Annotated in this window: 52 protein-coding genes and 2 tRNA genes (2 of these 54 only partly in view); 36 read left to right on the top strand and 18 right to left on the bottom strand. The window is 63.7% G+C overall.

Annotated features, from left to right (window positions below; translation table 11 throughout):
- Window positions 1-649, bottom strand: the 5' portion of a protein-coding gene (bipL, locus tag DXK50_RS15230; RefSeq protein WP_212630894.1) for a phospholipase BipL. It extends 293 nt beyond the left edge of the window; only the first 649 of its 942 coding nucleotides appear in the window; it begins with the start codon at window positions 647-649; its stop codon lies off the left edge, out of view.
- Window positions 650-771: 122 nt separating this feature from the next.
- On the opposite strand from bipL, the gene DXK50_RS15225 reads away from it, so the two are divergent.
- Window positions 772-1350 carry a DUF6436 domain-containing protein gene (locus DXK50_RS15225; protein WP_212630893.1) on the top strand — a complete coding sequence of 193 codons (579 nt, stop codon included), beginning with the start codon at window positions 772-774 and terminating at the stop codon, window positions 1348-1350.
- A gap of 6 nt (window positions 1351-1356) precedes the next feature.
- On the opposite strand, the gene DXK50_RS15220 is transcribed toward DXK50_RS15225, so the two are convergent.
- Complete coding sequence (locus tag DXK50_RS15220; protein ID WP_212630892.1) at window positions 1357-2364, bottom strand: AraC family transcriptional regulator; 1008 nt, start codon at window positions 2362-2364, stop codon at window positions 1357-1359.
- Window positions 2365-2483: 119 nt separating this feature from the next.
- Between DXK50_RS15220 and DXK50_RS15215 the strand changes: the two genes are divergently transcribed.
- Window positions 2484-4862 carry a penicillin acylase family protein gene (locus DXK50_RS15215; RefSeq protein WP_212630891.1) on the top strand — a complete coding sequence of 793 codons (2379 nt, stop codon included), beginning with the start codon at window positions 2484-2486 and terminating at the stop codon, window positions 4860-4862.
- A gap of 444 nt (window positions 4863-5306) precedes the next feature.
- Here DXK50_RS15215 and DXK50_RS15210 read toward each other — a convergent pair whose 3' ends face one another.
- Complete coding sequence (locus tag DXK50_RS15210; protein ID WP_161866157.1) at window positions 5307-5750, bottom strand: hypothetical protein; 444 nt, start codon at window positions 5748-5750, stop codon at window positions 5307-5309.
- Here DXK50_RS15210 and trmL point away from each other — a divergent pair.
- Window positions 5749-6216 carry a tRNA (uridine(34)/cytosine(34)/5-carboxymethylaminomethyluridine(34)-2'-O)-methyltransferase TrmL gene (gene trmL / locus DXK50_RS15205; RefSeq protein WP_212630890.1) on the top strand — a complete coding sequence of 156 codons (468 nt, stop codon included), beginning with the start codon at window positions 5749-5751 and terminating at the stop codon, window positions 6214-6216. The genes DXK50_RS15210 and trmL overlap by 2 nt on opposite strands.
- Window positions 6217-6344: 128 nt before the next feature.
- Here trmL and secB read toward each other — a convergent pair whose 3' ends face one another.
- The 3 genes from secB to DXK50_RS15190 are packed head-to-tail and all read right to left on the bottom strand — an operon-like array spanning window position 6345 to window position 7534.
- The gene (gene secB, locus DXK50_RS15200) at window positions 6345-6830 is read right to left on the bottom strand and encodes a protein-export chaperone SecB (RefSeq protein ID WP_024309921.1); all 486 of its coding nucleotides are present in this window, start codon (window positions 6828-6830) and stop codon (window positions 6345-6347) included.
- Window positions 6831-6858: 28 nt separating this feature from the next.
- Window positions 6859-7119, bottom strand: a complete 261-nt coding sequence (gene grxC, locus DXK50_RS15195; RefSeq protein WP_212630889.1) for a glutaredoxin 3 — start codon at window positions 7117-7119, stop codon at window positions 6859-6861.
- Window position 7120: 1 nt separating this feature from the next.
- The gene (locus DXK50_RS15190) at window positions 7121-7534 is read right to left on the bottom strand and encodes a rhodanese-like domain-containing protein (RefSeq protein ID WP_161866160.1); all 414 of its coding nucleotides are present in this window, start codon (window positions 7532-7534) and stop codon (window positions 7121-7123) included.
- Window positions 7535-7681: 147 nt separating this feature from the next.
- Between DXK50_RS15190 and gpmI the strand changes: the two genes are divergently transcribed.
- The 3 genes from gpmI to DXK50_RS15175 all read left to right on the top strand — a co-directional run bounded on the left by gpmI (window position 7682) and on the right by DXK50_RS15175 (window position 11936).
- A complete protein-coding gene (gpmI, locus tag DXK50_RS15185; protein WP_212630888.1) occupies window positions 7682-9214 on the top strand; it encodes a 2,3-bisphosphoglycerate-independent phosphoglycerate mutase in 1533 nt (510 codons plus the stop codon).
- 107 nt (window positions 9215-9321) lie between these two features.
- Window positions 9322-10572 (top strand): murein hydrolase activator EnvC family protein, encoded by a 1251-nt coding sequence (locus DXK50_RS15180; RefSeq protein WP_212630887.1) that lies wholly within the window; start codon window positions 9322-9324, stop codon window positions 10570-10572.
- Between the two features lie 47 nt (window positions 10573-10619).
- On the top strand, window positions 10620-11936 hold the full coding sequence (locus DXK50_RS15175) for a S41 family peptidase (protein WP_212630886.1): 1317 nt from the start codon (window positions 10620-10622) through the stop codon (window positions 11934-11936).
- A gap of 142 nt (window positions 11937-12078) precedes the next feature.
- Here DXK50_RS15175 and DXK50_RS15170 read toward each other — a convergent pair whose 3' ends face one another.
- The 8 genes from DXK50_RS15170 to hisB all read right to left on the bottom strand — a co-directional run bounded on the left by DXK50_RS15170 (window position 12079) and on the right by hisB (window position 17936).
- Window positions 12079-12834, bottom strand: a complete 756-nt coding sequence (locus tag DXK50_RS15170) for a substrate-binding periplasmic protein (RefSeq protein ID WP_161866164.1) — start codon at window positions 12832-12834, stop codon at window positions 12079-12081.
- A 134-nt stretch (window positions 12835-12968) separates the two neighbouring features.
- Complete coding sequence (locus DXK50_RS15165; protein WP_212630885.1) at window positions 12969-13724, bottom strand: substrate-binding periplasmic protein; 756 nt, start codon at window positions 13722-13724, stop codon at window positions 12969-12971.
- A gap of 84 nt (window positions 13725-13808) precedes the next feature.
- Entirely contained in the window at window positions 13809-14543 is a 735-nt protein-coding gene (locus DXK50_RS15160) for a substrate-binding periplasmic protein (RefSeq protein WP_212630884.1), read from the bottom strand.
- Window positions 14544-14753: 210 nt separating this feature from the next.
- Window positions 14754-15524 (bottom strand): imidazole glycerol phosphate synthase subunit HisF, encoded by a 771-nt coding sequence (hisF, locus tag DXK50_RS15155; RefSeq protein ID WP_037055302.1) that lies wholly within the window; start codon window positions 15522-15524, stop codon window positions 14754-14756.
- Window positions 15525-15674: 150 nt separating this feature from the next.
- Window positions 15675-16412 carry a 1-(5-phosphoribosyl)-5-[(5-phosphoribosylamino)methylideneamino]imidazole-4-carboxamide isomerase gene (gene hisA / locus DXK50_RS15150; RefSeq protein ID WP_024309930.1) on the bottom strand — a complete coding sequence of 246 codons (738 nt, stop codon included), beginning with the start codon at window positions 16410-16412 and terminating at the stop codon, window positions 15675-15677.
- A gap of 37 nt (window positions 16413-16449) precedes the next feature.
- Window positions 16450-16704 carry a DUF2164 domain-containing protein gene (locus DXK50_RS15145; protein ID WP_024309931.1) on the bottom strand — a complete coding sequence of 85 codons (255 nt, stop codon included), beginning with the start codon at window positions 16702-16704 and terminating at the stop codon, window positions 16450-16452.
- Complete coding sequence (gene hisH, locus DXK50_RS15140) at window positions 16704-17342, bottom strand: imidazole glycerol phosphate synthase subunit HisH (RefSeq protein ID WP_212630883.1); 639 nt, start codon at window positions 17340-17342, stop codon at window positions 16704-16706. The genes DXK50_RS15145 and hisH overlap by 1 nt, the downstream gene beginning before the upstream one ends.
- Window positions 17343-17936, bottom strand: a complete 594-nt coding sequence (hisB, locus tag DXK50_RS15135; RefSeq protein WP_004374009.1) for an imidazoleglycerol-phosphate dehydratase HisB — start codon at window positions 17934-17936, stop codon at window positions 17343-17345. It lies immediately after the preceding gene.
- Between the two features lie 172 nt (window positions 17937-18108).
- Here hisB and DXK50_RS15130 point away from each other — a divergent pair, with 172 nt between their 5' ends.
- From DXK50_RS15130 to DXK50_RS15030, 21 genes are all read left to right on the top strand, one after another.
- The gene (locus DXK50_RS15130; RefSeq protein WP_212630882.1) at window positions 18109-19200 is read left to right on the top strand and encodes an NAD(P)/FAD-dependent oxidoreductase; all 1092 of its coding nucleotides are present in this window, start codon (window positions 18109-18111) and stop codon (window positions 19198-19200) included.
- A gap of 80 nt (window positions 19201-19280) precedes the next feature.
- Window positions 19281-21506: an AsmA family protein gene (locus tag DXK50_RS15125; RefSeq protein ID WP_212630881.1), complete on the top strand. Its 2226-nt coding sequence runs from the start codon at window positions 19281-19283 to the stop codon at window positions 21504-21506.
- Window positions 21503-22570 (top strand): A/G-specific adenine glycosylase, encoded by a 1068-nt coding sequence (gene mutY, locus DXK50_RS15120; protein WP_212630880.1) that lies wholly within the window; start codon window positions 21503-21505, stop codon window positions 22568-22570. Before DXK50_RS15125 ends, mutY begins: the two co-directional genes overlap by 4 nt.
- A complete protein-coding gene (locus DXK50_RS15115) occupies window positions 22567-22839 on the top strand; it encodes an oxidative damage protection protein (protein ID WP_212630879.1) in 273 nt (90 codons plus the stop codon). Before mutY ends, DXK50_RS15115 begins: the two co-directional genes overlap by 4 nt.
- A 173-nt stretch (window positions 22840-23012) precedes the next feature.
- Window positions 23013-23088 (top strand) — tRNA-Phe (locus DXK50_RS15110).
- A 247-nt stretch (window positions 23089-23335) separates the two neighbouring features.
- The gene (locus DXK50_RS15105) at window positions 23336-24109 is read left to right on the top strand and encodes an ABC transporter ATP-binding protein (RefSeq protein ID WP_161866173.1); all 774 of its coding nucleotides are present in this window, start codon (window positions 23336-23338) and stop codon (window positions 24107-24109) included.
- A gap of 15 nt (window positions 24110-24124) precedes the next feature.
- Window positions 24125-24877, top strand: coding sequence for an ABC transporter substrate-binding protein (locus DXK50_RS15100; RefSeq protein ID WP_013717635.1), 753 nt, complete (start codon window positions 24125-24127; stop codon window positions 24875-24877).
- A 54-nt stretch (window positions 24878-24931) separates the two neighbouring features.
- The gene (locus tag DXK50_RS15095; RefSeq protein ID WP_013717636.1) at window positions 24932-25627 is read left to right on the top strand and encodes an ABC transporter permease; all 696 of its coding nucleotides are present in this window, start codon (window positions 24932-24934) and stop codon (window positions 25625-25627) included.
- Window positions 25624-26313 carry an ABC transporter permease gene (locus DXK50_RS15090; RefSeq protein WP_212630878.1) on the top strand — a complete coding sequence of 230 codons (690 nt, stop codon included), beginning with the start codon at window positions 25624-25626 and terminating at the stop codon, window positions 26311-26313. Before DXK50_RS15095 ends, DXK50_RS15090 begins: the two co-directional genes overlap by 4 nt.
- Before the next feature lie 49 nt (window positions 26314-26362).
- Entirely contained in the window at window positions 26363-27577 is a 1215-nt protein-coding gene (locus tag DXK50_RS15085) for a methyltransferase (RefSeq protein ID WP_212630877.1), read from the top strand.
- 294 nt (window positions 27578-27871) lie between these two features.
- A tRNA-Thr gene (locus tag DXK50_RS15080) sits at window positions 27872-27947 on the top strand.
- Between the two features lie 132 nt (window positions 27948-28079).
- Window positions 28080-29141 (top strand): dTDP-glucose 4,6-dehydratase, encoded by a 1062-nt coding sequence (rfbB, locus tag DXK50_RS15075; protein WP_212630876.1) that lies wholly within the window; start codon window positions 28080-28082, stop codon window positions 29139-29141.
- Window positions 29142-29150: 9 nt separating this feature from the next.
- A complete protein-coding gene (rfbA, locus tag DXK50_RS15070; RefSeq protein ID WP_212630875.1) occupies window positions 29151-30023 on the top strand; it encodes a glucose-1-phosphate thymidylyltransferase RfbA in 873 nt (290 codons plus the stop codon).
- The gene (rfbC, locus tag DXK50_RS15065) at window positions 30020-30568 is read left to right on the top strand and encodes a dTDP-4-dehydrorhamnose 3,5-epimerase (RefSeq protein WP_212630874.1); all 549 of its coding nucleotides are present in this window, start codon (window positions 30020-30022) and stop codon (window positions 30566-30568) included. Before rfbA ends, rfbC begins: the two co-directional genes overlap by 4 nt.
- Window positions 30565-31428 carry a dTDP-4-dehydrorhamnose reductase gene (gene rfbD / locus DXK50_RS15060; RefSeq protein WP_212630873.1) on the top strand — a complete coding sequence of 288 codons (864 nt, stop codon included), beginning with the start codon at window positions 30565-30567 and terminating at the stop codon, window positions 31426-31428. The genes rfbC and rfbD overlap by 4 nt, the downstream gene beginning before the upstream one ends.
- 75 nt (window positions 31429-31503) lie before the next feature.
- Window positions 31504-33318 (top strand): sensor histidine kinase, encoded by a 1815-nt coding sequence (locus DXK50_RS15055; protein ID WP_212630872.1) that lies wholly within the window; start codon window positions 31504-31506, stop codon window positions 33316-33318.
- Window positions 33315-34700 (top strand): sigma-54-dependent transcriptional regulator, encoded by a 1386-nt coding sequence (locus DXK50_RS15050; protein WP_212630871.1) that lies wholly within the window; start codon window positions 33315-33317, stop codon window positions 34698-34700. The genes DXK50_RS15055 and DXK50_RS15050 overlap by 4 nt, the downstream gene beginning before the upstream one ends.
- Window positions 34701-35006: 306 nt before the next feature.
- On the top strand, window positions 35007-35999 hold the full coding sequence (gene dctP / locus DXK50_RS15045; protein ID WP_197859204.1) for a C4-dicarboxylate TRAP substrate-binding protein DctP: 993 nt from the start codon (window positions 35007-35009) through the stop codon (window positions 35997-35999).
- Window positions 36000-36136: 137 nt separating this feature from the next.
- Entirely contained in the window at window positions 36137-36763 is a 627-nt protein-coding gene (locus DXK50_RS15040) for a TRAP transporter small permease (RefSeq protein WP_212630870.1), read from the top strand.
- The gene (gene dctM, locus DXK50_RS15035) at window positions 36763-38043 is read left to right on the top strand and encodes a C4-dicarboxylate TRAP transporter large permease protein DctM (protein WP_212630869.1); all 1281 of its coding nucleotides are present in this window, start codon (window positions 36763-36765) and stop codon (window positions 38041-38043) included. The genes DXK50_RS15040 and dctM overlap by 1 nt, the downstream gene beginning before the upstream one ends.
- Window positions 38044-38248: 205 nt before the next feature.
- Window positions 38249-38920, top strand: coding sequence for a DUF502 domain-containing protein (locus DXK50_RS15030; RefSeq protein WP_212630868.1), 672 nt, complete (start codon window positions 38249-38251; stop codon window positions 38918-38920).
- Here DXK50_RS15030 and DXK50_RS15025 read toward each other — a convergent pair.
- Complete coding sequence (locus DXK50_RS15025) at window positions 38917-39384, bottom strand: Lrp/AsnC family transcriptional regulator (protein WP_212630867.1); 468 nt, start codon at window positions 39382-39384, stop codon at window positions 38917-38919. The genes DXK50_RS15030 and DXK50_RS15025 overlap by 4 nt on opposite strands.
- A 127-nt stretch (window positions 39385-39511) precedes the next feature.
- On the opposite strand from DXK50_RS15025, the gene DXK50_RS15020 reads away from it, so the two are divergent.
- The 4 genes from DXK50_RS15020 (at window position 39512) to DXK50_RS15005 (ending at window position 42650) form a co-directional block, all read left to right on the top strand.
- Entirely contained in the window at window positions 39512-39838 is a 327-nt protein-coding gene (locus tag DXK50_RS15020; RefSeq protein ID WP_249186880.1) for a hypothetical protein, read from the top strand.
- 123 nt (window positions 39839-39961) lie between these two features.
- Window positions 39962-41746 (top strand): type IV pilus assembly ATPase TfpB, encoded by a 1785-nt coding sequence (locus DXK50_RS15015; RefSeq protein ID WP_212630866.1) that lies wholly within the window; start codon window positions 39962-39964, stop codon window positions 41744-41746.
- Window positions 41747-41974: 228 nt separating this feature from the next.
- Window positions 41975-42229, top strand: coding sequence for an NfeD family protein (locus DXK50_RS15010; RefSeq protein ID WP_161866194.1), 255 nt, complete (start codon window positions 41975-41977; stop codon window positions 42227-42229).
- Between the two features lie 88 nt (window positions 42230-42317).
- Window positions 42318-42650, top strand: a complete 333-nt coding sequence (locus DXK50_RS15005; RefSeq protein ID WP_212630865.1) for a DUF2388 domain-containing protein — start codon at window positions 42318-42320, stop codon at window positions 42648-42650.
- Window positions 42651-42720: 70 nt separating this feature from the next.
- Here the strand turns inward: DXK50_RS15005 and DXK50_RS15000 are convergent, their stop codons facing one another.
- The 3 genes from DXK50_RS15000 to desA all read right to left on the bottom strand — a co-directional run bounded on the left by DXK50_RS15000 (window position 42721) and on the right by desA (window position 46728).
- Entirely contained in the window at window positions 42721-44031 is a 1311-nt protein-coding gene (locus tag DXK50_RS15000) for an OprD family porin (protein WP_212630864.1), read from the bottom strand.
- 425 nt (window positions 44032-44456) lie between these two features.
- The gene (locus DXK50_RS14995; RefSeq protein WP_161866197.1) at window positions 44457-45428 is read right to left on the bottom strand and encodes a GGDEF domain-containing protein; all 972 of its coding nucleotides are present in this window, start codon (window positions 45426-45428) and stop codon (window positions 44457-44459) included.
- 109 nt (window positions 45429-45537) lie between these two features.
- Window positions 45538-46728, bottom strand: a complete 1191-nt coding sequence (desA, locus tag DXK50_RS14990) for a delta-9 fatty acid desaturase DesA (RefSeq protein ID WP_161866198.1) — start codon at window positions 46726-46728, stop codon at window positions 45538-45540.
- Between the two features lie 168 nt (window positions 46729-46896).
- On the opposite strand from desA, the gene dibA reads away from it, so the two are divergent.
- The 5 genes in view from dibA to DXK50_RS14965 are tightly spaced (at most 8 nt apart) and all read left to right on the top strand, a layout consistent with a single transcriptional unit that may run on beyond the window.
- Window positions 46897-49197, top strand: coding sequence for a phosphodiesterase DibA (dibA, locus tag DXK50_RS14985; RefSeq protein ID WP_212630863.1), 2301 nt, complete (start codon window positions 46897-46899; stop codon window positions 49195-49197).
- A 1-nt stretch (window position 49198) separates the two neighbouring features.
- Complete coding sequence (locus DXK50_RS14980; RefSeq protein WP_212630862.1) at window positions 49199-50320, top strand: HDOD domain-containing protein; 1122 nt, start codon at window positions 49199-49201, stop codon at window positions 50318-50320.
- A gap of 8 nt (window positions 50321-50328) precedes the next feature.
- Entirely contained in the window at window positions 50329-54195 is a 3867-nt protein-coding gene (locus tag DXK50_RS25290) for a PAS domain S-box protein (RefSeq protein ID WP_212630861.1), read from the top strand.
- Entirely contained in the window at window positions 54192-56114 is a 1923-nt protein-coding gene (locus tag DXK50_RS14970; RefSeq protein ID WP_212630860.1) for an ATP-binding protein, read from the top strand. Before DXK50_RS25290 ends, DXK50_RS14970 begins: the two co-directional genes overlap by 4 nt.
- Window positions 56111-56122, top strand: the start of a protein-coding gene (locus tag DXK50_RS14965; RefSeq protein WP_212630859.1) for a CHASE domain-containing protein. It continues 2880 nt past the right edge of the window; the window shows 12 of its 2892 coding nt (coding positions 1-12); its start codon is at window positions 56111-56113; the stop codon falls past the right edge of the window. Before DXK50_RS14970 ends, DXK50_RS14965 begins: the two co-directional genes overlap by 4 nt.

Below are 56122 nucleotides of genomic sequence, written 5' to 3'. Positions count from 1 at the left end.
AATCGATGAAGGTGGCGTCGCTGGAGTTTTCGCTGAAGCGCCGCGGGATCTCGCGAACGAAAGGGCTGAGCAGGCGATAGCTGAGTTTCGACCAGGCCCAGGCGCGCGGGCGCACCAGTGGCGCGAGGAGGATGCTCTGCCCAAGTTCCGGCCTTTTGCCATCGGCGAGCAGATAATCCAGCAGGATCGCACCGCCCGTGCTCTGGCCACACAGATGCCAGGGTTGTGGCAGCCCGAGTTCGCTGGCCTGCTCGAACAGGCCGCTGAGAACCTGCTGATATTCGGCGAAGTCACTGATACTGGCGCGCGCCCCGCTGGACAGTCCATGCCCAGGCAGATCACAGGCGAGTACGGCGAAGTTCATGCTCAGCGCCCAGTCGACCACATGCCGATACAGGCCCATATGGTCGTAATAGCCATGCAGCAACAACAGAGTGCCTTGCGGCTCGGCTGGGGCCCATAGCTGCACGGCGATCTGGTAGCCGGCGGCATTGAAGCTGCCCAGACGGTTGTCCAAACCGGCAAAGCGCGCGGCCAGATCGAAGCCATAGAAGCTGCGATAGGCCTGCAGCACTGGCAGATCCAGGCGTGCTGCGGCCAAGGGTCGCAGCAAGGGGCGTAGTTGATCGGGCTGAAACGGCTCTGACATAAGGCTTTCCATCAATGCGGGTGATCGATGGGCGATCCCCGCGACAACTCCTCGAATGCTGCGATATTCAGCTGCCAGGCTCATCGTGGCAAGCTACACGCCCTTTTTCGCCTGGCCCGATCATGCCCCGCCCGTCCCGCAAGAACCTGCTCATTGCCCTGCTCGCCCTGGCCTCGCTGATCGGCCTGGCGCTCGCCTATCGCTGGTTCGAAATGCGCTACCTGCGCACCTTCGACGAGCGCGCAGCGGTGTTCTCCGGCGCCGAGCTGCAGTTGCCTGCCGAGCTGAGCGGACCTGGCGCGATCCGCCTGGTGCACTTCTGGGACCCGGCCTGCCCATGCAACGTCGGCAACCAGCAGCACCTCGCCGAGCTGATCGAGCACTATGCACCGCAAGGGGTGCAGTTCCATGTCGTACGCAAGCCCGGCAGCCGGGGCCGCCTGCCTGCCGAACTGGCCGCACTGCAGCCACTGAACGAACTGCCCGGCAGCGCGGACCTGCCGGCCAGCCCCGCCGTAGCAATCTGGGACAGGCAGGGCCAACTGGCCTACTTCGGCCCCTACAGCGAGGGCCTGGTGTGCAACTCGAGCAACAGCTTCATCGAACCCATACTCGAAGCGCTGGCTGCCGGGCGCAAGGTGGACGCCAGCAATACCCTGGCCGTGGGCTGCTTCTGCGAATGGAACAAGCCTGGCAGCTGACTAGTCTCAGCCACGCCCGCGGGGCGTACTGCCCTGCCAGCGGCGAAAGGCGCGGTAGAACGGCGACAGTTCGGCGAAACCGCAGGCCCGCGCCACCTCGCGCACGCCCAGGCCCCGATCGAGCAGGCGTAGTGCACGCAAGCGGCGCACTTCATCGTGCAACGCACGAAAGCTGCTGCCCTGCTCGCTCAGTGCCCGCTGCAAGGCGCTGCGATTGCTACCCAAAGCAAGCGCACAGGTCTCCAGGCTACAGGTCGCATTGCCCAGGTTGACCTCCAGCCAGTAGCGCACCCGCACCAGCAACTGGTTCTCCACCAGCTCCGCCAACTGCCTTTCGGCCTCCTCGCTGAGCACCTCGAACAGCCGCGGGTTGGCGCTGCGCGAGGGCCGTGAGAGTAGTGCACGCGGCAGGATCAGCACATCGTGCGGCTGCGCGAACCGCGGCTCGACGCCAAGCAGTCGGCGATGCTCCACAAGCCTGCGCGGCGCCCGGTGGCGAAACTCGACGCCCATCAGCGGCAGCTCGCCGCCAGCGGCCGCAGCCAGCATCTTGCTCAGCAGCACGGCCAGGCATTCCATCTGCTGACGCAACGAGCCGACTTCGCGGTAGTTCAGATCGATCACCAGGCGCGCTTCATCACCCTGCTCCTCCAACCGTGCGGCAAAACCACCGGAGAGGATGTGCTGGAAGCGCACGAAGGCCAGCAACCCCTGCCGCAGGTCCCGCGCTGCCAGCAACAGGTAGCCGACCACATCCATCGGCCGTGGCTGCATCATCTCGCCCAGATGCAGGCCGATGTCGGCATCGCCGCTGATACCTTGCAGCGCCTGCCAGAAACGCGGTGCGTTGTCGTGCTCCTCACGCGCCTCCAGCAACGGCGCCGCCAGCGGCACCCCGGCGTAGGCGCGACGGTAGGTATCGGTCGGATCGAACCCCAGCGCCGCCAGGGCCTCATAAAGCAGGCGACGCAGGGTCGAGGAGTGGGTCAGGGCTACGAACGCGTTTTCGGGCATGGTGGCTCCAGCCTCATATTGACCATAGACTTCCAGTATTGAGGCATATGGTCAATGCCGACACTCAGGCGCCTGAGCACAATGCTGCACGCTCGCCCCACAACAATAAGGATCGCTGGATGAAACGTTCCCTGACCGCCCTTGCGCTGGTGATTGCCGCCGCAGCAGGCGGCCTGACCTGGTACCTGCACGACAAACAACCGCAACGCGACGGCGAGCAGGTGCTCGGCGCGCTGCAGGCGCCGGTCGCTGTCGACTACGACGAACGCGGCGTGCCGCATATCCGCGCCGAAAATGAAGCGGACCTCTACCGCGCCCTCGGTTTCGTTCACGCCCAGGACCGACTGTTCCAGATGGAGCTGCTGCGGCGCCTGGCGCGCGGTGAGCTGGCCGAAGTGCTCGGCGAGAAACTGGTGCCCACCGACCGCCTGTTCCGCACCCTGGAAATCGGCCGCCATGCCGATGCCTACGCCGCCCGCCTGGACGCCGGCAGCCCGTCCACCCAGGCCCTGCAGCACTACCTCGAAGGCATCAACCAGTACCAGGCCAGTCGCCCGCGCCCTCTGGAGTTCGACCTGCTGGGCATCGAGCCACGCCCCTTCACCATTGCCGACACCCTCAGCGTCGCCGGCTACATGGCCTACAGCTTCGCCGCGGCGCTGCGCACCGAACCGGTGATGACCCACATCCGCGACGAGCTGGGCGCGGACTATCTCGAGCTCTTCGACCTCGACTGGCATCCGCAGGGCGTAGTCGGTACCACCCTGGCCGCCAGCGACTGGCAGGACCTATCCGCCCTCGCCCAGCTCAGCAATGACGCCCTGGCAGGCACCGGCCTGCCGCAGTTCGAGGGCAGCAACGCCTGGGCCGTCTCCGGCAGCCGCACCGCCAGCGGCAAGCCGTTGCTGGCCGGCGATCCGCACATTCGCTTCTCGCTGCCGGCCGTCTGGTACGAAGCGCACCTGCAGGCACCTGGCTACGAGCTGTACGGCTACCACCATGCGCTGATCCCCAGCGCCATGCTCGGCCATAACCGCGACTTCGCCTGGAGCCTCACCATGTTCCAGAACGACGACCTCGACCTGATCACCGAGCGGGTCAATCCGGACAATGCCAATCAGATCTGGTACCAGGGCAACTGGGTCGACCTCCAGCAACGCACGGAAAGCATCCAGGTCAAGGGCGGCGAGCCGGTGCAGATCACCCTGCGTCGTTCCCCGCATGGCCCGATCATCAACGACGCTCTGGGCCAGCCCAGCGGCAGCACGCCGATCGCCATGTGGTGGGCCTTCCTCGAAACCGACAACCCGACGCTCGAGGCCTTCTACCAGCTCAACCGTGCCGACACCCTGGACAAGGCCCGCGCCGCCGCCGAGAAGATCGAAGCCCCCGGCCTCAACGTGGTCTGGGCCAACGCCGGCGGCGATATCGGCTGGTGGGCGGCAGCCAAGCTGCCGCTGCGACCCGCGGGCGTCAACCCGACCTTCATTCTCGACGGCGCTAGCGGTGAAGCGGACAAGCTCGGCTATCACCCCTTCAGCGCCAACCCGCAGGAAGAGAATCCGCAGCGCGGCTACATCCTCTCGGCCAATTACCAGCCCGTGCCGGCCAGCGGTATCGAAATTCCCGGTTACTACAACCTGCCTGATCGTGGTCAGCGTCTGAACCAGCACCTGAGCGATGCCTCGGTGAAATGGGATACGCAGAACAGTCAGGCACTGCAGCTCGACCCCGGTACCGGCTACGGCCCGCGCCTGCTGGCACCGATCCTCGACGAACTGCGCAGCGCAGCGGCGAACGATCAGGAGCGTGCGCTGGTGGAACAACTGGCCGAGTGGAATGGCGACCACGCACTCGATTCCGTGGCCGCCACCCTGTTCAACCAACTGACCTACCAGCTCGCCCACGAAGCCATGGCCGACGAGCTGGGCGAAGCGTTCTTCGACAGCCTGCTGCAAACCCGCGCGCTCGACACCGCGCTACCGCGCCTGACCGCCAATGCCGACTCGCCCTGGTGGAATCGTCAGGGCAGCGAGCAGCGTGAAAACCGCGCACAGATCGTCGCCGAGGCCTGGCGTGCCAGCCTGGAGCACCTGCGCAGCCTGTTCGGCGATGATGTCGGGGCCTGGACCTGGGACCGTGGCCATACCCTCACCCACAGCCATCCGCTTGGCCAACAGCAGCCACTGGCCTGGCTGCTCAACGTCGGCCCGCTGGCCGCGCCTGGTGGTCATGAAACGCCGAACAACCTGTCGCACAAGATCGGGCCGGCGCCCTGGCCCGTGGTCTACGGTCCCTCGACCCGGCGTCTGGTCGACCTCGGCGACGCAGACAAGGCCCTGGGCGGCATTCCGGTAGGCCAGAGCGGCGTACCGTTCGACGCTCATTACGGCGATCAGGCCGCCGCCCACGTGGCCGGCGAATATCAGCCGCAGCACCTCGGCGAGGCGGATGTGAAAGCGCACAGCCAGGGCACGCTGCGCCTGCTGCCACGCTGAGCGCCAAAAACGAGAGTGCACACAGCGTGGTGCGCCAGCGGTGCATCGCGCTGCACGCTGGTGCACCGTGGCGCTGCAAATGCCGCCGCAGCCCTCGCCCGAGGGCCTGGAAGCCAGCGAAATCGGGCCTTGCCGCTTCGGTAATAAAATTGGCACACCCCCTGCATAAGCTAAGGCAATCCCAGTTTCGGGGACCTTGGTACAGGCAGGCCGGGGAATCCCCTCTTTATTCGCCGTGACGTATGCGTCACATGCAGTGCGCCGCAGCCCGCTCGACGAGCACGGCGCCACCCGTTTCGGGGGCCTTGGTACAGGCAGGCCGGGGAATCCCCCTCTTTATTCGCCGTGACGTGTGCGTCACATGCAGTGCGCCGCAACCCGCTCGACGAGCGGCGCCATCCGTTTCGGGGACCTTGGTACAGGCAGGCCGGGGAATCCCCTTCTTTATCTGGGACGTAGCGCCAGGCGCGCCCGCCAGCGTCCGTCCTCTTGCGAGCCGCGCCACTCCCCCTGCAACGGGCGGGGTGACACCAACACCAGCAGCAGATCCCGCCCGTCGCGCTCCAGGCGCCAGTTCACCAGGCCCAGCGGCAGCTTGAGCTGGCCATCGCGCACCCGCCCGTAGGCATCCTCATAGCGATACACCAATGCACCGTCGACATGCTCGACCTGCGCCTCAGGCTCACGATTGAACCAGAGCTGCAGCCCCAGCTCCCAGGCCTCGGCATCCTCGATGCGCAAACGGGGCGGGTCGAATACACGACCGATCATCATGCCGACGAGAAAGGCGATCAGCATCACCGACGCCATAAAACGCCAGCGCAAACGCGGCCGCGGATCTTCTGGCGGCGTAGAATGGCGATCGTCCCAGTGCTCGGAGTGCTGCATGTTCCACGTCATCCTCTTTCAACCGGAAATTCCGCCCAATACCGGCAACATTATCAGGCTGTGCGCCAATAGCGGCTGCCAACTGCACCTGATCGAACCACTGGGTTTCGAGCTGGACGACAAACGCCTGCGTCGCGCCGGGCTGGATTATCACGAATACGCCACGCTCAAGCGCCATCCTGACCTGCAGAGCTGCCTCGACACCCTCGGCCAGCCGCGCCTGTTCGCCTTTACCACCAAGGGTTCGCAACCCTTCCACGAAATCGCCTACCAGCCCGGCGACGCCTTCCTGTTCGGCCCGGAAAGCCGCGGCCTGCCCGAGGACGTGCGTAACGCCCTGCCGCCAGAGCAGCGCGTACGCCTGCCGATGCGCGCCGGCTGTCGCAGCCTGAACCTGTCCAACACGGTTGCAGTCACCGTTTACGAAGCCTGGCGGCAGAACGGTTTCGCCGGCGCGGGCGGCTAACCCCGCAGGAGCGGCCGGGCGGCACTCCGCTTCAGCCGCGAAGCCGGTTCGCTAAAGAACTCAGCCCCAAAAAGCAAAACGCCGCGATCCTCGCAAGGAGTCGCGGCGTCTTTGCAGCGAAACGACGCTTATTGCGCGTTGGTCTCGCCAGCCTGCTGCATGCGCTGCAGCTCCTGCGCGTACAGCGCATCGAAGTTCACCGGCGACAGCATCAGGGCCGGGAAGGAACCGCGGGTCACCAGGCTGTCCAGCGCCTCACGGGCGTAGGGGAACAGGATGTTCGGGCAGAAGGCGCCGAGGGTGTGGCTCATCGAGGCAGCGTCGAGGCCCTTGATCAGGAAGATGCCGGCCTGCTGCACTTCGGCGATGAAGGCGACTTCTTCGCCGTTCTTCACGGTCACCGACAGGGTCAGCACCACTTCATGGAAGTCACCTTCCAGCGCTTTCTGGCGGGTGTTGAGGTCCAGACCGACGCTCGGCGTCCACTCCTGACGGAAGATTTCCGGGCTCTTCGGCGCTTCGAAGGACAGGTCCTTGACGTAGATGCGCTGCAGGGAGAATTGCGGGTTCTGCGATTCGGCAGCGGCTGCGCCGCTGTTGGCTTGCTCGGTCATGGCGTTAGCATTCCTTAACGTTGAGGTTTCAAGCGGGGTTCTGCAGCAGGGCGTCGAGCTTGCCGGCGCGCTCCAGGGCATAAAGGTCGTCACAGCCACCGACATGGGTGCTGCCGATCCAGATTTGCGGTACCGAGGTGCGCCCGGCCTTGCGGGTCATCTCCGCGCGAATGGCAGGCTCGCCGTCGACACGGATTTCCTCGTAATCCACCCCTTTGCTGGCCAGCAACTGCTTGGCGCGGATGCAGTAGGGGCACCAGTCGCTGGAATAGATGACCACGTCGGCCATGTCACTTCACCAGCGGCAGGTTGTCGCCACGCCAGGTGGCGATGCCACCGGACAGCTTGGCGGCGGTGAAGCCGGCCTTCTTCAGCTCGCGGGCGATGCTGCCGGCATGCTGACCCATGGCGTCGACGACGACGATGGTCTTGGCCTTGTGCTTCTCCAGCTCGCCGATACGCGCCGCCACCTTGTCATAAGGGATGTGCAGCGAGCCGACGATATGGCCGGCGGAGAAGTCCTTCTGCGCACGCACGTCGAGCACCACGCCCTTGTCGCCGTTGACCAGCGCGGTGAGCTCGCGGCTCGACAGGCTCTGCCCGCCCTTGCGCATCTCGGTAACGATCAGCAGTACCAGCAGCACGACGAACATGCCGCTCAGTACGTAGTGATTAATGATGAATTCAATCAGGTTGGCGAACATCTATATGGCCCAGGACGGTAAAATGCCGGCCAGTATACACAGCCCCACAGGTCGGCCAAACCCCGTCTGGCAGTGACGCGCCAGGCGCTTGGCCCTAAAATGCCGGGCTGTTTCCTTGCCCCCTCAGACGCAGAGCGAGCCAGCTTAATGAGTGCCACGCCAAAACCCTTGGTTCTGATCATCCTCGACGGCTTCGGTCACAGCGACAAACCCGAGTACAACGCCATCCATGCTGCCAGTACGCCGGTCTACGACCGCCTGCGTGCCACCTACCCGCACGGTCTGATCTCCGGCAGCGGCATGGACGTGGGCCTGCCGGACGGGCAGATGGGTAACTCCGAAGTCGGTCACATGAACCTCGGCGCGGGGCGCGTGGTGTATCAGGACCTCACCCGCGTGACCAAGGCGATCCGCGACGGCGAATTCTTCGAGAACCCCACGATCAATCAGGCCGTGGACAAGGCCGTGGCCGCCGGCAAGGCCGTGCACATCCTCGGCCTGCTCTCCGATGGCGGCGTACACAGCCATCAGGATCACATCGTCGCCATGGCCGAACTGGCCGCCAAGCGCGGCGCCGAGAAGATCTACCTGCACGCCTTCCTCGATGGCCGCGACACGCCACCGAAAAGCGCACAACCGTCCATCGAGCTGCTCGATGCAGCCTTCGCCCGCCTCGGCAAGGGCCGCATCGCCAGCCTCACCGGCCGTTATTTCGCCATGGACCGCGACAACCGCTGGGACCGCGTCGAGCAGGCCTACCACCTGATCGTCGACGGCGCCGGCCAGTTCAACGCCGCCAGCGCTGTGGCAGGTCTGCAGGCCGCCTACGAGCGTGGCGAGAGCGACGAGTTCGTCAAGGCCACCACCATCGGCACGCCGGTGCAGGTGGAGGATGGCGACGCCGTGGTGTTCATGAACTTCCGCGCCGACCGTGCCCGCGAACTGACCCGCGCGTTCGTCGAGCCCGGCTTCAAGGAATTCGAGCGCAAGCGCGCGCCGCAGGTCGGCTTCGTCATGCTCACCCAGTACGCGGCGAGCATCCCGGCGCCCGCTGCCTTCGCTCCGGAAGCGCTGACCAACGTGCTCGGCGAATACCTGGCGAAAAACGGCAAGACCCAGCTGCGCATCGCCGAGACCGAGAAATACGCCCACGTCACCTTCTTCTTCTCCGGCGGGCGCGAAGAGCCGTTCGAGGGCGAAGAGCGCATCCTGATTCCGTCGCCTAACGTCGCCACTTATGACCTCAAGCCGGAAATGAGCGCGCCGGAAGTCACCGACAAGATCGTCGATGCCATCGAGAACCAGCGTTATGACGTGATCATCGTCAATTACGCCAACGGCGACATGGTCGGCCATACCGGCGTATTCGAGGCGGCGGTCAAGGCCGTGGAGACTCTCGATACCTGCGTCGGTCGCATCACCGAGGCGCTGGAGAAGGTCGGCGGCGAGGCGCTGATCACCGCCGACCACGGCAACGTCGAACAGATGGAAGACGAGTGCACCGGCCAGGCGCACACCGCGCACACCTGCGAGCCGGTGCCGTTCATCTACGTCGGCAAGCGCTCGGCGCGCATCCGCGAAGGCGGCGTGCTGGCCGACGTGGCGCCGACCCTGCTCAAGCTGATGGGTCTGGAACAACCGGCCGAGATGACCGGCAAGACCATCGTCGAGCTGCAGTAATCGGCATAAAACAAGAAACGCCCCGCGCCATCAGGCCTGGGGCGTTTTTTTTGCCCGGCAGCACGGGCATACTAGGCCTCAATTCGCCCTCCGGTGTCGCCTCGCCCATGCTTCGCATCCTTGCCCTGATTCTGCTCAGCAGCCTGATCGCTCCGGCCATCGCCGATCAGCGCGCCGATACCCAGCGCCAGCTCGAAGCCGCGCGCCAGGACGTCGCCGAGCTGAAGAAGCTGCTGGAGAAGCTGCAGCAGGAAAAATCCGGCGTGCAGCAGCAGCTGAAGAAGACCGAAACCGAGATGGGCGACCTGGAAAACCAGGTCAAGGAACTGCAACGCGAGCTCAAGGGCAGCGAGCAGGAAATCCAGCGCCTGGATCAGGAGAAAAAAAAACTCCAGAGCGCGCGCACTGAACAGCAACGCCTGATCGCCATCCAGGCCCGCGCCGCCTATCAGAGCGGCCGCCAGGAGTACGTCAAGCTGCTGCTCAACCAGCAGAATCCGGAAAAATTCTCGCGCACCCTCACCTATTACGATTACCTCAGTCAGGCGCGTCTCGAACAGCTCTCCGCATTCAACGAGACCCTGCGCCAACTGGCCAACGTCGAACAGGAAATCACCCGCCACCAGGCCCAGCTGCAGGCGCAGAAGACAGGCCTGGATGAACGCCACGCCAAGCTCGCCGAGGCGCGCAAGGAGCGCCAGCAGGCACTGGCCAAGCTCAATCGCGACTTCGCCAGCCGCGATCAGCGGCTCAAGGCACGCCAGCAGGAACAGGCCGAACTGGGCCGCGTACTCAAGACCATCGAGCAGACCCTGGCCCGCCAGGCGCGCGAAGCCGAGGAAGCGCGCAAGCGCGCACTGGCCGCTCAGAAGGCGGAGCAGGCGCGTCCGGGCAGCCAGCAAAGCAGCCAGCCCAGCGGTCCGCTGGTCAGCTCAGGCGCTGTCTACGGCGGGCCTTTCGCCAGCGCGCGCGGCAAGTTGCCATGGCCGGTCGATGGCCGATTGGTAGCACGCTACGGAACCCCTCGCGGCGGCGACGCTCGTACTAAATGGGATGGCGTACTGATCGGTGCGCCCGCCGGCAGCCAGGTGCGTGCCGTGCATGGCGGCCGAGTGGTTTTCGCCGACTGGTTGCGTGGCGCCGGTCTGTTGGTCATTCTCGACCATGGCAATGGTTATCTGAGCCTGTACGGCCACAACCAGAGCCTGCTGAAGAATGCCGGCGATGTGGTCAAGGCCGGCGAAGCCATCGCCACCGTTGGCAGCAGCGGTGGTCAGGACACATCGGCACTGTACTTCGCCATTCGCCAGAACGGTCGCCCGAGTGACCCGGCACAGTGGTGCCGCGCGCAGGGATGATCAGGCCCAGAGCCTGATAGCGCCTCATTCATTTAGGAGTTGTCTTCATGCCCCATCGCTTTCGCCCCACCTGCCTGGCTCTGGCCCTCGGGCTGCTGCTCGGCACTCCAGCCCTGCAAGCGGCAGAGCCTGCCCCTGCGCCAGCACCGGCGGCGAGCGGCAAGGCCCCGCTGCCCCTGGATGATCTGCGCACCTTCGCCGAGGTGATGGACCGCATCAAGGCTGCCTATGTCGAGCCGGTCAGCGACAAGACCCTGCTGGAAAATGCCATCAAGGGCATGCTCAGCAACCTCGATCCGCATTCGGCCTACCTCGAACCGGAAGCCTTCGCCGAGCTGCAGGAAAGCACCAGCGGCGAGTTCGGTGGCCTGGGCATCGAGGTCGGCATGGAGGATGGCTTCGTCAAGGTGGTATCGCCCATCGACGACACGCCGGCATCCAAGGCCGGTATCCAGCCCGGTGACCTGATCGTCAAGATCGATGGCCAGCCGACCAAGGGCCTGTCGATGATGGAAGCCGTGGAGAAGATGCGCGGCAAGGCCGGCAGCAAGATCGAGCTGACCCTGGTGCGTGACGGCGGCCGCCCCTTCGACCTGACCCTGACCCGCGCGGTGATCAAGGTACGCAGCGTCAAGAGCCAGATGCTCGAAGACGGCTACGGCTACCTGCGCATTTCGCAATTCCAGGTCAACACTGGCGAGGAAGTCGGCAAGGCGCTGACCAAGCTGCGCCAGGAAAACGGCAACAAGAAGCTGCGCGGCCTGGTCATGGACCTGCGCAACAACCCGGGCGGCGTGCTGCAGGCCGCGGTGGAAGTGGCCGACCACTTCCTCAAGAGCGGGCTGATCGTCTACACCGAAGGCCGCCTGCCCAACTCCGAGCTGCGCTTCAACGCCGACCCGGCCGATGCCAGCGAGGGCGTACCACTGGTGGTGCTGATCAACGGCGGCAGCGCCTCGGCTTCGGAAATCGTCGCCGGCGCCCTGCAGGACCACAAGCGCGCAGTGCTGATGGGCACCGACAGCTTCGGCAAGGGCTCGGTACAGACCGTATTGCCGCTGAACAACGACCGCGCCCTGAAGCTGACCACTGCGCTGTACTTCACGCCCAACGGCCGCTCGATCCAGGCCCAGGGTATCGTCCCCGACATCGAAGTGACGCGCGCCAAGGTTACTCGCGAGGAGGAGGCCGAAGGTATCAAGGAAGCCGATCTGCAGGGCCACCTGGGCAATGGCAACGGCGGTGCGGATCGCCCGAGCCGGATCGGCCAGCTCGCCCGCACCGAACGCCCGCAGGACGACGACTATCAGCTGAGCCAGGCGCTCAATCTGCTCAAGGGCCTGAGCGTCACGCGCGGCAACTGAGCCGGCCTGCAAAAGAAAACGCCGCAATTTCCTCGCGAAACTGCGGCGTTTTCATATGGGCCGTTGTCAGCGACAGGCTGTACCGGCGCTATCCCGGAAGATTCGCTGGATGCGCCGTGCGCGCCGCCACCCGACAACCCGGTTACAGATAATTCTCGGTAATGTCGTCGATGAAGCCGTCGGCACGCATCTCGTCCAGCGCTTTCTGCAGCCGCTCGATGACCTCGTCCGGGGTGTCCTTGTTCAGCGCCAGGTAAAGTTCGGCGTCATTGAAACGCAGCACGGTGTTGAGGCCGCTGACGTCTTCCTGCTTGGCCAGGTAACGCCCGACCGGATCGGTGGTGGCCCACAAGTCGATCTGCCCGCGCACCAGCTTCTTCACGTTCTCCTGGTCACGCAGGGCGTTGATCGGCTCCAGCCCCTGGCTTTCCAGATGCTGGCTGACCGCATCGTTCTTGTACGCACCGACGCGGTACTTGGCGGCGTCCTGCAGGCTCGACACCCTGATGTCGTTGCCCGGCGCAGCGAGCAGCACCCAGCCGGTCTTGGCCAGCGGGCCGACCCACTTGAACAGCGGTTTGCGCTCATCGGTATAGGTAGTGGAGAACAGGCCATAGTTGGGCTTGTCCAGGGTCAGGCGATAGAGACGATCCCAGGGGAAGCGCAGGGTCAGGGTGTAATCGATGCCGGCACGCTTGAACATCTCTCGCACGATGTCGGCGCTGATGCCATCGATACCGTCGTCACGGGCGAAGTTCTTGTCGTCCACCGCCATGTTGAAGGGCGGGAAATTCTCGGTCAGCAGCACCACCTTGTAGTCCGCCGGCAGCTCCGCATGGGCGAAACCGGAGGCGAGAAACAGGGCGACGAACAGGCTTTTCTTCAGAGTTTTCAGCATAAGACGTACCGCTCGCGTGATTTGTGGTTATGGCTAGCGGCATCCGTGCATGGGCCCGAGCCCGTTGACTGGCACTCAGTGGCTCTGCCATCCATGGCGAGCGACCGGCTCGTGGCCGGCCGCGTGTTCGTTGCTTACAGGTAGCTGTTCAAGGTGGCGTCGACGAATCCTTCGGCGCGCATCTCATCCAGGGCCGCCTGCAGCCTGGCGACGATCTCATCGGGCATTTCCTTGTTCAGCGCCAGGTACAACTCGGCGCTGTCGAAACGCAAAACGGTCTTGAGGCCGGAGATGCCCTCCTGCTTGGCCAGGTAGCGACCGGCCGGATCCCCCGTGGCCCAAAGATCGATCTGCCCCGTCTCGAGCTTGCGCGCGTTTTCCTGGTCGCGCAGCGAGGTGCTGTGCTCGACGCCCTTTTCGGTCAGGTATTCGGAAATTGCGTCGCCCTTGTAGGCGCCGATGCGATAGGCCTTGGCTTCGTCCAGGCTGGCCAGGCTGAGTGGGCTGTCACCCTTGGCCAGTAGCACCCAGTCGTCCGGGCCGATGGGGCCGACCCACTTGAACAATTGCTCGCGCTCCGGCAATCGCGCGGTCACGAACACGCCGTAGCCGGGCTTTTCCAGCGCGAGGTTGTAGATGCGGTCCCAGGGGAAGCGCAGGGTCAGGTTGTACTGAACCCCGGCGCGCTTGAACATTTCCTTGACGATATCCACGGCGATGCCGCTGATATTGTCCTCCTGAGCGAAGTTCTTGCCATTGACCGCCATGTTGTAGGGCGGAAAGTTCTCGGTAAGCAGGACCACATTGAAGTTCGGGTCCACTTCGGCGCGCGCAGCGCCGACAAGCACCATAAGGGTGCCGCCCAACGAGATCAGCAGGCGTTTGAACATGGCATTTCTCGTTCTAATAAAAGGCAGACTGCATCAGCATAACCGCCATGCCCTCCCCGGCCCAGCGATTACTGGCAGTGTGCCTCAATAGCGGGCTTCGATGGCCTTCAACGTGCCATCGGCTCGCAGCGAATCCAGTGCACTTTGCAACTTCTGCACCAGCTCATCCGGCGTTTGCCGGTTGAGCGCCAGATAGAGTTCAGCGGTGTGCAGCTGCTGCACTACCTTGAGGTTCTGCATACCCTCCTGACGCGCCATGAACCGTCCAGCCTGATTCGAGGTGACCCACAGATCGATCTGCTCGCGCGCCAGCTTGTGCACGTTTTCGTTGTCGCGCAGCGCTGTCTGCACCTCGAAGCCGCGGTCGAGCAGAAACTGGGTCTTGGCGTCATTCTTGTAGCCACCGATGCGGTAACGCCGCGCCTCGTCCAGCGAGGGCAGCTGGATGTCGCTGTCCCCCCGGGCGAACAGCACCCACTCGTTGCTGGCCAGCGGCCCGACCCATTTGAACTGATCCTCACGCTCGGCGGTGCGCGCGGTGGAAAACAGGCCGTAGCCGACGTCGTCCAGCGTCTGCTGGTACACCCGTTGCCAGGGGAAGCGCAGGATCATCTGGCAGTCCACCTCGGCGCGCTCACAGACCGCACGCAGAATATCGGCGTTGATACCGGTGACGTTGTCGTCCCGGGCGAAATTGTTGCCACTGACCGACATATTGAACGGCGGCAGATTCTCCGTAAGCAGCACCAGCGATTCTGCACGGGCGAGGCTGAGGCCACAGGTCAGGGCCAGGATGGTCAAGAATCGAAGTAGGAACATGAAGACTCCGTGTAGAAAATGCTCGGCAAAAACAGCCCTCCGCGAGCGCGGAGAAGCAGAGTGAAGGGATATGTGTTCATGCTAGCCGGATCGCTGGCACTTTGCCGTCGACTCGCCCGCAGCTTTGAGCGAAAACGGCGTCAAACGGGCGGTTCAGGCATATGTAAACGCCGCGCTGAGCAGCTGTTAAGCCCCGCGCGGCGCGACAGATCAGCGCACGACGATGCCGCGACTGGCCAGGTAGGCCTTGGCTTCCGGCACGGTGTACTCACCGAAGTGGAAGATGCTCGCAGCCAGCACGGCGTCCGCCTTGCCTTCGAGGATGCCGTCGGCCAGGTGCTGCAGGTTGCCGACGCCACCGGAGGCGATCACCGGCACGCGCACGGCCTCGCTGATGGCGCGGGTCACGCCCAGGTCATAGCCGCTCTTCACACCGTCCTGATCCATGCTGGTGAGCAGGATCTCGCCGGCGCCCAGGCCTTCCATCTTGCGCGCCCACTCCACGGCATCCAGGCCGGTGGGTTTGCGCCCGCCGTGGGTGAAGATTTCCCAGCGGCCCGGCTCGCCTGGCGCCGATACGCGCTTGGCGTCGATGGCGACGACGATGCACTGCGAACCGAAGCGTGCTGCGGCTTCGCCGACGAACTCGGGATTGAATACGGCGGCGGTATTGATCGACACCTTGTCGGCGCCGGCATTGAGCAGGTTGCGTATGTCCTGCACGGTGCGCACGCCACCACCGACGGTCAGCGGGATGAACACCTGGCTGGCCATGCGCTCGACCGTGTGCAGGGTGGTATCGCGGTTATCGACGCTGGCGGTGATATCGAGGAAGGTGATCTCGTCGGCGCCCTGCTCATCGTAGCGGCGGGCGATCTCCACCGGGTCGCCGGCATCGCGGATGTTCTCGAACTTGACGCCCTTGACCACGCGGCCGTTGTCCACGTCGAGGCAAGGAATGATGCGTTTGGCCAATGCCATGCTGAAACCCTCTCTAACCGGCTGCGCCGCACATCCGCGGCGTTGCGTGGTGCTCGCTCCTCGCCGTACTACAGTACTGTCTCGTCGCTGCGCGCCACGCGCCTTGCGTCTGAAGCGGCTCGCTCGCTTAGCGAGGGCTTCAGAGCGTGCTTAATTCTTGAAGTTGTCGCAGAAGGCCTGGGCCTCGGCCACATCCAGGGTGCCTTCGTAGATGGCGCGGCCGGTGATGGCACCGATGATGCCTGGCGAGCGTGCCAGCAGCAGCTTCTCGATGTCGCCGAGGTTGTGGATGCCGCCGGAGGCGATCACCGGAATCTTGCTGGCGGCAGCCAGCGCGGCGGTGGCTTCGACGTTGCAGCCCTGCATCATGCCGTCTTTGGCGATGTCGGTATAAACGATGGCAGACACGCCGTCGGCCTCGAAGCGCCTGGCCAGGTCGGTGGCCTGCACGCTGGAGACTTCCGCCCAGCCGTCGGTGGCGACGAAACCGTCCTTGGCATCCAGGCCGACGATGACCTTGCCGGGGAAGGCCTTGCACGCCTCGGTGACGAATTCCGGCTCTTTCACCGCCTTGGTGCCGATGATCACGTAGCTGACGCCGGCGCGCACGTAGTGCTCGATGGTCTCTAGGGTACGGATGCCGCCGCCGATCTGGATCGGCAGGTTCGGGTAGCGCTTGGCGATGGCGGTGACCACTTCACCGTTGACCGGCTGGCCTTCGAAGGCACCGTTGAGGTCGACCAGATGCAGACGACGGCAACCGCCCTCGACCCATTTGGCGGCCATGCTCACCGGGTCATCGGAAAATACCGTGGAGTCTTCCATGCGGCCCTGACGCAGACGCACGCAAGCGCCGTCCTTGAGATCGATAGCGGGGATAATCAGCATCGGTTGAACCTGCTCAAGTTTGAATTCGGTAAGGCGCTCAGCTCTTTTCGAGCGCCCAGAGGTCGCTCTCGATGCTTTCGAACCTGTCCTTCAGGTGCGCCTGCACGTCGAGAATCGCCTTGTTGTAATAGTGCGGCGCCAGCTCGCGGGTGATCTGGTCGAGAACTTCCTGCACTTCGAAGGTGCCGAGTTGTAGCTCGAAACGCTCATCGAGAAAGCGCTGCAGCATCAGCAGCGCGGCCTGCTCCTGGGCAGGCTCGAGCGCCAGACTGGGAGCCTTGTTGCGGGCCATTACCAGCGGCCATCCCAGGCGATGAAGTTCTGCAGCAGCTGCAGGCCGTGGGTGTGGCTCTTCTCCGGGTGGAACTGCACGGCGAAGCGCGAGCCCTCGGCCAATGCCGCGGCGAAGTCCTTGCCGTAGTGGCCGCGACCGACCACCTGCTGCGGCTTGCCGGCCTCGATGTAATAGCTGTGCACGAAGTAGAAGCGCGCATTGTCCGGGATGTCGTGCCACAGCGGGTGCTTGACCGCCTGGCTGACCTCATTCCAGCCCATGTGCGGCACCTTGAGGCGCTCGCCGTTTTCGCTCAGGTCCTTGCCGAAGAAGCGTACCTGACCGGGGAACAGGCCGATGCAGTCGACGCCGTCGTTCTCCTCGCTGCGCTCGAGCAGCGCCTGCATGCCGACGCAGATGCCGAGGAACGGACGGTCGGCGCTGACTTCACGCACCAGCTCGTCGAAGCCCAGCCGCCTGATCTCGGCCATGCAGTCGCGGATCGCGCCGACGCCGGGGAACACCACACGGTCGGCCTCGCGGATCACCTTGGCGTCGCTGGTTACCAGCACGCGGCCAGCGCCGACATGCTCCAGCGCCTTGGCCACCGAGTGCAGGTTGCCCATGCCATAGTCGATTACGGCTACCGTCTGCATTTACAAACAGCCTTTAGTGGAAGGCATCTGCCCGGCCATGCGCGGGTCCAGCTCCACCGCCATGCGCAGCGCGCGGCCGAAGGCCTTGAACACGGTCTCGATCTGGTGGTGGGTGTTGTGCCCGCGCAGGTTGTCGATGTGCAGCGACACCAGCGCGTGGTTGACGAAGCCCTGGAAGAATTCCTGGAACAGGTCGACGTCGAAGTTGCCGACCACGGCGCGGGTGAACGGCACGTGCATCTGCAGGCCGGGACGACCGGAGAAGTCGATCACCACGCGCGACAGTGCTTCGTCCAGCGGCACGTAGGAGTGGCCGTAGCGGGTCATGCCCTTCTTGTCGCCGACGGCCTTGGCGAAGGCCTGGCCGAGGGTGATGCCGACGTCCTCGACGGTGTGGTGGTCGTCGATATGCAGATCGCCCTTGCACTCGATATCGAGGTCGATCAGGCCATGACGGGCGATCTGGTCGAGCATGTGCTCGAGAAACGGCACGCCAATATCGAATTTGGCCTTGCCGGTGCCATCCAGGTTGATCGAGACCTTGACCTGGGTCTCCAGGGTGTTGCGCTCGACGAATGCCGTACGTTCGGCCATCACCAGCTCCACGAATTGCCAACGGAAAAAGGCCAGCATTATAGGCGCGCCGGGGCGGCAACGGCTACCGGCGATGGTCGGGATGAGCCACGCAGACCGACATGCCCTTTCCCGAGAGCGCAACGCGGCTCTTGCTATGCTCCCGCCAACCAGCAAACACACCGATAGAGCCATGCACGAAGTCGATACCCTGATCATTGGCGCCGGCGCCCTCGGCCTGGCCTGCGCAGCCCGCCTGGGCAAGCCCGACACCCTGATACTGGAGGCCGAAGGCCTGATCGGCAGCCACACCTCCAGCCGTAACTCCGAGGTCATTCACGCCGGCCTCTATTATCCGCCCGGCTCGCTCAAGGCCGAACTGTGCCTGGAGGGCCGCGAACGCCTGTACGCCTGGTGCAACCAGCACGGCGTGGCGCACCGGCGGATCGGCAAGCTGCTGGTGGCGGTGCAGGAGAGCGAAATCGGCAAGCTCGAGACTCTGGCCGCCAATGCCGAGGCCTGTGGCGTAACGGATCTGCAGCAGATCGACCAGCCACGCCTGAATGAGCTCGAACCAGCCCTGCGCGGTGTCCGCGCTCTGCTCTCGCCGAGCACAGGTATCATCGACAGCCATGCCTATCTGCAGTCGCTGCTGGCGGTGGCGGAGAGCCGCGATGCACAGCTGGTGCTGCACAGCCGCGTCGAACGCCTGCAGCGCGACGGTGACGCCTGGATCGCCAGCGGCCACAGCGCGGGCGAGGCCTTTACCCTGCGCGCACAACGGGTGATCAATGCCGGCGGCCCCTTCGCCCAGCGCCTGGCCCGCACCATCGAAGGCCTGCCGGTGCCGCAGCTGCACCTGTGCCAGGGTCGCTACTTCAGCTACAGCGGGCGTTCGCCATTCTCCCGGCTGATCTATCCGATGCCGGAGGCCAATACGGCCGGCCTGGGCATACACGCCACCCTCGATCTCGCCGGGCAACTGCGCTTCGGCCCGGACGTGCGCTGGCTGGAAACCCTCGATTACGCAGTCGACGAGAACCTGCGTGCGCCTTTCGCCGCCGCCATCGCCCGCTACTTCCCGGCACTCGATGCGGCCCGCCTGCAACCCGGCTATGCCGGCGTGCGCGCAAAGCTCAGCGGGGCCGGGGAACCGGCTGCCGACTTCCTGATCCAAACCCCTGCCGACCACCGCCTGCCGGGCCTGGTCAACCTGTTCGGCATCGAATCGCCAGGACTCACCGCCAGCCTGGCCATTGCCGAGCGGGTCGCAGAAGCCCTGTAAGGCTATAATCGGCGCCATTACCGACGGCTGCGCCTCCACTGGCCGCCCGCACATTTCGTTATCGAAACAAGGAATCGTCCATGAAAGCGCTCGGCAAGATCCTGGGCCTCTTCCTTCTCGGCTTGCTGCTGATCGTAGTGGCGCTGCTGTTCGCCCTGACTCACCTGTTCGACCCCAACGACTACAAGGACGAAATCCGCCAGATCGCCCGCGACAAGGCCAACCTCGAGCTGCAGCTCAAGGGCGATATCGGCTGGAGCCTGTTCCCCTGGCTGGGTCTGGAGCTGACCGACGCCACCCTGGCCAGCGCCGACACCGCGGACAAGCCCTTCGCCGACCTGCGCATGATCGGCCTGTCGGTGCGCGTGATGCCGTTGCTGCGCAAGGAGGTGCAGATGAGCGACATCCGCGTCGACGGCCTAAACCTCAACCTGCAGCGCGACGACAAGGGCCATGGCAACTGGGAAGGCGTGGGCCGCCCGGCCCAGGCCAGCAGCACGCAACCAGCGCCCAGCGAACCCGCACCGAGTGAAGATGCGCCGCCGAGCCAGCCGAGCGAAAAGCCGGCCGGCCAGCCGGTCAAGCTGGATATCGACAGCCTCACCCTGAGCAACTCGCGCATCGACTACAGCGACGCGCAGAAGGGCCAGCAATTCACCGTCGAGAATATCGAGCTGAAAACCGGCGCGATTCGCGAAGGCGCCAGCATTCCGGTCAAGTTCAGCGCCTTCTTCGGCACCAACCAGCCGGTGCTGCGTGCACGCAGCGAGGTCGAAGGTCAGCTGCGCTTCGACCGCGCGCTCAAGCGCTACCAGTTCGAAGACCTCAAGCTGACCGGCGAAGCCTCCGGTGAGCCGCTCAAGGGCAAGACCCTGAACTTCTCCGCCCAGGGCCAGTTGCTGGTCGACCAGGCGGCCAACATCGCCGAATGGAACGGCCTCAAGCTTTCCGCCAACCAGTTGCGCGCCCTCGGCGAGATCAAGGCGCGCGAGCTCGGCGAGGACGCCAAGATCTCCGGCGGGCTGTCCATCGCCTCGCTCAATCTGCGCGAGTTCCTCGATGGCATCGGCGTCGAGTTGCCACCCATGCAGGCCAGCGATGCCCTGAACCAGTTCGAACTGGTCAGCCGCCTGAACGGTTCGAGCAAGGGCATGATGCTCGAGGAGCTCAACCTCAAGCTCGACGGCAGCACCTTCACCGGCAAGCTGGGCGTGGCCGATGTCGCCAAGCAGGCGCTGCGCGCCGACCTCAAGGGCGACAAGCTCGACCTCGATCGCTACCTGCCACCGAAAGCCAAGGACAGTGCCGGTGCCGCACGCAAGGCCGAGGTCAAGGAGAGCATCGCCGGCGCCGGCAAGGACGGCACCACCCCGCTGCCCAATGCCCCGACCCAGCAGGCCTGGAGCAACGAGAAAGTGCTGCCGGTGGATCAATTGCGCAAACTCGACCTGCAGCTGGCGCTGAGCCTCGGCCAGCTCACCTACGACAAGCAGCCCTTCACTGATGTCAATCTCAAGGCCAATGGCCGTGGCGGCCTGATCACCCTGGAGGAAGCGCGCGGCAAGATGCAGGGCGGCAGCTTCGTCGGCAGCGGGCGCATCGACGTGCGCCAGGCCGAGCCGATGATCAGCGTGGAAAAACGCCTCAGCCGCATCCCGCTGGAGCCGCTGTTGAAGAAGGATGATCAGCCGTCTCCAATCAAAGGTCAGCTCGACCTCGATGCCAAGTTCAACACCCGCGGCAACAGCCAGAAGGAGTGGATCGAGGCGCTCAACGGCAACGCCAGCTTCGTCCTCAACGATGGCGTGCTGATCGACGCCAATCTCGAACAGCAACTTTGTCGCGGCATCGCCACGCTCAACCGCAAGTCGCTGAGCAACCCGCCAACCGGCAAGGACACCCCCTTCCGCGAGCTCAAGGGCAGCCTCAGCGTGCGCGACGGCGTCGCCCACAACCCGGACCTCAAGGCCCAGGTGCCGGGCCTGGCGGTCAGCGGCAATGGCGATCTCGACCTGCGCGTACTGGGCCTCGACTACAAGGTCGGCATCACCATCGAAGGCGACAAGCGTGAAATGCCGGACCCGGCCTGCCAGGTCAACGAACGCTACGTCGGCATCGAATGGCCGCTGCGCTGCCGCGGCCCGCTGGAGCTGGGCGCCAAGGCCTGCCGCCTGGATCAGGACGGCCTGGGCAAGATCGCCGCACGCCTGGCCGGCAACAAGCTGACCGAGAAGCTGGAAGAGAAGCTCGGTGACAAGGTCAGCCCGGATCTGAAAGACGCACTCAAGGGCCTGTTCAACCGATGAGTCCGGAGCAGTTCAACGGCGCCGTGCTGGCCTGGTACGACCAGCACGGGCGCAAGGATCTGCCCTGGCAGCAGAACATCACGCCTTATCGCGTCTGGGTTTCGGAGATCATGCTGCAGCAGACCCAGGTCAGCACCGTGCTCGGCTACTTCGACCGTTTCATGGCCGCGCTGCCGACCGTGAAGGACCTGGCCGAAGCGCCCGAAGACGAAGTGCTGCACCTGTGGACCGGCCTGGGCTACTACACCCGCGCGCGCAACCTGCAGAAGACCGCGCAGATCATCATGCGCGAGCACCGCGGCGAGTTCCCCCGCAGCGTCGAGGCGCTGGCCGAGCTGCCCGGCATCGGCCGCTCCACCGCCGGCGCCATCGCCAGCCTGAGCATGGGCGTGCGCGCGCCGATCCTCGACGGCAACGTCAAGCGCGTGCTGGCGCGCTACGTGGCGCAAGAGGGCTATCCGGGCGAGCCGAAGGTGGCCAAGCAGCTGTGGGACGTCGCCGAGCGCCTCACCCCGCACGAACGGGTCGGCCACTACACCCAGGCGATGATGGACCTCGGCGCCACCCTCTGCACCCGCAGCAAGCCGACCTGCCTGCTGTGCCCGGTGCGCAGCGGCTGCCAGGCGCATCTGCTCGGCCTGGAAATCCGCTACCCAATCCCCAAGCCGCGCAAGACGCTGCCGCAGAAGCGCACCCTGATGCCGCTGCTGGTCAACGCCGCCGGCGACATCCTGCTCTATCGCCGCCCGTCAACGGGTCTGTGGGGCGGCCTCTGGAGCCTGCCGGAACTGGATGACCTGTCTCAGCTCGACGAGCTCGGCCAGCAGCAGCGGCTCGAACTCGGCGAACGCCGCGAACTTGAGGGCCTGACCCACACCTTCAGCCACTTCCAGCTGGCCATCGAACCCTGGCTGGTGCGGGTGACCGAGCAGCCGAGCCGCGTGGCCGAGGGCGACTGGCTCTGGTATAACCTCGCCACCCCGCCGCGCCTGGGCCTCGCCGCCCCGGTGAAGAAACTGCTCAAACGCGCGGCGCAAGCCATTACCGCTGGAGAACCGACATGACCCGCACCGTACAGTGCCGCAAATACAAACAGGAACTGCCCGGCCTGGATCGCGCGCCCTACCCCGGCGCCAAAGGCGAAGACATCTTCAATAACGTTTCCAGGCAGGCCTGGGACGAGTGGCAGAAGCACCAGACCATGCTGATCAACGAGCGTCGTCTGAACATGATGAACGCCGAAGACCGCAAGTTCCTGCAGACCGAGATGGACAAGTTCCTCTCAGGCGAGGAATACGCCCAGGCCGAAGGCTACGTACCGCCGAGCGAATAAGAATGCTTGTGGGAGGGGCTTCATCCGCGACAACCGCTGCATATCCATGCGCGCAACCCCGGCTGCCCTCCCCGTTTTCTCCGCTCACGAACCTAAGCGCCCGAAATAATTAAATATTTTTCAAACCCGCGCTTGACACTGATCCTGCAAAACCGTCTAATAGCGCCCCGTTGGCCCAGGTAGCTCAGTTGGTAGAGCAGGGGATTGAAAATCCCCGTGTCGGCGGTTCGATTCCGTCCCTGGGCACCATGAACAGTAAACGAAGAGCCTCAGCCATGTGCTGGGGCTTTTTGCTTTCTGCGCTCGGCATTTTTCTCGTGCCATTGTTTCGCCTGCGCGACAAGCAGCTGCAACCAGGCGACACCCGCGCCCCAGCCACGCGCTATCGCCCGGCAAACGGCTTGGCGGTCACGGAAACGCTATGCTAGCTTGGCCGCCAGCCAGGACGGCCCGCCGTACGCCGGAGCGCATTCGAAGAAGAAGAGGATCCCACCCCATGGCCGAGGCGACGCCCGCGCTGGAAATTCGCAACCTGCACAAACGCTACGGCGATCTCGAAGTGCTCAAGGGCATCTCCCTGACGGCCAAAGACGGCGATGTCATCTCGATTCTCGGCTCCTCCGGCTCCGGCAAGTCCACCTTCCTGCGCTGCATCAACCTGCTGGAAAACCCGCATCAGGGTCAGATTTTCGTCGCTGGCGAGGAGCTCAAGCTCAAGGCCGCGAAGAACGGCGACCTGGTTGCCGCAGACAACAAGCAGATCAATCGCCTGCGCAGCGAGATCGGCTTCGTCTTCCAGAACTTCAACCTGTGGCCGCACATGAGCGTGCTCGACAACATCATCGAGGCGCCACGCCGCGTGCTAGGCCAGAGCAAGGCCGAGGCCATCGAGGTGGCCGAGGCACTACTGGCCAAGGTCGGCATCGCCGACAAGCGCCACGTTTATCCCAATCAGCTTTCCGGCGGCCAGCAGCAGCGCGCGGCCATTGCCCGCACCCTGGCCATGCAGCCGAAGGTGATCCTGTTCGATGAGCCGACCTCGGCCCTCGACCCGGAGATGGTACAAGAAGTGCTTAATGTGATTCGCGCGCTTGCCGACGAGGGACGCACCATGCTGCTGGTCACCCATGAAATGAATTTCGCTCGCCAGGTATCCAGCGAAGTAGTGTTCCTTCACCAGGGCCTGGTCGAGGAACAGGGGCCACCGGCCCAGGTGTTCGACAACCCGCAATCGGCACGCTGTAAACAATTCATGTCCAGCAATCGATAACACGGAGCAACATGCATGCAGAACTATAAGAAGATCCTGCTGGCCGCAGCCGCTACCCTGGCCTTCGGCACCAGCGCTGTCGCCGCTGACAAACTGAAACTCGGCACCGAAGGCGCCTACCCTCCCTTCAACCTGATCGACGCCAGCGGCAAGGTCACCGGCTTCGACGTGGAAATCGGCCAGGCGCTATGCGCCAAGATGCAGGCCGAGTGCGAAGTGGTCACCTCCGACTGGGATGGCATCATCCCGGCCCTCAACGCCAAGAAGTTCGACTTCCTGATCGCCTCCATGTCGATCACCGAAGAGCGTCAGGCGGCAGTCGACTTCACCGAACCCTACTACACCAACAAGCTGCAGTTCATCGCGCCCAAGTCGGCCGATTTCAAGACCGATGAAGCCAGCCTCAAAGGCAAGGTGATCGGCGCTCAGCGCGCCACCATCGCCGGCACCTGGCTGGAAGACAACCTGGGCAAGGTGGTCGACATCAAGCTGTACGACACCCAGGAAAACGCCTACCTCGACCTGGCCTCCGGCCGCCTCGACGGCGTACTGGCCGATACCTTCGTCAACTGGGAATGGCTCAAGAGCGACGCCGGCAAGGACTTCGAGTTCAAGGGCGACCCGGTATTCGACAACGACAAGATCGGCATTGCCGTGCGCAAGGGTGACCCGCTGCGCGAGAAGCTGAACACCGCTCTGCAAGCCATCATCGAAGACGGCACCTACAAGCAGATCAACGATAAGTACTTCCCGTTCAGCATCTACTGATGACCTGAAGGCACTGCGCCTCCGACCTGGCGGCGCAGTCGCCCGAGCCCTCCGATGATCTTCGACCTCCAAGGATTCGGCCCCGCCCTGGCCGCTGGCACCCTGATGACCATTCAGCTGGCGCTTTGCGCGCTGGCTCTAGGTCTGGTGCTCGGTCTGCTCGGCGCGCTGGCCAAGACTTCGCCGTACAAGCCGCTGCAATGGCTCGGCGGTAGCTACTCCACCATCGTACGCGGCGTGCCCGAGCTGCTCTGGGTACTGCTGATCTACTTCAGCACCGTCAACGTTTTGCGCGCGCTGGGCGAAAGCCTGGGCGTCGGCAGCCTGGAACTCAGCCCGTTCGCTGCGGGCGTCATCGCCCTCGGCTTGTGCTTTGGCGCCTATGCCACCGAGGTATTCCGCGGCGCCATTCTGGCCATTCCCAAGGGGCACCGTGAAGCCGGCCAGGCACTTGGCATGTCCAAGGGGCGCATCCTGTGGAAGCTGATCATGCCGCAGATGTGGCGCATCGCCCTGCCCGGACTCGGCAACCTGTTCATGATTCTGATGAAAGACACCGCCCTGGTGTCGGTGGTCGGCCTCACCGAAATCATGCGCCAGGCACAGATCGCGGTCACTGCCACCAAGAATCCGATGACCTTCTTCCTGGTCGCCGCCATCATCTATCTGGGGCTGACCATCATTGCCATGATCGGCTTGCACTTCCTTGAGAAGAAAGCCTCACGCGGCTTCGTCAGGAGCAACCAATGAACTGGGAGCTGATCTACAAGTACCTGCCGAAGATGTTCGAAGGTGCGCTGCTGACCGTCGAACTGCTGGCAGTTGCCGTCATTGCCGGGCTGATCCTGGCACTGCCCATGGGCATCGCCCGCGCGTCGAAACGCTGGTACGTGCGCGCCCTGCCCTACGGCTACATCTTCTTCTTCCGCGGCACACCGATGCTGGTGCAGCTGTTCCTCATCTACTACGGCCTGGCCCAGTTCGATGCCGTACGCCAGAGCATCTTCTGGCCCTATCTGCGTGATCCGTACTGGTGCGCGGTGCTCACCATGACCCTGCACACCGCCGCTTATATCGCCGAGATTCTGCGCGGCGCCATCCAGGCCGTGCCGCCAGGGGAGATCGAGGCTGCCCGCGCTCTGGGCATGTCGCGCGCCCAGGCCATGTTGCACATCATCCTGCCGCGCGCCGCGCGTATCGGCCTGCCGGCCTATAGCAACGAAGTGATCCTGATGCTCAAGGCCAGCGCCCTGGCCAGCACGGTCACACTGCTGGAACTGACCGGCATGGCACGCACGCTCAATGCCCGCACTTATGTAAGCATGGAGTTCTTCTTCACCGCCGCGCTGTTCTATCTGGCGATCACCTTCATTCTGATCAACCTCTTCAAGCTGCTCGAACGCTGGCTGCGCGTCGACGCCTGCCAGGGCCGTTAAGCCTGTGGGTCGCCTGCACAGGCGGCCCGCTTTTTTCACCATAGACGCCATGTCCGAGCCCATTCTTACCTCAGGCGAACTCCTCGTCCGCTTCCAGGCGCTGGACAACTTTCTCCTGCAGCACCAGGCGCTGTGGCGTCCAAGGCCGTTTTATCATCTGCACCTGCCCTGGGAGGCAGAGCTACCCGAACTCTCCGCCTGGCTGCGCAGCCGCTCTCTGGAGCAGGCACAAGCCAGCGACAGCGACCTCTTCGCGCTCGTGGCACCCGCCCCGTTCACCGCCCTGGCCTGCCAGGCAAAGGCGCTTAGCCAGCTGGACGAACTCCCAAGCCTGCATGGCCCGGAGCGCGCACATGCCCTGAGCGTCGATGTGCCCGGAAGAAAGCTGGCGCAGATTCAGGCCTTCGCCAGTCACCTGCAATTTCGTCAACGCCCGCTGCATTGGCTCGACTGGTGTTCAGGCAAGGGGCATCTCGGTCGCTGGCTGACCGAGGATGATCAGCGCCTGACCTGCCTGGAGTGCGACCCGGCACTGATCGAATCCGGTAGCGCATTGAGCAAACGGCTGGGGCTGGATGCCATGCACCTGCAGCAGGATGTGCTGGCCGATGATTGCAGCGAACGCCTGAGCAAAGAACATACCCCGGTAGCTCTGCACGCCTGCGGCGACCTGCATGTGCGCCTGCTGCAACTGGCCAGCCGCACTGGCTGCTCGCAGTTGGCAGTCGCCCCCTGCTGCTATAACCGCATCGCCGGCAAGCAGTACCAACCGCTCTCGACTGCAGCGCAAGCATCGGCGCTACAGCTTTCACGCGACGACCTGGGCCTGCCGCTAAGCGAGACCGTCACGGCCGGGGCTCGGGTACGCAGGCAACGCGACCAATCCATGGCCTGGCGCCTGGCCTTCGACCTGCTGCAACGCCAGTTACGCGGTGTCGACGAATACCTGCCGACCCCCTCGCTGCCCAGCGACTGGCTGAGCAAACCTTTCGCCCGCTTCTGTCATGACCTTGCCACCCTTCGCAATGTACCTTCGCCTGGCGAGCAGGACTGGGCCACTCTGAAAGCGCGCGGCTGGCAACGCCTGGCCGAAGTACGCAACCTGGAACTGCTACGCAACCTGTTCCGTCGCCCACTGGAACTCTGGTTGCTGCTGGATCGTGCCCTGTACCTGGAAGAACAGGGCTATAGCGTCAGGCTGGGCGCCTTCTGCGATTACCAATTGAGCCCACGCAACCTGCTGCTTCTGGCGGAACGCGCCTGAGTTGCTCACAGAAGCTGTGGATAACTCTGTTGATCCTTTCTGGGCAAGTCCTGCAAAGCCAATCGGGAATAGCCTCGCAAACGTCTGATCATTTTTCGAACAATCGCTGAAGTCCTAGTAAAAACAATGACTTGCAAAAAAACGTGAGCGAGCGCACGGACAAGGTGCACAGCGGTGACACGTGCCTTACGTTTGTGCATAAGACGAAAGCTGTTGATAGCCGCGCCTGAAAAATCCTGCCTTGAACGTGGCTTTACTCAGACTGACGAATGGATATAATGGCGGCCCTTCCGTGCCGGTATAGCTCAGCTGGTAGAGCAACTGACTTGTAATCAGTAGGTCCCGGGTTCGACTCCTGGTGCCGGCACCATCTACTATCAGGGCCTGCGTTCATGCGGGCTTTTTTGTTTGTGCTCAACTCCATATCCATCGCTTGTTCATTGCACTTACCGCACTTGGCTTGTGGGTATGGCGAAAAGCTAAGTAGCGAGGTGGTGAGCAGATGCGCATTCTTATTACCGGCGGCGCCGGCTTCATCGGGTCGGCGCTGATTCGCCACCTGATTCAGGACACCGAGCACGAAGTGCTCAATCTCGACAAACTGACCTACGCCGGCAATCTGGAGTCCCTGCTGGAGATTGCCACGAACCCGCGCTACCGCTTCGTTCAGGCCGATATTGCTGATGCCGTGCGAGTCGCTGCGACGCTGAGCGAATTCCAGCCAGACGCCATCATGCATCTGGCGGCCGAATCCCACGTCGACCGCTCCATCGATGGCCCCGCGGCCTTTATCCAGACCAACATCGTCGGCACCTACAGCCTGCTGGAAAATACACGCGCCTATTGGCTAACCCTGAGCCCCGAGCGCAAGGCGGCCTTCCGCTTCCACCACATCTCCACCGATGAGGTCTACGGCGACCTGCACGGTGTCGATGACCTGTTTACCGAAACCACCCCCTATGCCCCCAGCTCGCCCTACTCGGCGAGCAAGGCCGCGTCCGACCATCTGGTCCGCGCCTGGCAACGCACCTATGGCCTGCCGGTGCTGATCACCAACTGCTCGAACAATTACGGCCCCTATCATTTCCCCGAGAAGCTGATCCCGCTGATGATCCTCAATGCCCTGGCCGGCAAGCCGCTGCCGGTGTATGGCAACGGCCAGCAGGTACGCGACTGGCTGTATGTAGAAGATCACGCGCGAGCGCTGCTCAAGGTGGTCAGCGAAGGCGAAGTCGGCGAGACCTACAATATCGGCGGACACAACGAGCAGAAGAACCTCGACGTGGTACGCGCCATCTGCGCCCTGCTGGAAGAGCTGGCTCCCCAGAAACCGGCTGGAATCGCGCGCTATGAAGATCTGATCACCTATGTGCAGGACCGCCCGGGCCACGACTTGCGCTATGCCATCGACGCCAGCAAGATCGAACGCGAACTGGGCTGGGTGCCGCAGGAGACCTTCGAAACAGGTCTGCGCAAGACGGTGCAGTGGTACCTGGACAATCTCGAATGGTGTCGCCGCGTGCAGGATGGCAGCTATCAGGGCCAGCGACTCGGCGCACTCTAAGGAGCTTCAATGAAAGGCATCATTCTCGCCGGCGGCTCCGGCACCCGCCTGCATCCCATCACCCTGGGTGTTTCCAAACAGCTGCTGCCGATCTATGACAAGCCGATGATCTATTACCCGCTGTCGGTGCTGATGCTGGCCGGCATTCGCGAGATTCTGATCATCTCCACCCCCGAAGACCTGCCCAACTTCGAGAAGATGCTCGGCGACGGCAGCCAGTTCGGCATCAGGCTGCAGTATGCCCAGCAACCTTCACCGGACGGCCTGGCCCAGGCGTTCCTGATCGGCGAGTCGTTCATCGGCAACGACTCGGTCTGCCTGATCCTCGGTGACAACATTTTCCACGGCCAGCACTTCACCGAGATGCTGCTACGCGCCGCCAGCCACGACAGCGGCGCCACGGTCTTCGGTTACTGGGTCAGCGATCCTCAGCGCTTCGGCGTGGTCGAGTTCGACGCGGCAGGCAATGCGCTGTCAATCGAGGAAAAGCCGGCTAAGCCCAAATCCAGCTTCGCCGTCACCGGCCTGTATTTCTACGACAATGATGTGGTGCAAATCGCCAAGGCAGTCAAACCCTCGCCACGCGGCGAGCTTGAAATTACCGATGTGAACAATGCCTACCTGGCCCGTGGCGACCTGCGCGTGGAGCGCTTCGGCCGTGGCTTTGCCTGGCTCGATACCGGCACTCACGACAGCCTGATCGACGCTTCGCAGTACGTACAGACGGTGGAGAAACGCCAGGGTCTGAAAGTCGCCTGCCTTGAGGAAATTGCCTATCAGCAGGGCTGGATCGACCGCGAGAAATTGCTTAGGTGCGCCAAGGCGCTGGGCAAGACCGGTTATGGTCAATACCTTTACAAACTGGCGGAGGAGTCGCTGTGAAAGTGATCGCGACCGCACTACCGGAAGTGCTGATTCTGGAGCCCCAGGTGTTCGGCGACGAACGCGGCTTTTTCTACGAGAGCTTCAACGCACGGCGCTTCGCCGAAGCCAGCGGAGTGACCCGGGAGTTCGTGCAGGACAACCACTCGCGTTCAGCGCGAGGCGTGCTGCGCGGCCTGCATTATCAGGTGCAGCAAGCCCAGGGCAAGCTGGTGCGCGTCAACGCCGGCGAGGTCTATGACGTGGCGGTGGATGTGCGGCGCAGCTCGCCGAATTTCGGCAAATGGGTCGGCGTTCATCTGTCGGCCGAAAACAAACGCCAGATGTGGGTACCGGAGGGCTTCGCACACGGTTTCCTGGTGCTCAGTGAGTACGCCGAGTTCCTCTACAAGACAACCGATTATTACGCCCCTGCCCATGAACGCTGCATCCGTTGGGACGACCCGCAGCTGGCCATCGACTGGCCCTTGGACGGCCTGACGCCACAACTGTCGGCCAAGGATCAACAGGGCCTGAGCCTTGCAGACGCCGAGACCTTCCCATGAAGATTCTGATCAGCGGCCACACCGGCCAGGTCGCCCGCGAGTTGCAACTGGCCCTGCGCGAGCATGAATTGATCAGCCTCGGTCGTCAGGATTTCGACCTGTCGCGCCCGGCCAGCCTGCGCGAAATCATTCTGCGCGAGCGCCCGGCGCTGGTGATCAATGCCGCCGCCTACACCGCCGTCGATCAGGCCGAACAGGAGCGCGAACTGGCCTTCACCATCAATGCCGAAGCGCCGGGCGTCATGGCCGATGCCTGCTTCGAACTGGACATCCCGCTGATCCACTATTCCACCGACTACGTCTTCGACGGCAGCAAGACCACGCCCTACCGCGAGGCGGACACGCCGCGCCCGCTGGGTGTCTACGGCGCCAGCAAGGTTGCCGGGGAACAGGCACTGCGCATCAGTGGCTGCGACCACCTGATCCTGCGTACCAGCTGGGTCTACTCGCAGCACGGGCGCAACTTCCTCCTGACCATGCAGCGCCTGCTGCAGGAGCGCGAGGAGCTCAGCGTGGTCGACGACCAGATCGGCGCCCCGACCTGGGCCGGTAGTATTGCCAGCGCCACCGCCGAACTGATCGAAAAGTGGCAGCAAGGACGTCATCGCTGGGGCACCTATCACCTGACCTGCCAGGGCGAGACCAGCTGGTTCGGCTTCGCCAGCGCCATCGCCGAGCGTCTGCGTGCGGCCGGCAAGCCCTGCGCCCGGCTGCGCCCCATCCCCAGCAGCGACTACCCGACACCGGCGCAGCGCCCTCTCAATTCGCGCCTGGATGGCGAGCGCCTGGAGGAAGAGTGGCAGATTCGCCTGCCGGACTGGCGCACGGCACTGGACACCTGCCTGCAGCGCATGAACTGACATCAGCGGCCGGCGCATATCACCGGCCGCTCGCTTAACGTGCATAATGCGCCGATCATTTCTGCACGGTTTTCCATGAGCACGAACACCGCCACTCCCCGTCGCCTGCGCTGGCGCAGCCTCGTGCTGCTGGCGCTGCTGCTCGCGCCACTGCTGTGGCCGGTGCACTTTCTCGCCGAGCGTTACTACCGCGAAGTACTGACCGAACAGAATCGGCAGACACTGGACCTCTACGTGGCCAACCTGCTCGGTACGCTGCGTCGCTACGAGGTGCTGCCGCAGATTCTCGGTGACCTGCCCGGCCTGCGCGCCGCACTGCAGGCGCCAGAGGATCCCGCCGTGCTGGACAGCGCCAACCGCCTGCTGGCGCGCGTGAAGAACCAGACCGGCGCCGACGTGATCTACCTGATGAACACCCGCGGTGTCACCCTGGCCGCCTCCAACTGGGACAAGCCCGACAGCTTCGTCGCCGGCAATTTCGCCTTTCGCCCGTACTTTCGCGAAGCACTGGCGGGGCGCCTGGGCCGCTTCTTCGGCCTCGGCACCACCTCCGGCAAACGCGGTTACTACTTCGCCTACCCGGTGCGCGAAGACGATCACAACATTGGCGCACTGGTGGTGAAGGTCGACCTGGACCACACCGAAACGCTATGGGGCAATACCCCTGAACAGCTGCTGGTTACCGACACCAATGGCGTGGTGATTCTCACCTCACGCCCGGACTGGCGCTTCCATGCCAGCCGCCCACTGGACCGCACCGAGCAACTGGCGATCGCCGCCAACCAGCCCTACCCAACCCAGGCGCCGCCCGCGCTCGAGCTTGAGCCCAACGCCTGGCTGACACAAAGCCGCGCCCTGGAAGAAACCGGCTGGACGGTGAGCATTCTCGCCCCGCGCATCCTGCTCGACCGCCCTGTGCGCAGCGCGGTAGCTGTCGGTGCGGCTGCCCTGCTGGCCGTGCTCCTGCTGCTTGGCCTGCTGATCCTGCGTCGCCGTCATTACCTGGAACGCATCGCCCTCGATGCCCGCGCCAAGGCCGAACTGGAGCAGCGAGTGGCCGAACGCACGCGAGACCTGGAACTGCTTAACAGCCGACTGAAACAGGAAGTGCTGGAGCGCGAGCAGGCCCAGCAGGAACTGGTGCGCGCCCAGGACGAATTGGTCCAGGCCGGCAAGCTTTCCGCGCTCGGCACCATGAGCGCCAGTATCAGTCACGAGCTCAATCAGCCGCTGGGCGCGATCCGCAGCTACGCGGAGAACGCCAGCACCTTGCTCGATCACCAGCGCAGCGACGATGCCCGTGCCAACCTCAAGCTGATCAGCGAACTGACCGAGCGCATGGCCTCGATCATCGCCCATCTGCGCGCCTTTGCCCGCCGTGATCGCCATGCACCGGAGCGGGTCGCTCTGCAGCCGGCGCTGGACGACGCCCTGGCCTTGCTCGCCAAACGCCGCCGGGCCATGGATGTGGAGTTGATCCGCGACCTGCCGGACGCCACGCTCTGGGTCCAGGCCGGCGAGACACGCCTGCGCCAGGTGCTCGGCAACCTGCTCGGCAATGCGCTCGATGCCCTGGTCGACAAGGCGCCGCCACGGCGCATCTGGATCAGCATCGAGCATCAGGCCGAACACCTCGAGCTGCTGCTGCGCGACAATGGCCCGGGCTTCTCGGCCGAATCCCTCGCCCGTGCGCGTGAGCCCTTTTTCACCACCAAGACCAGCGCCCAGGGCCTGGGGCTCGGCCTGGCCATCTGCGATAGTCTGGTGCGGGCGCTGGACGGCGAACTGCTGCTGGCCAATCATCCGGCCGGCGGCGCGCTGATCACCCTGCGCCTGCGCCTGGCCAGCCCCGGCGTCAACCTGCAACCATCTGAGGATCCTTCGCCATGACCAGCGACAGCGCCATCGACAGCCGCATTCAGGTACTGCTGATCGACGACGATGCCCATCTGCGCCAGGCGCTCAGCCAGACGCTCGACCTGGCCGGGCTCAAGGTCCTCAGCCTGGGCGACGCCCAGGGCCTGGCAGCGCGTATCCCGGCCGGCTGGCCCGGCGTTGTGGTCAGCGATATCCGCATGCCGGGCATCGACGGCCTGCAATTGCTGCAGCAGCTTCGCGAACGCGATGCCGAGCTGCCGGTACTGCTGATTACCGGTCACGGCGATGTGCCACTGGCCGTACAGGCGATGCGCGCCGGCGCCTACGATTTTCTGGAAAAGCCCTTCGCCAACGATGCTCTGCTCGACAGCGTGCGCCGCGCCCTGGAACTGCGTCGCCTGGTGCTGGACAACCGCAGCCTGCGCATGGCGCTCAACGACCGCCAGCAACTCTCCAGCCGCCTGGTGGGTCAGTCGCCTGCCATGCAGCGCCTGCGCGAACAGATCGGCGCGCTCGCCGGCATCGCCACCGACGTGCTGATCCTCGGCGAGACCGGCGCCGGCAAGGAGGTGGTCGCCCGCGCCCTGCACGATCTGTCCAGTCGCCGCGACGGCCCCTTCGTCGCCATCAACGCCGGTGCGCTGGCCGAATCGGTGGTGGAGAGCGAGCTGTTCGGCCACGAGGCAGGCGCCTTCACCGGCGCGCAGAAGCGCAGAATCGGCAAGTTCGAGTTCGCCAATGGCGGCACCCTGTTCCTCGACGAGATCGAGAGCATGAGCCTGGACGTGCAGGTCAAGCTGTTGCGCCTGCTGCAGGAACGGGTGGTCGAGCGTCTCGGCGGCAACCAGCTGATCCCGCTGGATATCCGCGTGATTGCCGCGACCAAGGAAGACCTGCGCCAGGCCGCCGATGCCGGGCGTTTCCGCGCCGACCTCTACTACCGCCTCAACGTCGCGCCGCTCTCGATTCCGCCGCTGCGCGAGCGCGGCGAGGATGCCCTGCTGCTGTTCCAGCACTTCGCCGAAGGGGCGGCCGCCCGCCATGCCCTGGCTCCGCGCGAACTGCAGCCGGGCCAGCGTGCGCTGCTGCTGCGTCATCCATGGCCGGGCAACGTGCGCGAACTGCAGAACGCCGCCGAACGTTTCGCCCTGGGCCTGGAACTGGCACTGGACAGCAACGCGCCGAACCTACCGCCGGTCAACGGCGGGCTCAGCGAGCAGGTCGAAGCCTTCGAACGTGCGTTGATCGCGGCCGAACTGAGTCGCCCGCACGGCTCGCTGCGCAGCCTGGCCGAAGCGCTTGGCGTGCCGCGCAAGACCTTGCATGACAAGCTGCGCAAACATGGGTTGAATTTCTCCGGCGCTGGCGGAAGCTCGCCAGAGGACTTCGACTGACTGGCGGCAAACCGCCAACTCCAGCGTTAAAGACTTGCCGGCAGCAGGCTCGCACGCCGGCGCAACCCTCGGCAAAAAGCCATCAAAGCCCGCAGCCACGGGCCTTTCCCGGGCACATGGAATCCGCCCACAGCGGACTGGCACAAGGGTTGCTCTAGGCTAGCCCCAAGCGAACCCACAAGTACAAGTCCAGGCCTCGCTGATGCCACCGGCGTTTTTCTCCAAGCCGCCTAGACTTGCTCTTGTCCGTTCGTCAGCAGCGCCTCGGCGCCAATGCGATAAAACACAACAAGAGGAAGCATCCGCATGTTCAAACTGACTGCCAAGGCGCTGGCTTGCGCCCTGTCCCTGTCCATCGCCGGCGTCGTCCACGCGGCCGATCCGATCGTCATCAAGTTCTCTCACGTGGTTGCCGAGCACACCCCGAAAGGTCAGGGTGCCGTGCTGTTCAAGCAGCTGGCTGAAGAGCGTCTGGGCGACAAGGTCAAGGTCGAGGTCTACCCGAACTCCTCGCTGTTCGGCGACGGCAAGGAAATGGAAGCGCTGCTGCTCGGCGACGTCCAGATCATCGCCCCGTCCCTGGCCAAGTTCGAGCATTACACCAAGCAGCTGCAGGTATTCGACCTGCCGTTCCTGTTCGACGACATGGCTGCAGTCGATCGCTTCCAGAAAGGTCCGGAAGGCCAGAAGCTGCTGACCTCCATGACCGACAAAGGCATCACCGGCCTGGCCTACTGGCACAACGGCCTGAAGCAGCTGTCGGCCAACAAGGCGCTGCTGGAGCCCAAGGATGCCCGCGGTCTGAAGTTCCGCGTACAGGCCTCCGCCGTACTGGAAGAGCAGTTCAAGGCCGTACGCGCCAACCCGCGCAAAATGAGCTTCGCCGAGGTCTACCAAGGCCTGCAGACCGGCGTGGTCAACGGCGCCGAGAACCCGTACTCGAACATCTACAGCCAGAAGATGCACGAAGTGCAGAAGTACATCACCGAGTCCAACCATGGCCTGCTGGACTACATGCTGATCACCAACACCAAGTTCTGGGACGGTCTGCCGGCTGACGTACGTAGCGAGCTGGACAAGATCATCGCCGAAGTTACCGTCGAGGTGAACAAGCAGGCTGACGCCCTCAACGAAGGCGACAAGCAGCGCATCATCGAGGCAGGCAGCACCGAAATCCTGACCCTGACTCCTGAGCAGCGCGGCCAATGGCGCGATGCCATGCAGCCGGTATGGAAGAAGTTCGAAGGCGAGATCGGCGCAGATCTGATCAAGGCCGCGCAAGCCGCCAACCAGCAATAAGGCCGGAGAGCCGTAGGGTGGGCAGGGCATTGCTGCGCTGACCCACCGCGGCGCCCGCGATGGGCGTCGCTCAATGCTGTAACCGGTGGGTCGGCTACCGTCCCACCCTACGCCCTTTCCATTCGGGAGAACCGACCATGAACGCCTTGCGGCGCGTCTGGGAGCACTTCGAGGAAGGCTTTATCGCTTTTCTCCTGGCGGCCATGACGCTGATCACTTTCGTCTACGTGATCCTCAATAACTTCTACACCCTGTTCTATTGGCTGGGTGACTTCTTCGGCGGTAACGAGGCCCTGCTCGCTATCGGCGACTTCATTCTCGACCTTGCCCAGGCAATGACTTGGAGCAGTGCTCTGACCAAGGCCCTGTTCGGCTGGCTGATCTTCTTCGGCCTGGCCTACGGCGTTCGCACCGCCGGCCACATTGGCGTCGATGCCTTGGTCAAACTCGCCCCGCGCGGCGTGCAGCGCGTGATCGGCGTGATCGCCTGCCTGGCCTGCCTGGGCTACGCCGGCCTGATCGCGGTCGGCAGCTTCGACTGGGTTCGCACCCTGTTCATCGCCGGTATCGGCGCCGAAGACCTCGGCCACTACGGCATCCAGCAATGGCATATCGGCATGATCGTGCCCTTCGGCTACACCATGGTGTTCATCCGTTTCCTGGAAATCCTCGTACGCATCCTGCGCAATCAGCAGACCGGCCTGGGTCTGGCCGACGAGGCCGCCGACGCCCTGAAGGTCAATGAGCACGAGGAGGCCAAATAATGACCGTTCTGTTCCTCTTCCTGCTGCTGTTTCTGCTGATGTTCATCGGCGTGCCGATCGCCGCGTCGCTCGGCCTGGCCGGTTCGATCACCATCATGCTGTTCAGCCCCGACTCGGTGCGCTCGCTGGCGATCAAGCTGTTCGAAACCTCCGAGCACTACACGCTGCTGGCGATCCCGTTCTTCCTGCTCTCCGGTGCGTTCATGACCACCGGCGGCGTGGCCAAGCGCCTGATCGACTTCGCCAACGCCTGCGTCGGTCACATTCGTGGCGGCCTGGCCATCGGTGCGGTACTGGCGTGCATGCTGTTCGCCGCGCTGTCCGGTTCTTCGCCGGCGACCGTGGCTGCGGTCGGCTCCATCGCCATCGCCGGCATGGTGCGCTCCGGTTACCCGCAAGCCTTCGGCGCCGGCATCGTGTGTAACGCCGGTACGCTGGGCATCCTGATTCCACCGTCGATCGTGATGGTGGTGTACGCGGCCGCCACCGAACAGTCGGTGGGCAAGCTGTTCATGGCCGGGGTGATCCCGGGCGTCCTGCTCGGCCTGGTGCTGATGATCGCGATCTACGTCGTCGCACGCATCAAGAAGCTGCCCGCCCTGCCGCGCGCCAGCTTCCGCGAATGGCTGCGTGCGGCCCGTGAGGCGTTCTGGGGCCTGCTGCTGATGGTGATCATCCTCGGCGGTATCTACACCGGCATGTTCACACCGACCGAAGCTGCGGCCGTGGCCGCGGTCTATGCCGGCTTCGTCGCCCTGTTCGTGTACAAGGACCTGACCATCCGCGAGTGCCCGAAGGTGCTGCTGGAGTCCGGCAAGCTGACCATCATGCTGATGTTCATCATCGCCAACGCCATGCTCTTCGCCCACGTGCTGACCACCGAGCAGATCCCGCAGCAGATCACCGCCTGGGTGGTGGAGCTGGGCCTGCAGCCGTGGCAGTTCCTGCTGGTGGTGAACATCGTGCTGCTGATCGCCGGTGCCTTCATGGAACCGTCGGCAATCATCCTGATCCTCGCACCGATCCTGTTCCCGATTGCCATGCAGCTGGGCATCGACCCGATCCATCTGGGCATCATCATGGTGGTGAACATGGAGATCGGCCTGATCACGCCGCCGGTGGGGCTGAACCTGTTCGTCACCTCGGCGGTGACCGGCATGCCGCTGACCTCGGTGATACGCGCCGCGCTGCCGTGGCTGATGATGCTGATCAGCTTCCTGATGGTGATCACTTACATCCCGGCCGTGTCCATGGCCCTGCCGAACTTGCTCGGTATGTAAGTTGCGCGATCCAACGCTGCTTCTTGGTACTTCGTGTACCGACTCCGCCCGGCCCTAGCGCCGGGCTTTTTTTGCACCTCAGGAAAGCGAAACGGTCGAAGGAAAAGTGTTGTCGTCAAATACCGGCTCGCGGAGCAGACGTAACGGCCCGGCGCCGGACGTCCTGACGTAAAGTCGCCGGCATATTCATCGAGGAAACCGAGGCATGATCAGACGCAGCCTGAAATCCGTCGTCACTACCTGGCTGACCGGCCTGCTGGCGTTACTGCCACTGGTGCTGACCCTGGCACTGCTCGCCTGGATATTCAGCCTGTTCAACCGCCTGATCGGCCCCTCGACCCTGATCGGCCAGTTGTTCGCTGCACTCGGCCAGCCCTTCTCCAGCAACGGCTACATGGCCTACCTGCTGGGCAGCCTGGTGTTGCTGGCCAGCCTCTATCCGCTGGGACTGGCAGTGCAACTGGGCTTGCGCCGTCCGTTGTCCTGGCTGCTCGATCGCACCCTGCGGCGCACGCCATTGATCGGTAACTTCTACAATCTGGCCGACCGCTTCGTAGGCCTGCTGGACAGGAGCAAGAACCCGGACATCGCCACCATGGCGCCGGTGTGGTGCTTCTTCGGTGGCGACGGTGCCGCCGTGCTTGCCCTGCGCCCCAGCTCGGAAAGCATCGAGCTGGAAGGCCGCGCCTACTGCGCCATTCTCATTCCCACCGCGCCAATCCCGGTGGGTGGCGGTCTGCTCTACGTACCCGAGCAATGGATACGCCCCGCCGACATGGGCGTGGAGCAACTGACCAGCATCTACGTGTCCATGGGGCTTACACCTCCCGGCAAGCGCAACGCCGAGCAGCCGCCTGCGGTGGTGATCAAACCCTAAGCAAGCGGCAAGCTGGTGGTGGACTTGATCTCCGACAGCGCGACGATGGAGTTCACCTCCTGGATACCGGGCACCAGCGACAGCTTCTCGAAGAAGAAGCGCTCATAAGCCTCGATATCGCGGGTGACGATGCGCAGCATGAAGTCCACCGCGCCCATCAGCACATGGCATTCCAGCACCTCGGGAAACTCGCGCATGGCTTCGGCGAACTCGGTCAGGTTGGAGCGGCCATGGGCGTTGAGCTTGACCTGCGCGAATACCTGGGTGTGCAGGCCGATTCGCTTGCGATCGAGCAGGGTCACCTGCTTGCGGATCACCCCTTCCTCCTTGAGCCGCTGGATACGGCGCCAGCAAGGTGACTGGGACAAGCCGATGCGCTCGGCGATCTCGGCGGTGGAGAGGCCAGCATCTTCCTGCAGCAGGGCAAGAATGCGTTGATCGTAGGCATCTAGCGCGACGGACATAAAAAATCCTCAATAACCCATCAATGAGGCAAGTCTATTCGCAAAAGACGGTTTACCTTAGAAAACAAGACAAAAATTTCGCCGGAATAAGGCGGAAACTTAGGCAAAACCTGCCCGAGCCGCCGCCATGCCTGACACCACCCCCTTTCCGTCCGCCCATAACCGTCGCGATCCCTGGCAGGATCGCCCCGATGCCTGCGTCGAATATCAGTTGCGCACCGATGCCGAAGCCGACGTGATGTGCCGTCTGCTGGGCCTGTTCGCCCAATTGCAGCTGCTTCCCGAGGCTCTGCACATGGAGCGTCTGCAAGATGATCTGCACATCGACCTGCGCCTGCCCGGCCTCTCGCTGCACCGGGCCGGGGTACTGGCCCAGAAGTTGCGCGGCCTGGTGTGCGTGTGGGAGGTGAGCTGGCAGCATCTGGATCACAGCCTGGAGACGGAAGTGGCCTGAAGCAGGCATTCGGTCACGCCAGGCACTTCGCCCTGGCGCAGCTTTTCGGGCATCCTAGCTCGGCTAAAAGGTCGGTGAAAAACGACCTGCTACCCTTGTTCAGGCCAACCCCGAGGAGCCCGCATGTCCGCCTTCACCGCTACCGCCCCTGACCGTGTACTGGATCTTGGCGACCTGCTGCGCGAGCTGGTGGCCCAGGGCCGGGTCGAGCAGGACGTGGCCGAGCAGTGCCTGGCGATTCGCCGCAGCTCACTGAACAACAACCAGCACCCGCTGGAGTTTCTCGCCGCGCAGCAGGTCGACGACCTGACGCGCCCGGGCAAGAAGCTCGATCTGGAAACCCTTACCGTCTGGCTGGCCAACTTCGCCGGCCAACCCTATCTGCGTATCGACCCGCTGAAGATCGACGTGCCGGCCATCACTCCGCTGATGTCCTACGCCTTCGCCCAACGTCACAAGATTCTCGCCGTGGCGGTGGACAGCGAGAGCGTCACCATCGCCAGCAGCCAGCCGCTGGTGCACAGCTGGGAAGCCAACCTGGTGCACGTGCTCAAGCGCCCAATCAAGCGCGTGGTGGCCAACCCGGCGGACATCCAGCGTTTCACCACCGAGTTCTATCGCCTGGCACGCTCGGTCAGCGGCGCCAGCGCCAGCGATCAGAAGGTCAGCGGCGTCGGCAACTTCGAGCAACTGCTGAGCCTCGGCGCGCAGGATCAGGAACCGGATGCCAACGACGCACACATCGTCAATATCGTCGACTGGCTGTTCCAGTACGCCTTCCAGCAGCGCGCCAGCGATATCCACATCGAACCGCGCCGCGAGCAGGGCACCGTGCGCTTTCGTATCGACGGCGTGCTGCACACCGTCTATCAGTTCCCCGCCCAGGTCACCATGGCGGTGGTCAGCCGCCTGAAGAACCTCGGTCGCATGAACATCGCCGAAAAACGCAAACCGCAGGACGGTCGGGTCAAGACCAAGACCCCGGACGGCGGCGAGGTGGAACTGCGCCTGTCGACCCTGCCCACCGCCTTCGGCGAGAAGATGGTGATGCGTATCTTCGACCCGGAAGTGCTGCTGAAAAGCCCGGACCAGCTCGGCTTCTCCCCTGAAGATCTGCGCCGCTGGGCCAGCATGACCAGCCAGCCCAACGGCATCATCCTGGTTACCGGCCCCACCGGCTCGGGCAAAACCACCACGCTGTACACCACGCTCAAGCAACTGGCTACGCCGGAAGTGAACGTGTGCACCATCGAAGACCCTATCGAGATGATTGAGGGCGCCTTCAACCAGATGCAGGTGCAGCACAACATCGATCTGAACTTCGCCAGCGGTGTACGTGCGCTGATGCGCCAGGACCCGGACATCATCATGGTCGGCGAGATCCGCGACCTGGAAACCGCTGAGATGGCGATTCAGGCGGCGCTGACCGGTCACCTGGTGCTCTCCACCCTGCACACCAACGACGCCCCCAGCGCCATCACCCGCCTGCTCGAACTGGGCGTGCCGCATTACCTGCTCAAGGCGACCATCCTCGGCGTCATGGCCCAGCGCCTGGTGCGCACCCTGTGCCCGCATTGCAAGGCGCCGGTGCAGCTGGACGAGGACACCTGGAACGGCCTGACCCGGCCCTGGAGCTCGCCACTGCCGACCCAGGCTCACCACGCCGTCGGTTGCCTGGAGTGCCGCGAAACCGGCTACCGCGGCCGCGCCGGGGTCTACGAAATCATGCTGATCAACGACGCGATCAAGCCACTGATCAGCGCCGACACCGACCTGACACTGCTACGCCGGGCCGCCTTCAAGGACGGCATGCGCAGCCTGCGCCTGTCCGGCGCGCAGAAGGTCGCGGCCGGGCTGACCACCATCGAGGAAGTGCTGCGCGTTACGCCGCAAAGCGAACAGCGCTGATACCCGCGCAGCGATGACGCGCAAGCACTACGCTGTCAAGCCGCCTGCCAAACGCTTGGATGCGCTCCAGTTCGCAAGGATTGACCGGCATCCGCCCACCTTGCGAAGGGGTCGGCGGCAGAGCCTCAGCCGCTGTGCTTAGATTGTTGTATCTGGCAATGGAGTCTTAGCGATGCACACCCAAGGGCGACCGGCAAACTGTCTGGCTACAGGTAGCCGCGTCTTCTCATGATCACCTACCTGCAACATCTGTCGTTCTGGGACTGGCTGGCACTGGCCACCCTGCTGCTGATTCTCGAAGTGTTCGGCGCCGGCGGCTATCTGCTGTGGATAGGTCTGGTGGCTGTCGGCGTCGGGGCGCTGTCCTACCTGTTTCCGGATCTGCCCTGGGCCTGGCAGTTCCTGGTGTTCGGCGCGCTGGCAGTCAGCTCGGCGCTGCTCTGGTGGCGCCATCAACATCGCGCGCACAGGCTGCGGAACTGACCGGCGTGGCAACCGGCCATCGCCGCCAAGGAACCACAAGCGGCTTGTACCACTCCTAGGACAAGAACCGCCCCACAGGAGTTTCATCATGCGTGTAACGAGCCGTGCCGCACTGGCGCTCAGTGCCTGCCTGATCGCCCAGACCGCAGCAGCCGATGGCCTGCTGCGCGATATTCTGTCCTCGGGCGCCACCACCGCCTCGACCTACCTTACATTCAAGGATCGCAAGCTGGTCGCGGCGACTGAAGAAGACGCCAGCAGCTTCGTCGCCAGCAACGGAGAAATCCGCGGGCCGCATCTGGAGGCCGCGATGCAGCAGTTGCGCAGCGCCAACCCGCAATTGCAGAACGCCGACGATATGGCCCTGGCCAGCGCCATTCTCGCTGCATCGGCGAACGCGAGCGTAGCGACCGCGGAATGAAAAAAGCCCGCATCTTTCGATGCGGGCTTTTATGACAGCGCAGGCGGCACAAGGCCCCGCCCATACCGCCTTAGAGCAGCGGCAGGGTGTAGCTGACGATCAGGCGGTTCTGGTCGGTGTCGGTTGCAGCGTTGCCACGCAGCACGCCGTAACGCCAGCCCAGACCCAGACCTTTCAGAGCGCCATCCTGGAACACGTAGTCCAGAGCTACGTCACGCTCCCACTCTTTGGCATCGCTGCCAGTGGTCTTGATATTGGTGCCCTTCAGATAGGCTACCGAAGCCTTCAGGCCAGGTACGCCAGCACTGGCGAAGTCATAGCTGTACTGACCGAAGGTGGTGCGCTCACCGGCGCGGGTGAAGCTGTTCACCAGACGGTCGGTCAGCAGATAGACGCTGGCGCCCGTGGAGCCCTCGATACCGCCCTGGTTCAGCTGGACGAAGTTGCTGTCCTCGGACACGCGCTGATGGCCGAGCATGACGGCATGACTGCCCAGGCTGTAGGTGAAGGCAGCGCTCCAGGTGTTGTTGTCGATCTTGCCGTCACCGTTACGGGTGTAACCACCCACGGAGTAGCCCGCTTCCTTGCCGTTCTTACCGTCGGAAGTGGTACGGAAGTAACGCAGGTCAGTTTTCAGACTACCTTCGCCCAGCGCCAGGTTGTGGCCCAGACCGGCGAAGTGCTGCTTGTAGTAGTCTTCCAGGTTCGCGTAGTAGTACTGCGCGGTCAGATCGCTGTTGACCTTCCAGTCACCGCCAGCGAAGTAAAACTTGTTGGAGGCCTCGCTACCGCCAGCGACCGACAAGCCGGTGCTGTTGCTCGAAGCACGGCTGGTGGCATGCTCGATCTGACCTGCAGTCAGGGTCAGGTTGTCGATTTCATTGGAGGTGATCATGCCGCCTTCGAACATCTGCGGCAGCAGGCGACCGTCGTTGGACACCAGGATCGGCAGCTTCGGCATCAGGGTACCGATACGGCCTTCGGTCTTGGAGACGCGAACCTTGGCGGTAGCGCCAGCCTTGCTGAAGTCATCCACGGCGCTGCCATCGCTTTCCAGCGGGAACAATTGGCCCGGAGTGCGATCACGGCCAGCCTTGGTAGCACGGCCACCGCCGTCCAGACGCACGCCCAGCATGCCGACCGCGTCGACGCCGAAGCCGACGGTGCCTTCAGTGAAACCGGACTGGTAATTGAGAATGAAGCCCTGACCCCACTCGCTGGCCTCACCATTGTTATTGGTGGTGTTCACGGTGTTCTGGTCGAAGTAGAAGTTGCGCATGGTCAAGCTGGCTTTGCTATCGCCGATGAAATCGGCGGAAGCGACTTGGCTCAGGCCCAGGGTGCTGGCGGCTACGGCCAGTGCCAGGGAGGTCTTTCTCATTATGTTTCTCTCCAGTGTGTTTAAGGTGACGCATCGCCCGGCACAGACTTCGGCACGAAGAGGCAGGCCGGAACGAATGGGGCATACGCGCCCGCGAGCCAGACACGGCTAAAGCCGGGCTCGATGGGGCGTGTGAAAACTCAGGAAGAACGGAACAACGGCGAACGCGGCGAGGCGGCCGGAATGAAGCGGGCAGAGTGTTGCATCATGAGTACTCTCTCGTCGTTGTTGTTTTACGCCGACATCCAGGTCGGGTCAGGCGGGACCTATGCAGATAGCGCGCCAGCTATCTGCATAGGGCGCGCTAAGGCTTCTAGAGCAATAGGTTACAGTTTTTCTGCAGACGAGTGACCGATCGATGACATCTGAAGCTAGGCAAATTTCCGCCGATGAGAACAAGCTCTCAGGCGGAAATTCGCCAGCCATCATCCCAATACGATCTGGTTCTTGCCTTGTCGCTTGGCCAGATACATTGCCGCGTCGGCACGCGCATAGAGCGCATCGAGGCTGACATCGGTTGCAAGCAGACTGGTCAGTCCCTGGCTGACGGTGATGCCGAAGCTGGTACCTTCATGCTGAAAGCTGAGGCGTTGCACCTCGCGCTGTAGTCGTTCAGCTACCTGCAAGGCCACGTCCTGCTCGCAGCCCGGGAACAGCGCCGCGAACTCCTCACCGCCGATACGCCCGAACAGATCGCCTCGTCGCAAGGCATTGCTGCCGCAATGAGCCAGGCGACGCAACACTTCATCACCGATCTGGTGACCGTACTGGTCGTTGATCTTCTTGAAGTCATCGAGATCGAGGAGCAGGAAAGCCAGCGGGCTGCCAAACTTGCGCGCATGCTCGAACTCGCGGCGGGCGCACTCGAAGAAATGCCGGCGATTGCTACTTTGGGTCAGCACATCGGTGGTGGCGAGCCGATGCAGCTCCCCTTCCAAACGCTTCTTCTCGGTGATGTCTTCGGCGATACCGACGATCACGTTGCCTTGTTCCGCCCTCAGCCTCGGGCTGACGAAACACTTGTCGCTGAGCCAACGCAATTGGCCATCGGCGCGAATGATGCGGTACTCGCGCGACTCCACGGCACCGGTTTCCAATACTTTGGCCAGGCTTTCGGCGGCGTAATCGAGATCATCCGGGTAAATGCTGTTGCGCCATTCACCGTAATCAGCCAACAACAGTGCGGCGGAGCGACCGAATATGTGCTCATAGGCCGGGCTGACATAAATCATTCGCTGCTCGTTCCAGTCGAAGGCCCAGAGCACCGCGTTGACGCTGCCAAGCAAGCTGCTGAACAACTGCTCGCGCTCACCCAGACGTTCTACCTCGGCCCGGCTGTGCAGCAGCGCCAGGGTCAGTTCTTCCAACTCGGAAACAGCGTTGCCTTGATCGTCCATTACAGCGGCCATCCCGCCTTGCCTCGCATTGAATTGAGCATAGTGCGAGCTGTTGGACAAACACAAAGGCCCGCCAGTTCGGCGGGCCTTCGCTGGTATCGAACGGCGATCAAGCGGTAGCGCTGGAAGGCCGCAGCGAGTAGGTCTTGAGCTGCTCGGCGAACTCTCGCAGAGACTGGATGCCACTGGCCTCGGCCTCGTGCACCCATTGCTTCATGGCCTCGAGCATATCGTGGCCGTTGCTGCTGGTCCTGACCCAGATCTGCTGCAGCGCCAGGCGCTTCTCGTAGATCACCTTGAGCGCCTGGCTCTGCGCCAGCATGTCGGCGATGCGCGCATGGTGCTGCTCTTGCAGCAGGCTCGGCTCACGCGACAGCAAACGCTTGGCACGACGGAACAGGTGACGAACGGATTCGTCGGCCTTGGCCACTTCCTGCTTGACCAGTGGCGCGATTACCAGCTTGCGGTACTGCGCCATGATCTGGAACCGGTTGTTGAGGATGGCCATGGCGGTGTCCATGTCCAGATGCCCCTTGCCTTCTACCCGATGGGCGATGGGCGCAACGCGCTGCACCTTGGCCAGGCCGAGGAAGCTGAACAGCTTGATCCAGGCCCACCCCATATCGAACTCCCACTTCTTCACCGACAGCTTGGCGCTGTTGGGATAGGTATGGTGGTTGTTGTGCAGTTCTTCGCCACCGATGATGATGCCCCAGGGCACCAGGTTGGTGGCGGCGTCGCGGCACTCGAAGTTGCGATAGCCGACCGCGTGGCCCAGGCCGTTGATCACGCCGGCGGCCCAGAACGGAATCCACACCATCTGAATCGCCCATACGGTCATGCCAAGCACGCCGAACAGGGCCAGGTCGATGATCGCCATCAGGGTCACGCCGCCGATCGGGTAACGGCTGTAGACATTGCGCTCGATCCAGTCATCCGGGCAGTTCTTGCCGTAGATGCGCAACGTTTCCTGGTTCTTCGCCTCTTCCTGATAGAGTTCGGCGCCTTTGCGCAGCACAGTGCTCAGGCCTTTGATGACCGGGCTGTGCGGGTCATCGACGGTTTCGCACTTGGCGTGGTGCTTGCGGTGAATCGCGGTCCACTCGCGGGTGTTCTGGCCGGTGGTCAGCCACAGCCAGAAACGGAAGAAATGCTTGAGCGCCGGGTGCAGTTCCAATGCCCGGTGCGCAGAGTAGCGGTGCAGATAGACGGTGACGCTGACGATGGTCACATGCGTCATCAGCAAGGTCGCAGCCACCAGCTGCCAGACCGACAGGTCGAGTAAACCGTTGTACCACATGGGCGCTGTTGCCTCTTGATAGGGAAACGCGGTTTGTCCTACAAGGACGAACCAGATCACATTATCCCTGACCCATGCCAGAAAACCAGTTGGTCTTTTAGATAAGAATGTTTCAGCCGCCGCCCATCTATACTGCCCAACATTTCCAGGGAGCGTAGCCGCCCACTCATGCGTATCGACACCGCCGCCTTGCGTCTGACCCTGGGCTACCTGCTATTGGCTGGTCTGTGGATTCTTCTCAGCGATCAGCTACTCACAGCACTGGGGCTTTCCGTGGCGCAGCAGGAGCGCGTGCAGTCACTCAAGGGCCTGTTCTTCGTCGTACTCACCAGTTCGCTGCTGTATCTCGTGCTGCACCGCCATGCGCAGCAGTACCGCAGTGCGCGCCTGCAACTGGCGAGCAACGAGGAGCGCCTGCGCCTGGCGCTGGACGCTACGCGCGATGGGCTGTGGGACTGGGATGTGTCGAGTCGCCGCGTGTTTTTCTCCGAAGGCTACGCCAAGCTCCTCGGGCTCACCCCGCAGACGCTGGGCGACACCCGTGAGGCCTGGGCTGCACGCCTGCATCCGGATGACCAGGAGCGCGCTCTGCAGGCGCTCAACGCCGACCTGGGCCAACAGCATTACGACAGCATCCACCGTCTGCGCCATGCCGATGGCAGCTATCGCTGGATTCACTCTCGCGGCCGGCTGCTGCGTGATGAGGACGGCCAGCCGCAGCGCTTCATCGGTATCGCCAGCGATATCACCCAGCAGCGCGCCAACGATGACAGCCTGCGTCAGGCTGCTGCCGTGTTCGATGCCACCCAGGAAGGCGTGCTGGTGACCGACGCAGAGCAGCGCATCGTCCACATCAATCCCGCCTTCAGCCGCATCACCGGTTACAGCAGTGAGGAAGTCCTCGGACAGCACCCCAACCTGCTCAAGTCTGGCCGTCACGATGCAGCTTTCTACCGCAGCCTGTGGCACGCGCTGGAAAACCGTGGCGCCTGGAGCGGCGAAGTATGGAACCGGCGCAAGAGCGGCGAAATCTACCCGCAATGGCAATGCATCCGCGCGATCCATGACAAGCTGGGCCACGTCAGCCATTACGTGGCCGTGTTCTCCGATATCACCGCACTCAAGCGTTCGCAGCGCGAGCTGGATTACCTCGCCCATCACGACCCGCTGAGCAACCTGCCCAACCGTCTTTTGTTTACCGAGCGTATCGCCCACGCGCTCGAGCGCAGCGGGATCGAAGAGCTGCGCGGCGCGGTGCTGCTGATCGATCTGGATCACTTCAAGCACATCAACGAAAGCCTTGGCCACAATGTCGGCGACCTGCTGCTCAAGGGCGTTGGTGAGCGCCTGCAGCAGGATCTGCCCAGCGGCACGACCCTGGCCCGGCTTGGCGGCGACGAGTTCGGCCTGCTCTGCGAAGCCTGCGGCGACGCGGCACAGGCTGCTGAGCTGGCACAAAGCCTGTTGCGTCACCTGGAAACGCCCTTCCGCCTCGATGGCCACGAGCTGTACATCGGCGCCAGTATCGGTATCAGCCTGTTCCCCGGAGATGCCGACACGGTCGAACAGGTCCTGCGTAATGCCGACTCCGCGCTGTTCAAGGCCAAGAGCAGTGGTCGAGAGGGCTATGCCTTCTACGTGCAGGAACTCACCGACTACGCCCGCCAGCGCGTGGAACTGGCCAGCAGCCTGCGCCATGCGCTGGATAACCAGGAGCTGCGCGTCTACTACCAGCCGCTGCACGACCTGCGTGACGGCCGCCAGGTAGGCATGGAAGCCTTGGTGCGCTGGCAACATCCGCAACGCGGGCTGATTCCCCCCGGCGAGTTCATCCCGGTTGCCGAGGAGAACGGCATGATCGGCATCATCGATGCCTGGGTGCTGGAGCAGGCCTGTCGTCAGATGGTGCGCTGGAATGCCCAGGGCAGCTCGCTGGATTTCGTAGCGGTGAACGTCTCCAGCCGTCTGTTCAGCCGAGGCGAGCTCGACCAGAAAGTGGCCAGCGTGCTCGCCGAAACGGGCCTGCCTCCCGAACAACTGGAGCTGGAAGTGACCGAGAGCGCGATCATGGAAGACCCCGACGCCGCCCTGAAGCTGCTTACCAGCCTGCGGGCACTGGGCGTGCGCCTGGCCATCGATGACTTCGGCACAGGCTACAGTTCGCTGGCGCGCCTCAAGCGCCTGCCGGTGGACAAGCTCAAGCTCGACCAGAGCTTCGTCCGTGGCCTGCCCGACGACTCCGAGGACGCCGCCATCGCTCGCGCAGTGATAGCGCTGGGCAAGAGCCTGGGCCTCAGAGTACTCGCAGAGGGTATCGAACAACCCGCTCAGGCCGACTTCCTGCGCGAGCTAGGCTGCAATTACGGCCAGGGCTATCACTTCGGCCGCCCGCAGCCGGTACCTGCCGAAGTCAGCGACAACGCATCCTTCAACGAAGCGAACAATAGCCAGTCCAGCACCAGGAGCTGACATGCGCGTGCTGATTCTAGAAGACGATCCCTGGATCGCCGATCTGCTCAAACAGATCGTACTTAGCCTGCGCCCCGCAGCCCGAGTCGACTGCAAGGCACGCCTGGCAGACGCCATGTCGGCCTGGCAGAGCGAACCGGCTCAACTGGTGATCGCTGACTGGAACCTGCCGGACGGCAGCGGCACTCAGTTGCTGCAGGCCGTGCGCAGCCAGGACCGCGAGGTGGCTCTGGTGATGGTCACTGCCCGAGCAGACCGCAACAGCGTGCTCGAGGTACGCCCGCTGGGCATCAATGCCTTCATCAGCAAACCCTTTCAGGTACCCAAGGTTCTGGAGTGCCTGCAGCGACTGCTGCCAGAGGCTGCCGCACCTGCCGCTGCGCCACTCGGCGAAGAAGACTTTCTTCAGCGCCTGGGCGCACTGCGCGACGACGAAATCGATTTGCCGCTACGCGATGATCTTCGCCAGCAGCTGCTCGCCATCGCCGCAACATCCACCAGTTTGCAGGAGCTTGGCGACCTCTGGCAGCAGGACCCGGCCGTGCAGGCGCGACTCGTCGCTGCGGCCAACAATCCGCTCTATAACAGTACAGGACAGCCATGCAGCAGCCTGGCCGACGCCGTGCGCCGCCTGGGTGCCGCCACCGCGCTGAACCTTGTTCAGGGTCTGGCGCTGCGCCCGGTGAACAGCCTGCAGGACGCCGATCTGAAAGCCTTGGGTGAAAGCCTGCTACAAACGCAGTTGAGCCTGCGCCAGAGGGTCGCCGAGCTGGCCAAGGCCTGCCAACTGGACCCGGCGCCACTGCAATGCGCGGCACTGCTGCAACGCATGGGGGAACTGGCCGTACTGCAGCAGGCGCAGATCTGGCGCAAGCGCGGCCTGACCCTGCATGAGGATCAGCTGCAACGAGCGCTGCGCCAGCACAGCAGCGAGCTGGCCAACCGGCTCAAGGCACACTGGCGCCTACCCAACGTCATACGTGAACTGATTGGAGCCTGTTATGCCCTCGCGCCCGGCAACGCCCGTCGCGAGCCGATTCTCATGCGCCTGGCCTGTGCCGAAATGCAGAGCCCGGACAGCCAGGAAGTGCAGCGTCTGCGCCGTTTGGCCGGACTGAACTGAGGCAGCGGATGAACACGATCAGACTGGGTAATCGCTGGTTCGGGCTCTGGAACGCCAGCCGCTGGAACGCCAGCCGCTGGATAGTCATCTGCGGCAGCTTTTGCCTGGCAATGTTCTTCGCTTTTCTGGGGCACCAGGCGCTGAACGAGCGCGAAGCGCTCTGGCAGCTGCAGATCGGCAAGCAGGCGGAAATTCAACGCATGGCCCTGAACAGTACCCAGCATGGGCTACAGGAGCGCACGATGCTGCTGGCTGAAACCATCGCTGCCGATGCCTGGGTGGTAGATCTGGTGCGTCAGGCCCATGCCCTGCCGGCGAACGACCTGGAAAACCTGGCCATCATTCGCAAACAGCTCTATACCCGCCTGGCGCCGCGCTGGCGCCACCTGCAGGCGCGCCAGCCGTTTCGCCTGTACGTGCATCTGGCACCGGATATCAAGGTGCTGCTGCGGGTACACGAACCCGAGCACTTCGGCGATTTGCAGATCGGCTGGCGTCCCATGGTACTGGAGGCGCTGCGCAGTGGCACAAGCCAGGCCGGTTTGGGCCTGACCCGCGGCAGCATCGGCATGCGAGCGATCGCCCCGCTGCTGGTCGAAGGCGCAAACGGAACAGTACAGGTTGGCGCCATCGAGGTGGCCATGGGCGTGCTCGAAGACCTCGCACAGCTGGACCGCGAATTCGACAGCGGCGTTGCCCTGCTGCTGCGCGGAGATCTCCTGCTGGGTTCAGGCAGCGGCGAGGATCTGCGCGGCCTGTCCGGAGATACCCGGCGCTGGCAACTGATGGGCCACTCGCGCCCGCAGATACTGACCTGGCAACAGCAAGGGCGACTGCCGGAACCGCAGGAGGGCAACAGCCTACGCCTGCTGGACGATGGCGAGCGCTTTTATCTGGTCAATCAGGTGGCGCTGAGCAGCTATCGGCAGACCTACGAACGGAGCACCGAACCGTTGGCGGTCGCCCTGATCTGGCACGACGTCAGTGATCAATACAACGTGCATCGACGTGACAAGCGCCGGCTGATCATCAAATGGTTGCTTGCCTGGTGCGGTGCCGAAGCGCTTTTGCTGGTCCTGCTGCGCAGTACCAGGCGCAGTACTCAGCGCCTGATGCAGCGCCAGCAGGCGGCGCTGCGCGCTCTCAATGAGATCGCCGCACTGCCGAGCCTGAGCCGCACCGAGCAATTGCGCCAGGCGCTGCGTCTGGGCGCCGAGCATTTCGGCATGCCGCTGGGCATCATCAGCCACATCGAGGGCGAGCAGTACCAGGTGCTGGTGCAAGTTTCCCCCGAGGGTGCAATGAGCGATGGCCAGCAGTTCGAGTTGAGTGAGACCTATTGCAGCCTGACGCTGCAGCAGAGCGAGGCGTTGGCCATCACCCACATGGCCGATTCGCAGTATCGGCGCCATACGTGCTATCGCCAGTACGCCCTGGAAAGCTACATCGGCATCACCGTGCGGGTAGCCGGCAAGCCCTTCGGTACCCTGGCCTTCGCCAATCCGGAGCCACGCATCCGGCCGTTCGATGACGCCGACCGCGACTTTCTCGGCCTGTTCGCCCGCTGGGTCGGGGCCATGCTCGAACGCCAACAACAGGAGCAAGCCGTACGCTCGGCGCGAGCCTACCTGCAGGCGGTGCTGGACTCGGCCACCGGGGTGTCGATCATCGCCTCCGATAGCAACGGCACCATCAACCTGTTCAACTCCGGCGCCGAACGCCTGCTGGGCTACAGCGCCGAAGAAATGGTCGGACGCCAGACCCCGGCCGTATTTCACCTCGCCGAAGAAGTTCACGCCCGCGCCAGCGAGCTGAGCGAGGTGGCCGGCCAGCCAGTCACGGGCCTTGAAGTGTTCGTGCACAACGCACGTGGCGGCGAGCCGGAAACCCGCCAGTGGACCTATCGCCACAAGGACGGCAGCCTGCGTCAGGTCAACCTCACCGTCAGCGCGATATTCGACGAAGGCGGCCAGATCACCGGCTTCCTCGGCATCGCCAGCGATATCAGCGAGCTGCTGCAGACCACCCGCGCCCTGCAGAAGAGTGAGAGTCGCTTCCGCGGCCTGGTGGCGAACCTGCCCGGCGTGGTGTATCGCTGCGCCCATGATGCCGACTGGACCATGCGCTACATCAGCGACGAGATTGCCAAGCTCTGCGGCTACCCGGCCAGCGATATCATCGACAATCGCGTACGCAGCTATTCCAGCATCGTCCATCCCGATGATCTGCCCATCACCTTCCGTATCGGTGAAGCACTCGAGCAGCAGAAACCCTTCGAACTGACCTACCGCCTGCGCCATGCAGATGGCCATGACGTCTGGGTCAGGGGCAAGGGCCGCGGCGAGTACGACAGTAATGGCCAGCTGTTGTGGATCGACGGCTTCATCTGGGACGTCAGCGAACGTCATGCCATGGAAGACGAGCTGCGCCTGAGTCAGCAGCGTTTTCTAAGCGCCTTCGACACCGCCCCGCAGGGCATGGCCCTGGTCGCTCCGGACGGTCGCTGGCTTGAGGTCAACGCCGAGTTGTGCCGCATGCTCGGCTACAGCCGCGAAGAGCTGCAGGCACTGACCTACCAGCAGGTCACCCATCCCGACGACCTGGATACCGACCAGGAAAATATGGCCAACCTGTTGGCCGGGCAGATCAATGCCTACCAGATGGAAAAACGCTACCTGGACAAGCAGGGCCGTGTTCTCTGGGTGCTGCTCAGCGTATCGCTGGTACGTGACAGTGCAGGGCAGCCGGTGCACTTCGTTTCGCAGATCCAGGACTTCAGCGACCGCGTCGCCGCCGAACGCGCCGTGCGCGAGCGCGAGCACTATCTGAGTACCCTGCTCGACAACGTAGTCGACGCCATCGTCACCATCGACGAACACGGCCACATCGAGACCTTCAACCACGCGGCCGAAGAAATATTCGGCTACCGACAGGATGAAGTGGCCGGGCGCAACGTCAGCCTGCTGATGCCCGAGCCGGAAAGCGGCGCACATGACAGCTACCTTGAGCGCTACCTGCGCACCGGGAAGGCCTGGGTGGTGGGCCAGGTCCGCGAACTGGAGGGCATGCGTCAGAGCGGCGAGCGCTTCGCCATGGAACTGGCCGTTTCGCAGATCAGCCACCAGGGGCAGCGTCGCTTCATTGCGGTGATTCGCGACATCGCCGAGCGCAAGCGCATCGAACAGATGAAAAACGAGTTCGTCTCCACCGTCAGCCATGAGCTGCGCACCCCACTGACGGCCATCGCCGGCTCGCTCGGACTGATCAACGGTGGCGCTCTCGGCGAGGTGCCGCAGGCCATGCGCCAGATGCTGAGCATTGCCCACAGCAACAGCCAGCGCCTCAGCGCATTGATCAACGACCTGCTGGATATGGACAAACTGGTCGCCGGCAAGATGCACTTCGACCTGCAGACGAGCCTGCTGCAGCCGCTGCTGGAGCAGACGCTGCTGCACAACCAGCCCTATGCCGAGCAACATCAGGTCCAGCTGCGCCTGCAGGTCGAGAGCGACGCCCTGGTACGGGTGGACGCCCAGCGCCTGGCGCAGGTGATGGCCAACCTGCTGTCCAACGCCGCCAAGTTTTCGCCTTCCGGCGGCCAGGTCGTGGTCAGATTGCAGCACTGCGGCGAGATGATGCGGGTCAGCGTGTCGGATAACGGCCCCGGAATACCGGAAGCCTTCAAATCCCGCATATTCAGCAAGTTCTCCCAGGCCGACTCCGGCGATACCCGGCAGCAGGGCGGGACAGGGCTGGGGCTGGCCATCTGCAAGGAAATCATCGAACGCATGGGCGGACACATAGGCTTCGACTCCTCCCCCGGCCTAGGTGCTACCTTCTGGTTTGAATTACCGGTCACAGGAAGTGCGTCATGAGCCAAGCCCCGATTCCCGGCAACGAGCGGCAGCGCCTGGCTGCGCTGCACGCCCTGGAGCTACTCGACAGTCCGCCCGAAGCGATGTTCGATCACATCACTGCGCTGGCCGCGGAAATCTGCGAAACCCCTATCGCGCTGATCTCGCTCGTCGACGCTCAGCGCCAGTGGTTCAAGAGCCGGGTCGGCCTGGAGGCAGAACAGACCGCGCGCGAACTCGCCTTCTGCGCCCATGCAGTGCATGCCGATGCGTTGCTGGAGGTGGACAACGCACTGGATGACGTGCGCTTTCGCGACAATCCGCTGGTCACCTCGGAACCGCACATTCGCTTCTATGCCGGCGTGCCCCTGCACGACGGCCAGGGACTGGCCCTCGGCACCCTGTGCGTGATCGACCGCCAGCCGCGCCGGCTCGATCAGCATCAGCGCATGCAGTTGCAGCACCTGGCGCAATTGACCGGCGAGCTGTTCGAGCTGCGCCTGCAGGCGCGCCGCCAGGCCGAACAGAGCGCCATGCACCAGGCCATGCTCGACAACGCCGGCAGCGCGGTACTGGTGCTGGATCCGCAGGGCCGGGTGTTGCGCAGCAACAGCGAAGCGCAGCAGCTGCTGAGCTATCCGGCCAAAGAGCTGGACCAGCAGTACGTATCGCAGCTGCTGCTCGATCCCGGTCAGTTCGAACGCCTTTGCGCCGCCAGCCTCGGTGGCCCGCAGAGCACCGAGGGACAAATGCGCGCGCGCAGCGGGCAGAGCCTGCCGGTACGTCTGAATCTTTCGCCGATTCGTACCGAAGGTCAGCCGCTGCAGGGCTACCTGCTGGTGGCCAACGACCTCAGCCAGCGCGACGAAGCCCGCCAGCGCCTGCAGCGTATAGCCGCACAACTGCCCGGCATGGTCTATCAATATCTGCTGCGCGCCGATGGCAGCAGCTGCTTTCCCTACGCCAGCGCAGGTATAGGCGATATCTATGGCTGTACTCCCGAGGAAGTCGGCCAGGACGCCGCGCCGGTACACGCGCGTCTGCATGCCGAAGATGCATCGCCCGTGCGCGAAGCGATCGCCGCTTCGGCCCGGAGCCTGACCACCTGGCATCAGGAGTACCGCGTGCTGCACCCCGAACGCGGCCTGATCTGGGTCGAGGGACGCGCTGCCCCACAGCGGTTGCCCGACGGCGACACGCTGTGGCACGGCTTCATCAGCGACATCAGCGAGCGCAAACGCGGCGAACAGCTGCAGAACGAATTCGTCTCTACGGTCAGTCACGAGCTGCGCACGCCGCTCACCGCCATCGCCGGCTCGCTCGGTCTGATCAACGGCGGCGCCCTGGGCGAGGTGCCGCACACCATGCGCCAGATGCTGGAGATCGCGCAGAGCAACAGCCAGCGCCTGCGCCACCTGATCGATGACCTGCTGGACATGGACAAGCTGGTCGCCGGCAAGATGCGCTTCGATCTGCAGCCGCTGGCCCTGCGCGCGCTGCTGCAGCAGGCACTGCACAACAACCAGCCCTATGCCGAACGCCACCAGGTGCGACTGCACCTGCTGGCGGGCGACGACTGTCAGGTGCTGGCCGACCCCCAGCGCCTGGAACAGGTGCTGGCCAACCTGCTGGCCAATGCCGCCAAATTTTCCGCTGCCGGGCAGAGCGTCGAGCTCGCAGCCGTACCCGAAGACGGCTGGGTGCGCATCAGCGTGCGTGACCAAGGCCAGGGCATCGCCGACGACTTCAAACCACGCATTTTCAGCAAGTTCGCCCAGGCTGACGCCGGCGACACGCGCCGCCAGGGCGGCACCGGCCTCGGTCTGGCGATCAGCAAGGAAATCATCGAACACATGGGCGGACACATCGGCTTCGACTCAACCCTGGGTCAGGGCAGCACCTTCTGGATGAGACTGCCCCTGGCTGGAGCGCAATCATGAGAACCACC

The sequence above is a fragment of the Pseudomonas sp. KB-10 genome (assembly GCF_018221585.1).
GTDB classification, from domain to species: Bacteria; Pseudomonadota; Gammaproteobacteria; order Pseudomonadales; family Pseudomonadaceae; genus Aquipseudomonas; species Aquipseudomonas yangonensis.
This window is presented reverse-complemented; position numbering and strand designations above follow the sequence as displayed.

What these genes read in the sequence shown, in the direction of transcription:
- hisH (WP_212630883.1), bottom strand. Translation starts at nt 17,342, where the DNA reads ATGCAGACGGTAGCCGTAATCGACTATGGCATGGGCAACCTGCACTCG.
- DXK50_RS15050 (WP_212630871.1), top strand. Translation starts at nt 33,315, where the DNA reads ATGACCAGCGACAGCGCCATCGACAGCCGCATTCAGGTACTGCTGATC.
- secB (WP_024309921.1), bottom strand. Translation starts at nt 6,830, where the DNA reads ATGACCGAGCAAGCCAACAGCGGCGCAGCCGCTGCCGAATCGCAGAAC.
- DXK50_RS15210 (WP_161866157.1), bottom strand. Translation starts at nt 5,750, where the DNA reads ATGCAGCACTCCGAGCACTGGGACGATCGCCATTCTACGCCGCCAGAA.
- rfbA (WP_212630875.1), top strand. Translation starts at nt 29,151, where the DNA reads ATGAAAGGCATCATTCTCGCCGGCGGCTCCGGCACCCGCCTGCATCCC.
- DXK50_RS15040 (WP_212630870.1), top strand. Translation starts at nt 36,137, where the DNA reads ATGAACGCCTTGCGGCGCGTCTGGGAGCACTTCGAGGAAGGCTTTATC.
- DXK50_RS14995 (WP_161866197.1), bottom strand. Translation starts at nt 45,428, where the DNA reads ATGGACGATCAAGGCAACGCTGTTTCCGAGTTGGAAGAACTGACCCTG.
- DXK50_RS25290 (WP_212630861.1), top strand. Translation starts at nt 50,329, where the DNA reads ATGAACACGATCAGACTGGGTAATCGCTGGTTCGGGCTCTGGAACGCC.
- DXK50_RS15020 (WP_249186880.1), top strand. Translation starts at nt 39,512, where the DNA reads ATGCCTGACACCACCCCCTTTCCGTCCGCCCATAACCGTCGCGATCCC.
- trmL (WP_212630890.1), top strand. Translation starts at nt 5,749, where the DNA reads ATGTTCCACGTCATCCTCTTTCAACCGGAAATTCCGCCCAATACCGGC.
- DXK50_RS15170 (WP_161866164.1), bottom strand. Translation starts at nt 12,834, where the DNA reads ATGCTGAAAACTCTGAAGAAAAGCCTGTTCGTCGCCCTGTTTCTCGCC.
- DXK50_RS15030 (WP_212630868.1), top strand. Translation starts at nt 38,249, where the DNA reads ATGATCAGACGCAGCCTGAAATCCGTCGTCACTACCTGGCTGACCGGC.
- DXK50_RS15165 (WP_212630885.1), bottom strand. Translation starts at nt 13,724, where the DNA reads ATGTTCAAACGCCTGCTGATCTCGTTGGGCGGCACCCTTATGGTGCTT.
- DXK50_RS15215 (WP_212630891.1), top strand. Translation starts at nt 2,484, where the DNA reads ATGAAACGTTCCCTGACCGCCCTTGCGCTGGTGATTGCCGCCGCAGCA.
- DXK50_RS15085 (WP_212630877.1), top strand. Translation starts at nt 26,363, where the DNA reads ATGTCCGAGCCCATTCTTACCTCAGGCGAACTCCTCGTCCGCTTCCAG.
- DXK50_RS15160 (WP_212630884.1), bottom strand. Translation starts at nt 14,543, where the DNA reads ATGTTCCTACTTCGATTCTTGACCATCCTGGCCCTGACCTGTGGCCTC.
- DXK50_RS15105 (WP_161866173.1), top strand. Translation starts at nt 23,336, where the DNA reads ATGGCCGAGGCGACGCCCGCGCTGGAAATTCGCAACCTGCACAAACGC.
- hisB (WP_004374009.1), bottom strand. Translation starts at nt 17,936, where the DNA reads ATGGCCGAACGTACGGCATTCGTCGAGCGCAACACCCTGGAGACCCAG.
- DXK50_RS15010 (WP_161866194.1), top strand. Translation starts at nt 41,975, where the DNA reads ATGATCACCTACCTGCAACATCTGTCGTTCTGGGACTGGCTGGCACTG.
- DXK50_RS15125 (WP_212630881.1), top strand. Translation starts at nt 19,281, where the DNA reads ATGAAAGCGCTCGGCAAGATCCTGGGCCTCTTCCTTCTCGGCTTGCTG.
- DXK50_RS15225 (WP_212630893.1), top strand. Translation starts at nt 772, where the DNA reads ATGCCCCGCCCGTCCCGCAAGAACCTGCTCATTGCCCTGCTCGCCCTG.
- desA (WP_161866198.1), bottom strand. Translation starts at nt 46,728, where the DNA reads ATGTGGTACAACGGTTTACTCGACCTGTCGGTCTGGCAGCTGGTGGCT.
- DXK50_RS15115 (WP_212630879.1), top strand. Translation starts at nt 22,567, where the DNA reads ATGACCCGCACCGTACAGTGCCGCAAATACAAACAGGAACTGCCCGGC.
- DXK50_RS15130 (WP_212630882.1), top strand. Translation starts at nt 18,109, where the DNA reads ATGCACGAAGTCGATACCCTGATCATTGGCGCCGGCGCCCTCGGCCTG.
- grxC (WP_212630889.1), bottom strand. Translation starts at nt 7,119, where the DNA reads ATGGCCGACGTGGTCATCTATTCCAGCGACTGGTGCCCCTACTGCATC.
- DXK50_RS15015 (WP_212630866.1), top strand. Translation starts at nt 39,962, where the DNA reads ATGTCCGCCTTCACCGCTACCGCCCCTGACCGTGTACTGGATCTTGGC.
- DXK50_RS15090 (WP_212630878.1), top strand. Translation starts at nt 25,624, where the DNA reads ATGAACTGGGAGCTGATCTACAAGTACCTGCCGAAGATGTTCGAAGGT.
- dctM (WP_212630869.1), top strand. Translation starts at nt 36,763, where the DNA reads ATGACCGTTCTGTTCCTCTTCCTGCTGCTGTTTCTGCTGATGTTCATC.
- DXK50_RS15220 (WP_212630892.1), bottom strand. Translation starts at nt 2,364, where the DNA reads ATGCCCGAAAACGCGTTCGTAGCCCTGACCCACTCCTCGACCCTGCGT.
- dibA (WP_212630863.1), top strand. Translation starts at nt 46,897, where the DNA reads ATGCGTATCGACACCGCCGCCTTGCGTCTGACCCTGGGCTACCTGCTA.
- DXK50_RS15190 (WP_161866160.1), bottom strand. Translation starts at nt 7,534, where the DNA reads ATGTTCGCCAACCTGATTGAATTCATCATTAATCACTACGTACTGAGC.
- rfbD (WP_212630873.1), top strand. Translation starts at nt 30,565, where the DNA reads ATGAAGATTCTGATCAGCGGCCACACCGGCCAGGTCGCCCGCGAGTTG.
- dctP (WP_197859204.1), top strand. Translation starts at nt 35,007, where the DNA reads ATGTTCAAACTGACTGCCAAGGCGCTGGCTTGCGCCCTGTCCCTGTCC.
- DXK50_RS15055 (WP_212630872.1), top strand. Translation starts at nt 31,504, where the DNA reads ATGAGCACGAACACCGCCACTCCCCGTCGCCTGCGCTGGCGCAGCCTC.
- DXK50_RS15095 (WP_013717636.1), top strand. Translation starts at nt 24,932, where the DNA reads ATGATCTTCGACCTCCAAGGATTCGGCCCCGCCCTGGCCGCTGGCACC.
- hisF (WP_037055302.1), bottom strand. Translation starts at nt 15,524, where the DNA reads ATGGCATTGGCCAAACGCATCATTCCTTGCCTCGACGTGGACAACGGC.
- DXK50_RS15000 (WP_212630864.1), bottom strand. Translation starts at nt 44,031, where the DNA reads ATGAGAAAGACCTCCCTGGCACTGGCCGTAGCCGCCAGCACCCTGGGC.
- gpmI (WP_212630888.1), top strand. Translation starts at nt 7,682, where the DNA reads ATGAGTGCCACGCCAAAACCCTTGGTTCTGATCATCCTCGACGGCTTC.
- DXK50_RS15025 (WP_212630867.1), bottom strand. Translation starts at nt 39,384, where the DNA reads ATGTCCGTCGCGCTAGATGCCTACGATCAACGCATTCTTGCCCTGCTG.
- hisA (WP_024309930.1), bottom strand. Translation starts at nt 16,412, where the DNA reads ATGCTGATTATCCCCGCTATCGATCTCAAGGACGGCGCTTGCGTGCGT.
- DXK50_RS14980 (WP_212630862.1), top strand. Translation starts at nt 49,199, where the DNA reads ATGCGCGTGCTGATTCTAGAAGACGATCCCTGGATCGCCGATCTGCTC.
- DXK50_RS15175 (WP_212630886.1), top strand. Translation starts at nt 10,620, where the DNA reads ATGCCCCATCGCTTTCGCCCCACCTGCCTGGCTCTGGCCCTCGGGCTG.
- DXK50_RS15145 (WP_024309931.1), bottom strand. Translation starts at nt 16,704, where the DNA reads ATGGCCCGCAACAAGGCTCCCAGTCTGGCGCTCGAGCCTGCCCAGGAG.
- DXK50_RS14970 (WP_212630860.1), top strand. Translation starts at nt 54,192, where the DNA reads ATGAGCCAAGCCCCGATTCCCGGCAACGAGCGGCAGCGCCTGGCTGCG.
- mutY (WP_212630880.1), top strand. Translation starts at nt 21,503, where the DNA reads ATGAGTCCGGAGCAGTTCAACGGCGCCGTGCTGGCCTGGTACGACCAG.
- DXK50_RS15180 (WP_212630887.1), top strand. Translation starts at nt 9,322, where the DNA reads ATGCTTCGCATCCTTGCCCTGATTCTGCTCAGCAGCCTGATCGCTCCG.
- rfbB (WP_212630876.1), top strand. Translation starts at nt 28,080, where the DNA reads ATGCGCATTCTTATTACCGGCGGCGCCGGCTTCATCGGGTCGGCGCTG.
- DXK50_RS15005 (WP_212630865.1), top strand. Translation starts at nt 42,318, where the DNA reads ATGCGTGTAACGAGCCGTGCCGCACTGGCGCTCAGTGCCTGCCTGATC.
- DXK50_RS15100 (WP_013717635.1), top strand. Translation starts at nt 24,125, where the DNA reads ATGCAGAACTATAAGAAGATCCTGCTGGCCGCAGCCGCTACCCTGGCC.